General features: G+C 47.7%; 59 protein-coding genes and 1 pseudogene (1 of these 60 running past the window's edge). 10 read left to right on the forward strand and 50 right to left on the reverse strand.

The window, feature by feature from the left end:
• Positions 1-528 precede the first annotated feature (528 nt).
• The 6 genes from radA to ACTQ1O_RS11090 form a co-directional block, all read right to left on the reverse strand.
• Positions 529-1932, reverse strand: coding sequence for a DNA repair protein RadA (gene radA, locus ACTQ1O_RS11065; protein ID WP_441476186.1), 1404 nt, complete (start codon positions 1930-1932; stop codon positions 529-531).
• Between the two features lie 116 nt (positions 1933-2048).
• Positions 2049-2462: an endosialidase gene (locus ACTQ1O_RS11070; protein WP_441487298.1), complete on the reverse strand. Its 414-nt coding sequence runs from the start codon at positions 2460-2462 to the stop codon at positions 2049-2051.
• Positions 2463-2660: 198 nt separating this feature from the next.
• A complete protein-coding gene (locus tag ACTQ1O_RS11075; RefSeq protein ID WP_441487299.1) occupies positions 2661-5240 on the reverse strand; it encodes an ATP-dependent Clp protease ATP-binding subunit in 2580 nt (859 codons plus the stop codon).
• Positions 5241-5335: 95 nt separating this feature from the next.
• On the reverse strand, positions 5336-5842 hold the full coding sequence (locus tag ACTQ1O_RS11080) for an SEC-C metal-binding domain-containing protein (RefSeq protein WP_441487300.1): 507 nt from the start codon (positions 5840-5842) through the stop codon (positions 5336-5338).
• Positions 5843-6018: 176 nt separating this feature from the next.
• Positions 6019-7386, reverse strand: coding sequence for a hemolysin family protein (locus ACTQ1O_RS11085; protein WP_441487301.1), 1368 nt, complete (start codon positions 7384-7386; stop codon positions 6019-6021).
• Between the two features lie 255 nt (positions 7387-7641).
• Positions 7642-11406: a phosphoribosylformylglycinamidine synthase gene (locus ACTQ1O_RS11090; protein WP_441487302.1), complete on the reverse strand. Its 3765-nt coding sequence runs from the start codon at positions 11404-11406 to the stop codon at positions 7642-7644.
• 407 nt (positions 11407-11813) lie between these two features.
• Here ACTQ1O_RS11090 and ACTQ1O_RS11095 point away from each other — a divergent pair, with 407 nt between their 5' ends.
• Both ACTQ1O_RS11095 and ACTQ1O_RS11100 read left to right on the forward strand, forming a co-directional pair.
• A complete protein-coding gene (locus tag ACTQ1O_RS11095; RefSeq protein WP_441487303.1) occupies positions 11814-12659 on the forward strand; it encodes a glycerophosphodiester phosphodiesterase family protein in 846 nt (281 codons plus the stop codon).
• Positions 12660-12729: 70 nt separating this feature from the next.
• A complete protein-coding gene (locus ACTQ1O_RS11100) occupies positions 12730-13422 on the forward strand; it encodes a phosphatase PAP2 family protein (protein WP_441487304.1) in 693 nt (230 codons plus the stop codon).
• Between the two features lie 142 nt (positions 13423-13564).
• On the opposite strand, the gene pcrA is transcribed toward ACTQ1O_RS11100, so the two are convergent.
• The 5 genes from pcrA to udp form a co-directional block, all read right to left on the reverse strand.
• The gene (gene pcrA, locus ACTQ1O_RS11105; protein WP_441487305.1) at positions 13565-15952 is read right to left on the reverse strand and encodes a DNA helicase PcrA; all 2388 of its coding nucleotides are present in this window, start codon (positions 15950-15952) and stop codon (positions 13565-13567) included.
• 45 nt (positions 15953-15997) lie between these two features.
• A complete protein-coding gene (glf, locus tag ACTQ1O_RS11110; RefSeq protein ID WP_441487306.1) occupies positions 15998-17098 on the reverse strand; it encodes a UDP-galactopyranose mutase in 1101 nt (366 codons plus the stop codon).
• A gap of 121 nt (positions 17099-17219) precedes the next feature.
• Positions 17220-18581 carry a sodium-dependent transporter gene (locus ACTQ1O_RS11115; protein ID WP_441487307.1) on the reverse strand — a complete coding sequence of 454 codons (1362 nt, stop codon included), beginning with the start codon at positions 18579-18581 and terminating at the stop codon, positions 17220-17222.
• Positions 18582-18734: 153 nt separating this feature from the next.
• Positions 18735-19550, reverse strand: a complete 816-nt coding sequence (locus ACTQ1O_RS11120) for a purine-nucleoside phosphorylase (RefSeq protein ID WP_441487383.1) — start codon at positions 19548-19550, stop codon at positions 18735-18737.
• Between the two features lie 70 nt (positions 19551-19620).
• Complete coding sequence (gene udp, locus ACTQ1O_RS11125; protein WP_441487308.1) at positions 19621-20403, reverse strand: uridine phosphorylase; 783 nt, start codon at positions 20401-20403, stop codon at positions 19621-19623.
• 275 nt (positions 20404-20678) lie between these two features.
• Between udp and ACTQ1O_RS11130 the strand changes: the two genes are divergently transcribed.
• Positions 20679-21167, forward strand: a complete 489-nt coding sequence (locus ACTQ1O_RS11130) for a flavodoxin (protein ID WP_441101036.1) — start codon at positions 20679-20681, stop codon at positions 21165-21167.
• 280 nt (positions 21168-21447) lie between these two features.
• On the opposite strand, the gene ACTQ1O_RS11135 is transcribed toward ACTQ1O_RS11130, so the two are convergent.
• From ACTQ1O_RS11135 to ACTQ1O_RS11210, 16 genes are all read right to left on the reverse strand, one after another.
• Entirely contained in the window at positions 21448-22092 is a 645-nt protein-coding gene (locus ACTQ1O_RS11135) for an esterase (protein WP_441487309.1), read from the reverse strand.
• A gap of 59 nt (positions 22093-22151) precedes the next feature.
• On the reverse strand, positions 22152-22949 hold the full coding sequence (locus tag ACTQ1O_RS11140) for a carbon-nitrogen hydrolase family protein (RefSeq protein ID WP_441487310.1): 798 nt from the start codon (positions 22947-22949) through the stop codon (positions 22152-22154).
• A gap of 22 nt (positions 22950-22971) precedes the next feature.
• A complete protein-coding gene (locus tag ACTQ1O_RS11145) occupies positions 22972-25971 on the reverse strand; it encodes an EAL domain-containing protein (RefSeq protein ID WP_441487311.1) in 3000 nt (999 codons plus the stop codon).
• Positions 25972-26232: 261 nt separating this feature from the next.
• Positions 26233-27396: a GGDEF domain-containing protein gene (locus ACTQ1O_RS11150; RefSeq protein ID WP_441487312.1), complete on the reverse strand. Its 1164-nt coding sequence runs from the start codon at positions 27394-27396 to the stop codon at positions 26233-26235.
• A gap of 149 nt (positions 27397-27545) precedes the next feature.
• Positions 27546-28154, reverse strand: a complete 609-nt coding sequence (locus tag ACTQ1O_RS11155; protein WP_441487384.1) for a sugar O-acetyltransferase — start codon at positions 28152-28154, stop codon at positions 27546-27548.
• A gap of 162 nt (positions 28155-28316) precedes the next feature.
• Positions 28317-28715: a VOC family protein gene (locus ACTQ1O_RS11160; RefSeq protein WP_441487313.1), complete on the reverse strand. Its 399-nt coding sequence runs from the start codon at positions 28713-28715 to the stop codon at positions 28317-28319.
• Between the two features lie 132 nt (positions 28716-28847).
• Complete coding sequence (locus ACTQ1O_RS11165; RefSeq protein ID WP_441487314.1) at positions 28848-29033, reverse strand: hypothetical protein; 186 nt, start codon at positions 29031-29033, stop codon at positions 28848-28850.
• Positions 29030-29689: a flavodoxin family protein gene (locus ACTQ1O_RS11170; RefSeq protein ID WP_441487315.1), complete on the reverse strand. Its 660-nt coding sequence runs from the start codon at positions 29687-29689 to the stop codon at positions 29030-29032. The genes ACTQ1O_RS11165 and ACTQ1O_RS11170 overlap by 4 nt, the downstream gene beginning before the upstream one ends.
• 245 nt (positions 29690-29934) lie before the next feature.
• Entirely contained in the window at positions 29935-30945 is a 1011-nt protein-coding gene (locus tag ACTQ1O_RS11175; RefSeq protein WP_441487316.1) for an NADP-dependent oxidoreductase, read from the reverse strand.
• Complete coding sequence (locus ACTQ1O_RS11180; protein ID WP_441487317.1) at positions 30942-31397, reverse strand: Rrf2 family transcriptional regulator; 456 nt, start codon at positions 31395-31397, stop codon at positions 30942-30944. Before ACTQ1O_RS11180 ends, ACTQ1O_RS11175 begins: the two co-directional genes overlap by 4 nt.
• A gap of 2 nt (positions 31398-31399) precedes the next feature.
• On the reverse strand, positions 31400-32212 hold the full coding sequence (locus ACTQ1O_RS11185) for a nitroreductase family protein (RefSeq protein ID WP_441487318.1): 813 nt from the start codon (positions 32210-32212) through the stop codon (positions 31400-31402).
• Positions 32213-32481: 269 nt separating this feature from the next.
• Complete coding sequence (locus ACTQ1O_RS11190; RefSeq protein ID WP_441487319.1) at positions 32482-33795, reverse strand: extracellular solute-binding protein; 1314 nt, start codon at positions 33793-33795, stop codon at positions 32482-32484.
• Entirely contained in the window at positions 33792-35267 is a 1476-nt protein-coding gene (locus ACTQ1O_RS11195) for a diguanylate cyclase (protein WP_441487320.1), read from the reverse strand. The genes ACTQ1O_RS11190 and ACTQ1O_RS11195 overlap by 4 nt, the downstream gene beginning before the upstream one ends.
• Before the next feature lie 368 nt (positions 35268-35635).
• Entirely contained in the window at positions 35636-35860 is a 225-nt protein-coding gene (locus ACTQ1O_RS11200; RefSeq protein ID WP_441487321.1) for a winged helix-turn-helix transcriptional regulator, read from the reverse strand.
• Between the two features lie 94 nt (positions 35861-35954).
• A complete protein-coding gene (locus ACTQ1O_RS11205; protein ID WP_441487322.1) occupies positions 35955-36584 on the reverse strand; it encodes a flavodoxin family protein in 630 nt (209 codons plus the stop codon).
• 199 nt (positions 36585-36783) lie between these two features.
• On the reverse strand, positions 36784-36993 hold the full coding sequence (locus ACTQ1O_RS11210) for a hypothetical protein (RefSeq protein ID WP_441487323.1): 210 nt from the start codon (positions 36991-36993) through the stop codon (positions 36784-36786).
• 92 nt (positions 36994-37085) lie between these two features.
• Here ACTQ1O_RS11210 and ACTQ1O_RS11215 point away from each other — a divergent pair, with 92 nt between their 5' ends.
• On the forward strand, positions 37086-37271 hold the full coding sequence (locus ACTQ1O_RS11215) for a ferredoxin (protein WP_441487324.1): 186 nt from the start codon (positions 37086-37088) through the stop codon (positions 37269-37271).
• 319 nt (positions 37272-37590) lie between these two features.
• On the opposite strand, the gene ACTQ1O_RS11220 is transcribed toward ACTQ1O_RS11215, so the two are convergent.
• Both ACTQ1O_RS11220 and ACTQ1O_RS11225 read right to left on the reverse strand, forming a co-directional pair.
• Entirely contained in the window at positions 37591-37758 is a 168-nt protein-coding gene (locus ACTQ1O_RS11220) for a hypothetical protein (RefSeq protein ID WP_441487325.1), read from the reverse strand.
• Positions 37759-37797: 39 nt separating this feature from the next.
• Complete coding sequence (locus ACTQ1O_RS11225; protein ID WP_441487385.1) at positions 37798-38442, reverse strand: nitroreductase; 645 nt, start codon at positions 38440-38442, stop codon at positions 37798-37800.
• Here ACTQ1O_RS11225 and ACTQ1O_RS11230 point away from each other — a divergent pair.
• Positions 38438-38818, forward strand: coding sequence for a TetR/AcrR family transcriptional regulator C-terminal domain-containing protein (locus ACTQ1O_RS11230; RefSeq protein ID WP_441487386.1), 381 nt, complete (start codon positions 38438-38440; stop codon positions 38816-38818). The genes ACTQ1O_RS11225 and ACTQ1O_RS11230 overlap by 5 nt on opposite strands.
• A 130-nt stretch (positions 38819-38948) precedes the next feature.
• On the opposite strand, the gene ACTQ1O_RS11235 is transcribed toward ACTQ1O_RS11230, so the two are convergent.
• The 6 genes from ACTQ1O_RS11235 to ACTQ1O_RS11260 form a co-directional block, all read right to left on the reverse strand.
• Positions 38949-39464, reverse strand: coding sequence for a pyridoxamine 5'-phosphate oxidase family protein (locus ACTQ1O_RS11235; RefSeq protein WP_441487326.1), 516 nt, complete (start codon positions 39462-39464; stop codon positions 38949-38951).
• Positions 39457-39606, reverse strand: coding sequence for a type II toxin-antitoxin system RelB/DinJ family antitoxin (locus ACTQ1O_RS11240; RefSeq protein WP_441487327.1), 150 nt, complete (start codon positions 39604-39606; stop codon positions 39457-39459). The genes ACTQ1O_RS11235 and ACTQ1O_RS11240 overlap by 8 nt, the downstream gene beginning before the upstream one ends.
• A 268-nt stretch (positions 39607-39874) precedes the next feature.
• Positions 39875-40540 carry a B3/B4 domain-containing protein gene (locus ACTQ1O_RS11245; RefSeq protein ID WP_441487328.1) on the reverse strand — a complete coding sequence of 222 codons (666 nt, stop codon included), beginning with the start codon at positions 40538-40540 and terminating at the stop codon, positions 39875-39877.
• A 59-nt stretch (positions 40541-40599) separates the two neighbouring features.
• Positions 40600-41799: an ATP-binding protein gene (locus tag ACTQ1O_RS11250; protein WP_441487329.1), complete on the reverse strand. Its 1200-nt coding sequence runs from the start codon at positions 41797-41799 to the stop codon at positions 40600-40602.
• Positions 41800-41853: 54 nt separating this feature from the next.
• Complete coding sequence (locus tag ACTQ1O_RS11255; protein WP_441487330.1) at positions 41854-41988, reverse strand: helix-turn-helix domain-containing protein; 135 nt, start codon at positions 41986-41988, stop codon at positions 41854-41856.
• Between the two features lies 1 nt (position 41989).
• Complete coding sequence (locus ACTQ1O_RS11260; RefSeq protein ID WP_441487331.1) at positions 41990-42235, reverse strand: hypothetical protein; 246 nt, start codon at positions 42233-42235, stop codon at positions 41990-41992.
• A 313-nt stretch (positions 42236-42548) separates the two neighbouring features.
• Between ACTQ1O_RS11260 and ACTQ1O_RS11265 the strand changes: the two genes are divergently transcribed.
• The 4 genes from ACTQ1O_RS11265 to ACTQ1O_RS11280 all read left to right on the forward strand — a co-directional run bounded on the left by ACTQ1O_RS11265 (position 42549) and on the right by ACTQ1O_RS11280 (position 46138).
• On the forward strand, positions 42549-43088 hold the full coding sequence (locus tag ACTQ1O_RS11265) for a nitroreductase (protein WP_441487332.1): 540 nt from the start codon (positions 42549-42551) through the stop codon (positions 43086-43088).
• Between the two features lie 59 nt (positions 43089-43147).
• Positions 43148-44509 (forward strand): MATE family efflux transporter, encoded by a 1362-nt coding sequence (locus ACTQ1O_RS11270; RefSeq protein WP_441487333.1) that lies wholly within the window; start codon positions 43148-43150, stop codon positions 44507-44509.
• A complete protein-coding gene (locus tag ACTQ1O_RS11275; protein ID WP_441476247.1) occupies positions 44509-45840 on the forward strand; it encodes an MATE family efflux transporter in 1332 nt (443 codons plus the stop codon). Before ACTQ1O_RS11270 ends, ACTQ1O_RS11275 begins: the two co-directional genes overlap by 1 nt.
• A 97-nt stretch (positions 45841-45937) precedes the next feature.
• On the forward strand, positions 45938-46138 hold the full coding sequence (locus tag ACTQ1O_RS11280) for a hypothetical protein (protein WP_441487334.1): 201 nt from the start codon (positions 45938-45940) through the stop codon (positions 46136-46138).
• 11 nt (positions 46139-46149) lie between these two features.
• Here ACTQ1O_RS11280 and ACTQ1O_RS11285 read toward each other — a convergent pair whose 3' ends face one another.
• The 12 genes and pseudogenes from ACTQ1O_RS11285 to ACTQ1O_RS11340 form a co-directional block, all read right to left on the reverse strand.
• On the reverse strand, positions 46150-46425 hold the full coding sequence (locus ACTQ1O_RS11285) for an Rrf2 family transcriptional regulator (protein WP_441487387.1): 276 nt from the start codon (positions 46423-46425) through the stop codon (positions 46150-46152).
• Complete coding sequence (locus tag ACTQ1O_RS11290; protein WP_441487335.1) at positions 46376-46588, reverse strand: Rrf2 family transcriptional regulator; 213 nt, start codon at positions 46586-46588, stop codon at positions 46376-46378. Before ACTQ1O_RS11290 ends, ACTQ1O_RS11285 begins: the two co-directional genes overlap by 50 nt.
• 108 nt (positions 46589-46696) lie before the next feature.
• Positions 46697-47284, reverse strand: coding sequence for a LysE family transporter (locus ACTQ1O_RS11295; RefSeq protein WP_441487336.1), 588 nt, complete (start codon positions 47282-47284; stop codon positions 46697-46699).
• A 103-nt stretch (positions 47285-47387) separates the two neighbouring features.
• The gene (locus ACTQ1O_RS11300; protein ID WP_441487337.1) at positions 47388-48287 is read right to left on the reverse strand and encodes a LysR family transcriptional regulator; all 900 of its coding nucleotides are present in this window, start codon (positions 48285-48287) and stop codon (positions 47388-47390) included.
• A 195-nt stretch (positions 48288-48482) separates the two neighbouring features.
• Positions 48483-49358 (reverse strand): DUF5131 family protein, encoded by an 876-nt coding sequence (locus ACTQ1O_RS11305; protein WP_441487338.1) that lies wholly within the window; start codon positions 49356-49358, stop codon positions 48483-48485.
• Between the two features lie 25 nt (positions 49359-49383).
• Entirely contained in the window at positions 49384-49920 is a 537-nt protein-coding gene (locus ACTQ1O_RS11310; RefSeq protein WP_441487339.1) for a 3'-5' exonuclease, read from the reverse strand.
• A gap of 14 nt (positions 49921-49934) precedes the next feature.
• Positions 49935-50477, reverse strand: a complete 543-nt coding sequence (locus tag ACTQ1O_RS11315) for a hypothetical protein (protein WP_441487340.1) — start codon at positions 50475-50477, stop codon at positions 49935-49937.
• 52 nt (positions 50478-50529) lie between these two features.
• Positions 50530-50958, reverse strand: a complete 429-nt coding sequence (locus ACTQ1O_RS11320; RefSeq protein ID WP_441487341.1) for a helix-turn-helix domain-containing protein — start codon at positions 50956-50958, stop codon at positions 50530-50532.
• Positions 50948-52036 (reverse strand): acyltransferase family protein, encoded by a 1089-nt coding sequence (locus ACTQ1O_RS11325; RefSeq protein WP_441487342.1) that lies wholly within the window; start codon positions 52034-52036, stop codon positions 50948-50950. The genes ACTQ1O_RS11320 and ACTQ1O_RS11325 overlap by 11 nt, the downstream gene beginning before the upstream one ends.
• Before the next feature lie 487 nt (positions 52037-52523).
• The gene (locus ACTQ1O_RS11330; RefSeq protein ID WP_441487343.1) at positions 52524-53402 is read right to left on the reverse strand and encodes an aldo/keto reductase; all 879 of its coding nucleotides are present in this window, start codon (positions 53400-53402) and stop codon (positions 52524-52526) included.
• Positions 53403-53440: 38 nt separating this feature from the next.
• Positions 53441-53632: pseudogene (locus tag ACTQ1O_RS11335) on the reverse strand (DapH/DapD/GlmU-related protein); the annotation flags it as partial.
• Positions 53633-53863: 231 nt separating this feature from the next.
• Positions 53864-54385 carry a flavodoxin gene (locus ACTQ1O_RS11340; RefSeq protein ID WP_441487344.1) on the reverse strand — a complete coding sequence of 174 codons (522 nt, stop codon included), beginning with the start codon at positions 54383-54385 and terminating at the stop codon, positions 53864-53866.
• Positions 54386-54534: 149 nt separating this feature from the next.
• Here ACTQ1O_RS11340 and ACTQ1O_RS11345 point away from each other — a divergent pair, with 149 nt between their 5' ends.
• A complete protein-coding gene (locus ACTQ1O_RS11345; protein WP_441487345.1) occupies positions 54535-55422 on the forward strand; it encodes a LysR family transcriptional regulator in 888 nt (295 codons plus the stop codon).
• Between the two features lie 38 nt (positions 55423-55460).
• Here the strand turns inward: ACTQ1O_RS11345 and ACTQ1O_RS11350 are convergent, their stop codons facing one another.
• The 3 genes from ACTQ1O_RS11350 to ACTQ1O_RS11360 all read right to left on the reverse strand — a co-directional run.
• Entirely contained in the window at positions 55461-56219 is a 759-nt protein-coding gene (locus ACTQ1O_RS11350) for a carboxymuconolactone decarboxylase family protein (RefSeq protein WP_441487346.1), read from the reverse strand.
• A gap of 12 nt (positions 56220-56231) precedes the next feature.
• Entirely contained in the window at positions 56232-57278 is a 1047-nt protein-coding gene (locus ACTQ1O_RS11355) for an aldo/keto reductase (RefSeq protein ID WP_441487347.1), read from the reverse strand.
• A gap of 272 nt (positions 57279-57550) precedes the next feature.
• Positions 57551-57671, reverse strand: partial view of a TetR family transcriptional regulator gene (locus ACTQ1O_RS11360; protein ID WP_441487348.1) — the 3' end only. Its footprint extends 503 nt past the window's final position; 121 of the gene's 624 nt are visible here — the last part of the coding sequence; its start codon lies off the right edge, out of view; it ends in the stop codon at positions 57551-57553.

Raw genomic sequence — 57671 nt, forward strand, 5'->3', positions numbered from 1 at the left:
CAGCGTTCATCCTGAGCCAGGATCAAACTCTCATAAAAAAGATTGATTCGTTCAGAATTAACACTTGGCTAATTCATCCCTTTTTACTGTTTTAAAGGATCGTAATCAATTCGTTATCTCCCTGCGAACAGTTCGATAACCCGTTGAATACTTTCGATCGTTCAAACAAAAATTTTATAAAACTTCATTTGAATTTTCGAGGATGTGTTTTACTGTTCAGTTGTCAATGTTCACTCAACAAAGTCAAATGTGTTGAAATCTTTTCAACTCAATTAATTTTGGTTGAATTTGTTTGTTGCATCGCTGCAACGATAAATACTATATCATCATTGCAGGTGTGTGTCAACAACTTTTTTCACTTTTTTAGCCTCTTCTCAATTGCAAAACTAAATTCCATCTCTGGGTGGAATTTAACCCTTCCGAAACACTCCGCATCTAAGGATGGAATCCTGCTTTTGCGTATTTTTAAAATCATCGTCCTTCGCAAGACAGCCTGGCGACGCAAATCAAGGATCTCATAGAATATTATCATGCTTTTTTCAGCGCATTCAGGTACCCGATTGCTTCCCCGATGTTGGATACCGGTATCAGATTGATCGGTGAGCTTTCCCGGATTCCCGACAGAGCGCGCATACAGGATTTTGGAAGAATGACTGTCCGAAATCCAAGCTTCTGGGCTTCACGGACTCTTTGTTCAGCCATTGCCACAGAACGGATTTCTCCGGAGAGGCCGACTTCGCCGAAGACTACCGTGTCTGCGGGGATGGCAACATCTCTTGCGCTCGACGCGATCGCGAGAAGAATGCCCAGATCTACAGCAGGTTCTGTCATTTTCACTCCGCCGGTGATATTCACATAGGCATCGCTTTGTGACAGATTGATGTGTACTCTTTTTTCCAGGACGGCCATAAGGAGATTTACGCGATTATAATCTGTTCCGTTTGCGGTTCGTCTCGGAAATCCGAAATTACTGCGGCACACCAGAGCCTGAATCTCAATCATGATGGGGCGGGTACCTTCCATTGAACAGGCGACGACAGAGCCGGACGCGTCAGTCGGTCTGCCGTCCAGCATGTACTGCGAAGGGTTCGCCACCTCTTTGAGCCCCTCTGCGCGCATCTCAAATACGCCGATTTCGTTTGTCGAGCCGAAACGGTTCTTTGCCGCGCGGAGGATCCGATAAGACTGACTTCTATCTCCTTCAAAATAGAGCACGGTGTCTACCATGTGCTCCAGAACTCTGGGTCCGGCAACATTTCCTTCCTTCGTCATGTGACCGACGATAAAAATCGGAATCAGCATGGTCTTCGCAATGCGGAGCAGCACCCCAGTCGATTCCCTGACCTGAGAGACATTCCCGGGCGATGACTGAATGTCTTCGTTGAACATCGTCTGAATGGAGTCAATGACTACCATGTCCGGCTTTTCATGCTCGATGACTCCCTCGATATCAGTCAGATTTGTTTCGCATAGCAGCTTCAGATTGTCGCTGAAGCTTCCGATGCGCATAGATCTCAGTTTGATCTGCTGCAGGGACTCTTCTCCTGACACATAGAGCACCCGGACGCCCTTTGCGGTGAGATGCTGACAGACCTGAAGGAGCAGAGTTGATTTTCCAATACCCGGGTCGCCCCCGATCAGTATCAGCGACCCTTTCACGATACCCCCGCCAAGTACGCGGTCCATCTCACCAATGTCTGTCCGGGTCCTCTGCCCGGATGAGACATCAATCTCCGAGAGTGATTTCGGTTTCAAGCGCCCGCTATTTCCTGCAGATGACAGCCCGGTGCTTCTCGTACCGGATTTTTTTGTCGAAACGAGTTCTTCCACAAACGTGTTCCACTGGTGGCAGGAAGGACACTGACCCATCCATTTTGCGGATTCATATCCGCAGTTCTGGCAGAAATAGGCACTCTTTTTGTCTTTGCTCATGTAAAATCTCCTGAAAAAGGCTCCGGAATACTCCGGAGCCTGGTTTTAGTTCATATCAATTCCGCTTTACTTCGAGTCGGTTCGGACTTTCACTCAATCTTTACGCTCAGGCAGGTTCAGACTTTCACAATCTTTACGCTTACAGATTTTCCTTCGCTGAGTTCAACACTGAAGGAGAGCTTTCCGCCCATATTCGTGGTCATGTGTCCCACATTCACATCGTCGAGAAGAACCTGATATTCTGTATTCTCAGCGGCGCCCACCGTGATTTCTGCGTCTTCCGGTCCTTCCACAGAGAAGGAGATCTCCTGATCCGTGATTCTGAGATTCCTTACTGCAGTGCCGGGAACCGATTCGTATACGAAGGTCTCGTTGCATTCCAGTTTTGTGATTTCACGGTAGGTTTTTACTTTGTAAAGATTTCCCTTGAATTCGAAATCTCCCAGCTTTTTCTTTGCGTCCAGCTCATAATTGCCAAAGCTCAGTGTTCCGTCATTTTCTGCGCGAAGCAGTTCCTTAACGACAGCCATTTTTTTATACTCCTTCTGCTTTTGATGAATATTCGTGTATCTGACTGGCAGATACGTTCGGCGGTCCGTCTTCACTTCTCACGCGGATGACGTGCCCGCCATTTAATCTTTGCAAATATTATACGATATTCGTGTTTTTTTCTCAACAGGCAGGATTGTGAAATTGTGATGTACCGACAGTTCGCTGCCCTTCGGCACTCATTTTTTCTGTGTCCGGAAGATAATCTTGTCATCCCGGCAGCTCACCGAGACATGGTCTCCGCTCCGGATTGAGCCTTTTAGAATCTCTTCCGCGAGTGGATCCTCGATCCTGGTCTGGATGGCGCGTCTTAGCGGTCTTGCTCCGTATTTGTTGTTATAGCTTTTCTCGATGAGGCTATCCTTTCCCGACGCGGTGACAGTCAGACGAATGTTCATCTGGTCGCTGCAGCGCCGGATCAGATCTCCCAGGAGAATATCGACGATCCGATGCATCTCCTTCTTGCCGAGGGAGTGGAACACCAGAATCTCGTCGATACGGTTCAGAAACTCCGGGCGGAACATCTGACGGATCTCATCCATGACCTGATCCTTCATATCGCTGTAATTCCGTTCTTCGTTGTCCTCTGATAAAAATCCAAGATGCTTCGGCTGCACAATCCGGTTTGCGCCGGCATTCGAGGTCATAATGATAATGGTCTCCTTGAAGCTCACATTTCTTCCCTGCGCGTCGGTGATGTGTCCGTCGTCCAACACCTGAAGCAGGATGTTAAAGACATCCGGATGTGCTTTTTCGATCTCATCGAAGAGGATGACACTGTACGGGTGACGGCGCACTTTTTCAGAGAGTTGTCCGCCCTCATCGTACCCGACATAACCGGGCGGTGACCCGATCAGCTTGGATACGCTGTGCTTTTCCATGTACTCAGACATATCCACACGGATCATGGCGTCCTCACTTCCGAAGATTGCTTCCGCCAACGCCTTGGACAGTTCCGTCTTGCCGACACCGGTCGGACCCAGGAACAGGAACGAGCCGATCGGGCGATTCGGATCCTTCAGGCCGACCCGGCCTCTGCGGATTGCCCGCGAAACGGCAGACACTGCCTCATCCTGACCGATGACACGTTTATGCAGAATACTCTCGAGTCTCGCCAGTTTTCTGGATTCCGATTCCGCGATTTTTGAAACCGGAATTCTTGTCCACATGGATACCGTTTTTGCGACATCCTCCGCGGTTACCTGTTTTCTTCTTCCGGAGCTCTTCTTCTCACTTTTTTCCAGACAGCTCTCCAGTGTATTCTGCAGTTTCTGAACCCGGGAGGCGCTTGCAAAATCGTTTTTCCGGATAAAATCTTCCTTGATCCGACGCATCTCAAGGATGCGGTCTTCCACAGACGCGCGATCTGCAGTGTTCCGGGTGAGCTTTTGTACGCTCTGCTCGAGTTCGTCCACAGACTCTGACCCGACCCCGGCCCCGGCTTCGTCTGACGCAGTCCCCGGTTCATTCGCGGAGCCTGTTCTGCTGTCGGCAGTTTCTGCCGCCCGTCTGAAGTCCCCCAGCTGGACGCTCGAGGATGCCTCATCGATAAGATCGATGGCCTTGTCCGGCTGAAAACGGTCATTGATATAACGGGTGCTGAGGCGCACGGCCGCTTCCAGTGCCTCGTCCTGTATCTTTACGCCGTGATGTTCTTCATAAAGCGGACGGATTTCCCGAAGGATCTGAAGTGTCTGCTCCGGAGATGGCTCATCCACCGTAACAGGCTGAAATCTTCGTTCCAGCGCGGCATCTTTTTCAATGCGCTTGCGGTATTCCTCCGTTGTAGTCGCGCCAATCAGCTGGATCTCTCCCCTTGCAAGGGACGGTTTCAAAATATTCGATGCGTCCAGAGCTCCTTCTGCCCCTCCCGCGCCAATAATCGTATGGATTTCATCGATAAAGAGAAGAACATTCCGGTCCGCGGTTACTTCTCCGATCACCTTCTTGATCCGTTCCTCAAATTCACCTCTGTACTTGGAACCTGCAACCATGGAAGAAAGGTCCAGTGTGACCAGGCGTTTGTCCGCCATGACATCCGGTACATTTCCCTCTGCGATTCGCTGGGCAAGTCCCTCTACAATTGCGGTTTTTCCCACCCCCGGCTCACCAATCAGGCACGGGTTGTTCTTTTTCCTGCGGCTGAGGATCTCGATGACGCGGGTGATTTCCCGCTCTCTTCCAATCACAGGATCCAGCAGGCGCTCACGCGCCATGACCGTAAGATCTCTGCTGTAGCGATCCAGCGTCGGTGTTTTGCCGCTCTGCTCACCGGATTCGGAACGGATATCGTCGACTTCGCTCTGCATCTGTTCCTCCGTCAGCCCGGCGGTTTTCATCAGAGCCAGATAGAGCTTCTGCATATTCACAATTTCCGTGGAATGAAGCAGCTTGTAGGCGACGGAATCAGAATCCCTAAGGATCGCCATCATGATATGTGTGGTCCCGGCCAGCCTGTGACCCTCTTTGCCGGCAATCCGGACTGCCTCATCGAGTATCTTCTGTGCTTTTACCGTAAATTCCGGTTTGTAGCACACCGGCGAGTCTGCCGCCGGCACGATCATGGAGCTGATGAATTTGTTCAGAATCTCTTCTGTCACTCCAAAACTTTTGAGCACAGCCGCCGCAGTGCAGTTCTTCGTCCTGACAAGCCCGAAAAGGATATGTTCGGTTCCAATGTAGGACTGACTGTTGTCCGCCGCCATTTTCTTCGCGAGGGAAAGAGCTGTGCGCGCATTAGATGTAAACTGATTTTTCATATTGTTATCTCTTTTTCTCTTCTTTACTCATCAGGTTTTCCAAACTTGATTTAAAAAAGCCCGGGGATGCTTGTTCCCGGGCTGATCATTTCGGATTATTTATTTCTGCCGTGACAGTACTTGTATTTCTTGCCGCTTCCGCAAGGGCAGGGATCGTTCCGGCCGATTTTCTTCGGCTTCACAATAGTGCCGGACTTCTTCTGTTCGAGATAGAGAGCTTTCTTCTTTTCCGCGGAAAAAATCAGATCCCACTCCGGCAGGTTGTATAACCAGTCTGCCTTTGCGTCAACCATATTCTTGTAGAGCTTCTCCTTGTCGAAGCCGAGGTTCACCTCGGTATCCTCTGTCATGGTTTCAATCGGATTCGGCACCTTCAGAGAGTCGTTGATTCCGTCCAGAAATCCGGTCATCGTCATAACGTCGATCTTGTATCTATCCGCAAGCTCCTTGACCGTACCCTTTACTACCTCATTCGGGTTCGTCAGAAGCTTCTCATATATTCCCTTCTCAACGAGGAAATAATCCTGCCAGAACTTCTGAAGTTCATTCTTATTTGTCTCTCTATTGTAGGCAATTGCCTGCCAATCCTGTAATAAGGCCATTTCAAAATACCATCCTTCTGTTTTCTAAATGCTGCGCGGCTGTCTTCGGATCCGCCCCAAACGATAGGATGCCGCAAGCATTCTAAAACAGTATAGATGAATCCGCAGAGAATTTCAAGTCTGGGAACTTCTCGTTCTCGTTTCCGCTTTGCCCGGAAGTCCTGTCTGAAGCCTTCTCATTTCTGCTTTGTCTGTGGAATTTTTTCTTCCACTCCGGAAGCATCCCCGGTGTCTTCCATCCGTTCCGGCAGCAGCGTTACGAGGGTGTTCTCGATCCGGTGATCCAGGATACGGTACACGCGGATATGCATGGCGTCCGTATCCAGCTCGAAATGGCTTCCGTCCTCCGGGACGTATCCGAGGCGGCCAAGAATATAGCCTCCGAAGGTGTCATAGTCCTCGTCGGGAAGATTTCTGCCAAGGGCCTGATTCACCTCATCGAGGGATGCGCCTCCCTGAATTCGCCAGGTTGTCGGAGAAATCTTGATGATGTCGTCCGGTTCATCCGTCTCGTCGTCTTCCGTAAGATCCCCTACCAGAACCTCGAGCAGATCTTTCATGGTGATCACGCCGTCCATTCCGCCATATTCGTCCAGAACGATAGCGAAGTAATTGCCTGTGGTCTTCATGTGCTGAAACATAACATCCGCCTTGACAGAACCGGGTACGAAATAGGCAGGATCGACCGCGCGGGCCATAATCTCCTCCTGTGCTGCGCCGCGAAGGCGGAAATAATCCTTCGCATCCAGAACGCCAAGTACATTGTCCGGAGTTTCCCGTACAACCGGGAACTGGTCGTGACGGCTCTCGTGAATGGTTTTCTCCCACTCCTCGAGCGGATCCTCCTCGTACAGGCAGGCGACATCCTTCCTGTGTGTGCAGATCTCATCGACAGAGATGTCATCGAACTCGAAGACATTGCGGATCATCTCCTGCTCGTCCGAATTGATGTTGCCGTGCATGGTTCCCCGGTCTACCATCATCTTGATTTCGTCCTCCGTCACGTTCATTCTCAGGCTCGCCGGATCGATCCCGTTGAGCCTGAGGATTCCGTTTGAGATGCCTGAGATGATTTCCGTTAGCGGGAAAAAAATCACGCCGAAGAAGCGATACCATCCGGCCAGATCACACGCGGTCCTGGCCGTTTTTCTTCCGGCAAATGCCTTGGGAAGAATATTTGTCAGAATCATCAGAATGGCAGTGAACACCAGAACACAGATCACTGTGACGGCTGCCCGGGCAGCTTCATTGCCCCCGTCTATTCCCAGTGCCCCGCAGATCGCATCTAAGCAGACTGCAGTGAGCGCAGACGAACTCCCTACGGTGCAGAGCATATGCAGTGTATGAATCGAGGTAAGAAATCTTCCGGAATTTCCCTTTAGTTTCTGAAGATAGGGAACCGCCGTATTTTCTTCTTCCTTCAATTCATCAATCTGTGTGTCTGTCAGCGCAAGTACGGCTGTCTCACAGGCGGTAAATACTGCCGAAAGCGCAATCATCAGGATCGTCAGGATAACGTACCATATCCAGGGACCACTGTCCATTCGTTATTTCCTCCAAATCAATCGTTTATATGTAGTATAGAAAAGCATTGCCGTATGTCAAACGAGATAAAACACGCTGCGCGAGTTTTATCTCGCTATCGCGACGCTCGCCGCACACGAATACTTCGCATTCGGCTGCGGCTCACTGTTCGCGTAAACAAAGAGGCTTCCGAACCGGAAGCCTCTGATCCGAAATCACCTGATGAAATTTCAAACCTGAAACCATCTGATGAAATTCGAAAATTCCAAAGTGTATTATCTGAAGTAATTTACACCGGATTCAAAAAGCTTCATGTCTTTTTCACCGTAGATGTTGACGGATACCCCGTCTCCGCGGCGTTCCGCATGGCACATCTTGCCGTATACGCGTCCGTCCGGGCTGGTGATTCCCTCAATGTTGAAGTAGGAGCCGTTGATGTTCCAGTATTCATCATCGGTGAAGTTCCCATCGAGATCACAGTATCTGGTGGCAATCTGACCGTTCTCCTGAAGTCTGCGTATCCACTCGGAGTTCGCCGCAAATCTTCCTTCTCCGTGAGAAGCGGGCATCGTGTAAATGCCTCCCAGCTCAGTTCCGGCAAGCCATGGGGATTTATCGGACACAACCTTGACATATGCCATCTTGGAAATATGCCTATGAATGGTGTTGAAGGTCAGAGTCGGCGAGTCCTCCTTCTGACCCGTAATCTCGCCGTTCGGTACAAGACCGAGCTTGATCAGTGCCTGGAAGCCGTTGCAGATGCCCAGAGCAAGTCCGTCTCTCTTCTGCAGGAGGTCATTTACCGCTTCCTTTATGCTTGCGTTCTGGAAAGCAGTCGCGAAGAACTTGGCAGAGCCATCCGGCTCATCTCCGGCAGAGAAACCGCCCGGGAACATGATGATCTGGGACTGTTCAATCGCCTTGCGGAACTCCTCCACAGAATCCACGATATCTGTTGCGCTCAGATTGCGGAATACCTTTGTGATGGTTCTGGCTCCGGCCGCCTCGAAGACTCTCGCGCTGTCGTACTCGCAGTTGGTTCCCGGGAATACAGGGATGAATACGGTCGGCTGCGCGAGCTTGTGGCCGCACACATAGATGCTGTCTGCTTTGAATAATCCCTTGTCCTCAACGCCGGTATCCTTTGCGGGAACGCCGGAAACGGTCTTGAACACGCCGCTCAATGTCCCGTTCCACGCGTTCAGAGCATCGTCCATGGAAATAGAGGTATTGCTGTAACGGAATACTCCGTCGCCATTTACCTCACCGATAACCGTGTAAGAAGAAGCAAGCTTACCGACCTGATCGGAAGGTACCTCAAGAATAAGGTCTCCGAGATACGGGCTGAAGAGGTCTCTCGCATCCACACTGTGATCAATGGTAACGCCGAGCTTATTGCCAAAGGCCATCTTGCTTACCGCGACAGCAATTCCGCTTCTCTCGACAACGTAGGCAGCCTTGACCCGTCCTGCCTCTGTGTCTTCATGTACCCTGCTGTACAGATCCATAACCTGATCATAGACCGGCAGCTCGTACTGATTCTTCGGTATGCGGATCCAGACCAGTTTGTCTCCCGGGGTCTTCAGTTCCGGTGTGATCACATCCTTCAGTTCCGCGACATCTACCGCGAAGGACACAAGCGTCGGCGGAACATCGATGTCATTGAAGGTACCGGACATGCTGTCCTTGCCGCCGATGGAAGCAAGACCGTACTCGATCTGCGCCTCATACGCGCCGAGAAGAGCCGCGAACGGCTGGCTCCACCGCTCCGGATCTTCTGTCATTCTGCGGAAGTATTCCTGGAAGGTGAAATGAATCTTGTGGAAATCGCCGCCTGCCGCGACAATTTTCGCGATGGACTGTGTCACAGCGTAGACCGCTCCGTGATACGGGCTCCAGCTTGACACATAGGGATCGAAGCCATAGGCCATCATGGTGACGGTATTGGTCTTCAGATCCGGAACAGGAACCTTGGCGATCATGCTCTGCGTCTCGGTCAGCTGATATTTTCCTCCGTAAGGCATCAGAACGCTCGCGGCGCCGATCGAGGAATCGAACATCTCAACCAGCCCCTTCTGAGAGCATGCATTCAGATCCTTGAGAGAATCCAGCCATTTTACCTTTACGTCATAAATATCTCCGCTTCTCTTAAGAACGCTGTCTGCTTTATTCGGAATATCGACCTTTACATCGGTCTCCTGATGCGCGCCGTTGGTATCCAGGAAGGCGCGGGACAGATCCGTGATGGTCTTGCCTCTCCAGTTCATCACAAGGCGCGGCTCTTCCGTAACGACAGCGACCTTAACCGCCTCGAGATTCTCTTCGTGTGCGTACTTCAGGAACTGATCCGCATCCTTCGGAGATACTACCACTGCCATCCGCTCCTGGGATTCGGAGATTGCCAGCTCTGTGCCGTCAAGACCCGCATACTTCTTCGGAACCTTATCCAGGTCGATCCGGAGTCCGGGAGCAAGTTCACCGATGGCAACGGAAACACCGCCTGCGCCAAAGTCGTTGCACTTCTTGATGATGTGACTGACCTCCGGGCGGCGGAACATTCTCTGCAGCTTCCGCTCTGTCGGCGCATTACCTTTCTGGACCTCTGCGCCGCAGGTCTCAAGGGACTGTGTGGTATGAATCTTGGAGGATCCCGTCGCTCCGCCGATTCCGTCACGGCCGGTTCTGCCTCCGAGCAGAATGATGATGTCGCCCGGGTCCGAATTCAGTCTCTGCACCGCTCTTCTCGGAGCCGCGCCCATCACCGCGCCGATCTCCATACGCTTCGCCACGTAATTCGGGTGGTAGATTTCCTTGACATATCCCGTTGCAAGACCAATCTGGTTTCCGTAGGAGCTGTAGCCGTGCGCAGCCTGTCTCGTCAGCGTTTTCTGCGGAAGTTTGCCCTTCATGGTTTCAGAAACCGGAACGGTTGGGTCCGCTGCTCCAGTGACGCGCATCGCCTGATACACATAGGTTCTTCCGGAAAGCGGATCGCGGATCGCGCCGCCCAGACAGGTCGCAGCGCCGCCGAAGGGTTCAATCTCTGTCGGATGGTTGTGCGTCTCGTTCTTGAAGTTGATGAGCCACTCCTCATACTTTCCGTCTACATCGACCGGAACGATGATACTGCAGGCATTGATCTCATCTGATTCCTCCTGATCGGTCAGCTTTCCATCCGCCTTCAGCTTCTTTGCCGCCAGACATGCCAGATCCATCAGGCAGATATATTTTCCGTTTCTTCCTTTATAAAGGACGTCAAAATCATGACGATACCGGTTGTAGCTGTCCTCAATCGGAGCCCTGTAATCACCGTCACCGAACGCGATGTTTTTCAGCTCGGTCGAGAATGTGGTGTGACGGCAATGATCGGACCAGTAGGTATCCAGCACGCGAATCTCGGTAACGGTCGGGTTTCTCTTCTCATCGTTTGCGAAATAATCCTGAATGAATTTGAAATCCTTAAAGGTCATAGCCAGGTTGAGGGACTGATAGAGATCCTGCAGCGCGTTCTCGTCCATCTCGATAAATCCGTCAAATACCTTCACGTCTGCCGGCTCTTCAAAGCTCATCACGAGGGTCTCCGGCTTCTCGGCGGCACTTTCACGGGAATCAACCGGATTGATGCAGTGTCCCTTGATCACCTCCATGTCCTTGTCGCTCACATCTCCGTCAATGACATAGGTGGTGGCAGTGCGGATAATCGGCTGTTCATCGCCCTTCAGGAACTGTACACATTGCACGGCGGAATCGGCTCTCTGGTCAAACTGGCCTGGGAGGTATTCCACGGAGAATACATGTGCGTTCTCCGCCTTCGGAAAATCCTCCTTGTACAGAGTATCAACCGGCGGCTCGGCAAATACGACATGGCATGCCTTCTCGAATACCTCGTCGCTGATGTTCTCGACATCATACCGGATAAGGATTCTGACATCGTTCACACCGGAAACGCCCATATAATGACGGATCTCGTGGCTTAATTCCTTTGCCTGACCGGCAAACTCCGGTTTCTTCTCAACATATACACGTCTTACCTGGCTCATTCTTGCTGTCCTTTCCTATTTCTGAAAGTATAGACTGTTACGGCATCTGTATGGAAGGTCTTCATAAAGCCGGATTTTCCCGTACCTGAAGGCCGACCCGCATATTCAGATACAGAATAACACAGTTTTCCCGACAAGTAAAATCAAAAACAGGCGATCTGCAGGCCATTTTTTTTCATAAAAAATTCATCTTCTTCTCATCAACACGTTAAAACTTAATAAAATTTTATGATTTCATCTTTACAGAACGGGTCTTTCGAAGCAAAATATAGCTTGTCAATCAGAGTCCTGATACGTGACATTCAAATACGTGACCTTGAAATCGTTGAATACGTGACATTGAGATACGTGACCTTGAAATCGTTGAAATACATGACGTTGAAAAGTACAGATTTTGGAGTTGGAATATGGTAATACATGCAGTTCTGCTTGCACTCGGCATAGTGGTTGGATTGTTTCTGTTCTATCTTTGGGGTATTCATCCGAGAATCGATGGAAAGAGAAAACAGAAAACGCTGGATCTGGCAAGATGGGATTTTGCCCACCGCGGTCTGTGGGATATGACACAGAACATACCGGAGAATTCGCTCCCCGCATTTGCGCGGGCGGCTGACCAGGGATACGCGATTGAGCTTGACGTGCATCTGACGAAAGACAAGAAACTCGTCGTTTTTCACGACGACAGTCTGATGCGTGTCTGTCATGTCCGGGGAACCTGTGAACGGATGAATGCGGAGGATCTCATGAAGCTTTCTCTTTCCTTCACGGAGCATCATATGCCGCTGTTGGAAGATGTCCTGCGCCTGGTAAATGGAAGGGTCCCGCTTCTGATAGAGCTGAAGCTTCCTTCGGTCAGCACGGAGATCTGCCGCTATGTGTATGATCTTCTCAAGGATTATCAGGGTTCCTGCCTGATTGAATCCTTCAATCCGCTTGGTCTAAGGAAATACAAGCAGCTGGATCCTGACGCGATTGTCGGACAGCTTTCCGGTAAATACACGGCAAAAGACAGGCTGAATCCGCTGATCGCCCTTCTTTCCTCGTCGCTTCTGGTTAATGCGCTCAGCAGGCCTGACTTTGTCGCTTATAACTTCCGCACGTCTGATGCCTTTGGTTTTTATCTGAATCAGAACCTGTTCCGGATTCCTGTTTTTGCCTGGACGGTGAGGACTTCCGAGGAATTCCGGAAATGCAGACATGCCTATGACGGAATCATTTTTGAAAAATTTCTGCCGGCTGAAATTGTATGTTAAAATTGAGCGTAAAATCAATGAATGAAGAACCGGGATTCATTCCCTGAATGATGATTAAGGAGGATTTTTTATGCTGACATCTGTAGCGGCGTTTTTCCGATCTAGAAAGCAGTTCTGGATTCTTCCCGCCTATGCGGTCTTCTATTCTCTTGTATTTCGTTATCTTGAGAAAGCCATCCGGAATCCGGGAAGCTATCATCTGATCTACTGCCCGCTCGACCGGTATATTCCTTTTATTGAATATTTTATTGTGTTCTATTTTTCCTGGTTTGTATTCATGTTCCTTGTGTTCGGATTTTTCACCGCAATCAACCGGGATGTAACGGAATATAACCGCTTCCTCCTTTATCTTTTCTCAGGGATGACCATTTTCCTGATCGTCTCCGCGATCTATCCGAACGGGCTGGATATCCGTCCCGCAGCGCTTCCGAATCACAACATCTTCAGCCGGATGGTCGCCAGGCTATATCAGATGGATACTCCCACCAATGTTTTTCCGAGTATCCACGTATACAATTCCCTCTCCGCTGCCCTGGCAGTCAATAACTGCAAGATGCTGAAGAATTACAAGGGCCTCCGGATCGGAACCTTTACGCTGGCATTTCTGATCATTCTCTCCACGGTATTTCTGAAACAGCACTCCGTATACGATGTCGCCGGAGGAATTTTCATGAGCATTATTCTCTATCGTCTGATTTACCAGCCGGCAGAAGCTGCGGTACCACAGACAGAGGCTGACGGCTTTGCCACCTCCGGGAGGTAACCGGTCTCAGGCAGCCGGCATCAGCCCGGTTCCCTATCAGCCGGGTTTGAATCCTGTCTGGTATTAAATTCTATTCAGAATAAATTTTCTACGTGATCGGGTTCCATGAATTCCATAAATCCAGAAATGACAAAGGCGGATATCAGATATCCGCCTTTACTTTCTTCAATTTGGCGAAGGATGCAAACATCCTCTTGATGCCGAAGTTTTCAAAATCGACCGTCACCTCGTAGTCTCTCGGTCCGTCCTTGATCTCTTTCACTGTTCCGATTCCGAACTTCACATGTCTGACCGTGTCTCCGGTCTTATAATCCAGATGATCCGGCTTTGATACCCGGAATTCTTCCAGGCGGAACCGTCCCTTCGCGTTCTTTTCGCCCGGACGGGATACGGACGGATTCCGGTATCCGGAGCTGCCATAACCGGAGCTGCCGTAGCCGGACACACCGAACCGGTTTTTCTCTGCCCCGGATGAGCCGTATCCACTTCCGGATACTCCGCCCGACGTGCCATATCCGCTTTCCTGTCTGCCCATGCCCATGATATCATCAAAGGACAGCTTCGGAGGATTCAGAAAATTCCGGGTGTCTGTCGTCTCCCGCTCCAGCTCGATATATTCCCGCGGGATTTCCCTCACGAATCGCGATGCCTTCAGGAACTGCGGCTCGCCTCTCACCATCCGCATGCGGACCGCCGTCATCGTAAGATCCTTTCTGGCCCGTGTGATTCCTACATAGCACAGGCGGCGCTCCTCTTCCATTTCCTCCGTGTCATGTTCACTGATCGAAAGGTAGCTCGGGAAGGTATTTTCCTCCATTCCGGCCATGTAGACATTGTCAAATTCCAGCCCCTTCGCGCTGTGCAGCGTCATCAGGAGCACATAATCGCTGTCCTCCTCTACGCTGTCGATGTCTGCCACGAGTGAGACCTGCTGCAGAAAATCCGATAGCGAGGGTGTCTCCGCTGATGTTGTGTAATCCTCCGTTTTGGAAATCAATTCATTGATGTTCTCGATGCGGGCCTTTGCCTCATCGTCTCCCTGCGCCTCCAGCTCCGCGACATAACCCGTCTCCGAGATGATCAGCTCAAGGATTTCGCGGACAGTGTAGCCGTCCGCGTTCAGGCTCCGGTATTTTTCAATCAGATTTGTGAATCCGCGGATCTTTCCCGCGGCACGTGACATGCCTGGGATCCGGTCCACCTCCAGCAGAGCATCGTAGAAGCCGATGTTCTTCTCCTGCGCGTACTGCTCCACCTTACCGATGGAGGTCTGCCCGATTCCCCGCTTCGGGATATTGATGATCCGTTCGACGGCGAGGTCATCGCTGCCGTTGTCTACCGTCTTCAGATAAGAGAGCAGATCCTTGATCTCCCTGCGGGCATAGAAATTGATGGCACCGACAATTTTGTACGGGATATTCCGGGCGATAAATTTTTCCTCGAAGATACGGGACATTGCGTTTGTCCGGTACAGGACCGCAAAATCATGATACGCCATTCTATCCCGGCTGCATTTGCTGCTGATGTCGCGGGCAATATACTCTGCCTCCTGATATCCGTCGTCAAACTCACGAAAATGGATCTTTGATCCCTCTGTGTTCTCGGTCCAGAGCTTTTTCTTCTTTCGGCCGACGTTGTGAGCGATTACTTCGTTCGCCGCATTCAGGATGTTCTGCGTAGACCGGTAGTTCTGCTCCAGTCGGATTACCTTCGCGCCGGGATATTCCTTTTCAAAGTTGAGAATATTGCGTATGTTTGCTCCCCGGAACTTATAGATGGACTGGTCATCGTCACCGACTACACAGAGGTTGCGGTACCGCGAGGCCAGAAGCTTCACAAAAAGGAACTGAACGGTATTGGTATCCTGGTACTCGTCGATCATGATGTACCGGAATTTTTCCTGATAATAGGACAGGACATCCGGCTCCCGGCGGAACAGCTCGACGGTCAGTACCAGAAGATCATCAAAATCCAGCGCGTTATTCTCCTTCAGCCGCTTCTGGTAGGCATAATAGCATCTCGCATACTGCTTTTCGACCCATCCGGACGCATTTTTCTCATATTCTTCCGGTCCGATCATCTCGTTTTTTGCCGAGGAAATCTGACGAAGAATCGCCTTCTCCTTATAGACCTTCGGATCCAGCTCCAGCAGGCGGATTACCTCCTTCATGACCTGTCTGCTGTCATCCGTGTCATAAATAGTGAAGTTATTCTCGTAGCCGATAAGATTGATGTATCTCCTCAAAATCCTGCAGCAGGTAGAATGAAAGGTGGAAATCCAGATGCTCTCGGATCCGGCCGTCACCAGCTGATCGACGCGCTCCCGCATCTCTCCCGCCGCCTTGTTCGTGAAGGTGATCGCCATGATATTCCACGGACTCACCTGTCTCTGGGAAATGAGGTACGCGACCCGACAGGTCAGCGTCCGTGTTTTTCCGGAGCCTGCACCCGCCAGAATCAGAAGCGGCCCTTCCGTCGTTGTGACCGCCTCCCGCTGCGGGGCGTTTAAACTGCTCAATAAGTCATTCATGAATCAATTCCTGTCTTTATTTCTGCAAAATTCCTCATCTGCGTTTTACGCAAATTCCTTTCCGGCTGCCTCGAGAGCCGCGGCAATGACCTTATCCATGTCGTAATATTTGTACTGTCCCAGCCGGCCGCCGAAGATCACGCCGGTCTCCTTGTCCGCCAGTGTCCGGTACTTCTGATACAGACTGTTGTTCTCCTCATTGTTCACCGGGTAGTACGGCTCCATGCCTACCTTCCACTCGGAGGAGTATTCACGGGAGATGACGGTCTTCGGCTGTGTCCCGAATTCAAAATGCTTGTGCTCAATAATTCTGGTATAGGGTACATCCCGGTCCGTATAATTCACCACAGCATTGCCCTGGTAATTCTCCTCGTCCAGAATCTCTGTCTCAAAGCGGACACTCCGGTACTGAAGCGGTCCGTAGCAGTAATCAAAATATTCATCGATCATTCCGGTGAACACGATCTTCGCCGCGATATCCGGATTCTTCTTACGATATTCGAAATAATCAGTTCCGGTCATGACATCACTGCCCTCAAGCATCTTCTCGATGATCTGCGTATAGCCTCCCATGGGGATGCCCTGGAACCGGTCGTTGAAATAGTTGTTGTTGTAGGTGAAGCGGCACGGGAGCCGGCGGATGATGAAGGCGGGAAGCTCGGTGCAGGGACGTCCCCACTGCTTTTCCGTGTAGCCCTTCACCAGCTTCTCATAGACATCTGTTCCAACAAGAGAAAGCGCCTGCTCCTCCAGATTCTTCGGCTCGGTGATGTGCAGACTCGCGATCTGCTCCGCGATTTTATCCTTTGCCTCCTGCGGCGTGCGGATATTCCACATCCGGCTGAAGGTATTCATATTAAACGGAAGGTTGTAGAGCTCATCCTTATAGACGGCAATCGGGGAATTGATATAGTTGTTGAATTCGGCGAACTGACTGATATATTCCCAGATCCGCCTGTCCGAAGTGTGAAAAATATGCGCGCCGTATTTGTGAACGTTGATTCCCTCGATCTCTTCCGTGAAAATATTTCCGCCGATGTGATCTCTTCTGTCAATCGCCAGACAGTGAAATCCCCTCTTCGTCGCCTCATGGGCAAAAACAGCACCGAACAGACCTGTTCCGACAATCAGATAATCATATTTCATTTTTCTATCCCTCCTGCAATTACTAATATATTTTTGTAACGATTCCGCACGTACAGATCTTTCAGATCATCATGGCGCCCGTCTGCGAATTCAGTCATCCGATTCAGCACGTACAGATCATTCAGATCGTCATGGCGCCTATCGATGACAGAATCGAGCTGACCAGAATGGCAAGAATCCCGATCGGACAGAGATACCGGATCAGTACATAAAAGAACTTTTTCAGATGGAAGGTCACATTGTTCTGCTCGACCTCCTCGATCACCGCCTGCGGCTTGATGATGTAACCCACAAAAATGCAGGTCAGTAGCGCGAGTACAGGCATAAGGATGCTGTTGCTCACAAAATCCAGAAAATCCAGAATCGACATACCGAAGATCTTAAAGGAAGAAAAAGCGCCGTATCCGAGAGAGCAGACGGTTCCGATGATCATGCAGTATACAGTCATGACGACGGTTGTCTTCGTTCGTCTCCATCCCGTGCGGTCCATAATATTCGAAACAACCGCCTCCAGAAGGGAGATCGATGAGGTAAGCGCCGCGAAAAGTGTGAGCGCAAAAAACATCAGACCGATAATTCTCCCACCCGGGAAGGCGTCAAACACCTTCGGCAGTGTGATAAACATCAGACCGGGTCCGGCGTTCAGCATGGATTCATCACCGCCCGAAAAAATGTATACCGACGGAACAATGATCATACCCGCGAGGATCGCCACGAAAGAATCGAAGAATTCAATCTGAAATACCGATGTCTCGAGATTGTCTTCCTTCTTCATATACGAGCCGTACGTCACCATGATGCCCATGGCGATGGACAGGGAGTAAAAGAGCTGTCCCAGCGCACCGAGAATCATTTTTCCGCTGAGCCTGGATACGTCCGGCTTCAGGTAATAGAGAAGACCCGCCGCAGCGTCCGGTCTTGTGACCACATAGACCGCGATGATGACGATCAGGGCCAGGAGAACCGGCATCAGAATCACGCTTGCCTTTTCGATTCCCTTGTCAACACCGAGGAATACAACCACAGCAGTTATTCCCAGAAAAACCGCCATCCAGAGGATCGGCTGCGCGGTAGTACCGATGTAGCTGCTGAAAAATCCGTCGTTCGCGGCTTCCATGTTCTGACCGGTCAGAAATACAGCAAAATATTTCGTGACCCAGCCGCCGATCGTGCAGTAGTACGGCGTGATGATCATCGGAATAATCATGCCGAGGATTCCGCAGATGTTGCTTTTTTGTCCCAGCTTCCGGAAAGCTCCGATAGAGCTCTGTCTGGTTTTTCTACCGATCGCGATTTCAGCCAGAAGGAGCGCAAAACCGAACGTCACAGCCAGGATCACATAGGTTAACAGAAAAATACCGCCGCCATATTTCGCGGCCAGATACGGAAATCTCCAGAGATTTCCGAGACCGACTGCAGATGACGCTGCCGCCAGCACGAAGCCGATTTTGCTTGAAAATGCCGAACGCTGTTTTGTGTTCATCTTATATACCGCCTTCATTTAATCTTACCCATCTGCCGCAGACCAGAACAAATCTGCGTCTGTCAAAACAGATGGATAAAAGTATAGCACAAAACTTTATGCGGCGCTATCTGCATCGCAGGGGATTTCATTTTTCTTTCCATGCGATCTGCATCACACCTTCTTCACGATGGCTGTGATCAGCCTGCTGAACTGATCCGCCACCCGATCTGCCGTCTCCTCCACCTCCCTGTGCGAAAGCGGTTTATCGGATATTCCGGCAGCCATGTTGGTGATACAGGAAATTCCGCATATTTCCATTCCCATATGCCTTGCCGCGACCGCCTCACAGGCAGTACTCATCCCCACGGCATCGCCGCCCCAGGCTCTGCACATTCTTACCTCGGCAGGCGTCTCATATGCCGGCCCGGTGAACTGCACATAAACGCCCTCACGAAGCCCGATTCCCAGATTTTCTGCCTCCAGCCGGATGATTTCCTGCATGCGTCGACTGTAAATCTCGCTCATATCGGGGAATCTCGGACCGAGCGTATCCGGATTTTCTCCGATCAGCGGGCTCGGAACCGCCGTCGCGATCTGGTCCGTAATCATCATCAGATCCCCGGGCCGGAAATCAGGGTTGACGCCGCCCGCCGCATTCGTAAGAATCAGCTTCTTCGCCCCCAGCAGGCCCATCATCCTGACAGGAAGTACGATATCCGTCATCGGATAGCCCTCATAGTAATGTACTCTTCCCTGCATGATCACAACGGGAACATCCTGAATCCACCCGAAGACAAATCTGCCCTTGTGTCCGGCGACCGTTGAAACCGGGAAGCCTTCGATTTCCGAATAATTAATGATCTCCGATATCCTCACATGATCCGCGTATTCCCCGAGACCGGAGCCGAGAACCAGAGCTGTATCCGGCATAAAATCTGTCTTGCTCCGGACACAGGCCAGACATTTATCAAGTTTTTCCATAATCATCATACGCCTCCCGATTTTTCTTTTGCCTGCTGATCCAGGTGTTTTGCTGTTTCTGCAAGAATCCGGACCACTATCTTCTCTCCCTGTCTTTCCGGATCAGATTCCGGACGGCCCCGACTGCGGTCCGCACCGCCTGATCCGTTTCCAGTACAACCGGATTCTCAAGTCCGAGCTTCTCCCTCTCCTGATTCGCGATGACCAGAAAGCAGGCGCCCGCCCTGGCCCGCAGCTTTCCGGCACAGATAAACAGTGCCGCCGACTCCATCTCGGACGCGAGACAGCCCATCATCTTCCATGCATTCCATTTCTGAATCAGCTCATAACCGGCCGGCATCTTCTCCGGCTCGTGCTGTCCGTAAAAAGCATCCTTACTCTGCACAACGCCGTAATGGCATCGAAAGCCCTGCTCCTGTGCTGATGTGACCAGTGCATTGGTTACATCAAGATCCGGTACCGCAGGGTATTCGATTGGCGCGTATTCCCTGCTGGTCCCCTCCATCCGTACCGCTCCTGTCGCGATGACGATGTCTCCGCTCTTGACATCCGTCTGTATGCCTCCGCAGGTGCCGGTCCTCACAAAGGTATCCGCGCCGCAGCGGTACAGCTCCTCCATTGCGATCGCTGCCGACGGACCGCCGATTCCGGTCGATGTGACGCTTACCTTCTCACCGTCCAGATATCCGGTGTATGTCGTAAACTCCCGATTCTCTGCAATCTTCTCGGGTTTATCCAGATACCGCGCAATTTTTTCACAGCGCTTCGGATCACCGGGCATGATGACATAGCGTCCCACCTCGCCCCTGCAGGTCTGAATGTGATACTGCCTCTCCGGATCCTTCGAATAATTCTTCAATGAAAAAACCTCCCTTCCGGATGATCATTACCTGATGCTATTTTACAACAAATCCATATCTCTGCGGGCAGAAAATGCAGCGCTGTGCGCCTGTTATTGAACAAAAAAGCGCTTCCTGAAATCTGTTTCACTTTATGTCACGATGCGTTATAATGATAAACAGGTCCTGCAGTATAGATGCTGAATTGCAATGATTTTCCGACTGCGGAGCCCGGCCGTTATGTTAATCGAAACAGAAAGAACATCTTACAAATGGTGAGAAGGAGGATTTTTGTATGAGCAAGACATTAGTCGCATATTTTTCCGTAAGTAATACAACCAAAGCAGTTGCGGAGAAGATCGCGGAAGAGGAAAAAGCAGATATCTTCGCGATTGTTCCCGAGAAGCCTTACACAAAGGAGGATCTGAACTGGAAGGACAAGCAGGCAAGATCTACGGTTGAGATGGCGGATCCGAACTGTCATCCCGCTATGGCTGAGAAGACTCCGGATCTCAGTGCGTACAAGACGGTCATCCTCGGATTCCCGATCTGGTGGGGAAGAGAGCCAAGTATTGTAGACACCTTCCTGACCTCCGCCGATTTCGCGGGGAAGATCATCATTCCCTTCTGCACCTCCGGCGGAAGCGGCATGGGAAGAACATGTGAGCGAATTCAGAACATCGTCGGCAAGGATGCAAAAGTCATGGAGGGACGCCGTGTCGGCGGAGAAGTCTCCATGGAGGATCTGAAGCTCTGGTTTGACGGTTTCCAGGAGTGGAACTGAGTCTTCCCGTCGTTCTGAGAGCCTTTCGTCAAGTGGGCCATAAGCCCTATCCGCTTACAGGGCGTTTGAAGCTGAATGCAGTCACATTGCCTGCGGCTCACTGTTCGCGTAAATGAACAGCTCGCCGTGCGCGTCCAGATGGGCGTGTGCGGCGAGCTGTCGTTATTGTTGTCCTAAAAACCCGGAAAGCTCAATTTTTCTGGTTGCCTGTGTCCGGAAAAAACGGTAAGCACAATTTTTCTGGTAATCTGCCCGGAAAGAGCCGGCATCGTATCCGCCATCAGGGATGCGTCATCACCCAGGAAAATGCCTTCGCCGTTCTTCCATCCGAATCCCGGAAGTGATTTCCCTCATTCCACTCCAGAGTGCAGGAAACCTTCTGCTTCTGAAGGATCTCATATGTCTCACGGATCCTGTCTCCCACAGCTGACATCACCGCATTGCGGGTCCGCTCCTCCCTGTCTCCAAGGCTCAGATACACCGATTTGCTCTGAATTTTATGCTCTTTCATGTAACCGGTGAACCCCGGAAACCACACGGAGGGAGACGCGGCGGCAGCTCCGCAGAACCGGTCCGACTGACAGGCCGCCCACAGAGCAAACAGTCCGGCGAGAGAATATCCTCCGATGTAATAATTTCTTCTGACGGAATCGTTTCTGCTGCCGTCATCACAGTACTTTATCATTTCTTTCAGTGTCCCGCACGCCCCGTCGCCAAAGGCTTCCTTTCCAAATACCGCCGGTGCCTTCCATGGGGACAGATCCCTGTTCCAGTCATCTACCAGAAAGGCGGTCAGCCTGAAATCCTTTCCGGTATCCGCATGAATCAGCCTGATTTCATTTTCAATCAAAGCCAGATCATGATCATCCACCGGCTGAAGAAGGATATTTTCTGCCGTACCATCTCCATATTCAAATATCTTCATAAATTAAATCCTTTCGGCTTTGCAGCCGGGAGCGAACGATGCCCCAGCAATCTTTTGGGCTACGCGTAGTGCTCCGGCCTTCGAAGCGAGAGGTACGGACGCGTCTTTCGTCGCGCAGCACATCCCGCAAGGTCTGTCTCCGCGATCAGCAGTTCTTCCTGATCTCCCGCCAGTGTCGTCAGGTTTCCGTCAAAATCTGACAAAAGGGATTCCCCGGAGAATTCCATCTGTCCTTCCGTGCCGCACCGGTTGCACATTGCTATATTGACAATATTCTGAAACGCCTGCGTCCGGATCTCCCAGCGAAACATCTCAGCTGGCTCAGCCTTCGTATTCGCTGTAGGTATCAGAATCAGCTCCGCGCCGCGGAGCGCCTCTGTTCGTATGCTCTCGGGATAGTGTCGGTCAAAACACACCACGATACCGATTTTTCCAAACCGGGTGTCAAAAACGGAAAAGCCGTCATCCGAAGGCGTATAGTAATCCTGCTCATAGAACTGCTCACATTCGGCGATATGTACCATTTTCTGCGTTCCAAGGATCGTTCCTACGTCATCGATCAGAAAGCTCATATCATACCGATGTCCGTTTTCCTCCACATAAAAATTCGGTGACGCATAGATACCGTTTTTCCGGCAGACATCACAGAATTCCCGGATATATCTGCTGTCCCGTGACAAAAGATACGCGGAAGCGTCCCGAGACGGGTACTGCGGGAAGAAGGGCGACAGCTGAATTTCCGGGTAGCAGATCAGATCCGCGCCTTCTGCTGCAGCCCTCTCCGCAAGCCGCACTAACTTTTGAAAATTATCTTCCATATCTGCTGTTGTCTTCATCTGTGCAAGTGCAATCTTCATTTATTTTCTCCTGATCACAGCCTTATACCGTGCAGCCCTGGTTTTTTCCGTGGTGTTTTGCCAGATACATGGCCTTGTCCGCATTGTTGATCATAGTCTGGCAGTCTTTTCCATCACTCGTGATGCCGATGCATGCAGTCAGTGGTATTTCGACGTTCCCGTACTTTACGCAAACCTTACGAATTTCACTCAGCAGATCGGATGACAGTTTCGAGAGATCTGTCCCGGGATCTCTGACCAGACCCACGAACTCATCTCCCCCATATCGGTAAAAATCAATCTTTCTCGAAACTCCAAAATTCAGGAGAAGGTTTCCGAGCGCACACAGACATCTGTCTCCTGCGGCGTGCCCGTACCTGTCGTTGATGTCTTTAAAATTGTCAAGATCTAGCATGATCGCCGCCGTGATTTCCTGCGCCGGTTTCTTTTCACCATTTTCAAGAAATTCATTCAGGCTCAGACGGCTGTACAGACCGGTCAGATGATCATAGCGCCTGTCACGGTCCGCCTTTGAGTACATCTCCATCGCCTGCCTGACCTGCTTCTGCAGAAGCTCCTTCTCCTGTTTTCCGTGAAGGCGCTCGATCTCCAGCTCCTGAATATGTTTTGCCTCCCTGGAAATATCCACGCCGTATAGGATACTTTCAATATGGCCGTTCGAAGGGTTGTCGATCAGATGGGCGGTGATTCTGGACCAGCGGATTGATCTGTCATCGTAGTAGGATTCGGTCTCGTGCACGATCTGATGCTGATTGTTCTGATAGGCTTTCAGCTGCGCATCCCTGCAGAAAATCCGGAAGAATTCCTCCTGTCCCTCCGGCGTAGGCACAAAGGAACCAATCCTTCGAATCAGGCTGTCGACACTTTCCATGTTCTGCATATTCCTGGCATTCTGGGCGTGTCCGCCGGAGCTGATCCACCTGTCCGCAGTCAGATCCATGTGAAAAACACCCTGTCCGTCCGGAAGCGCCTCGAGAATGGAGCGGATCTGACCGGTATACCTGGTCTGCGCGGCTTTCGTTTCTGTGATGTTTCTTCCGTATTCCATGAAGACCCTTCTGCCGTTCCAGGTTGTGAACCGCGCCTTCAGGCGGAAAATATGCTCACCGTCATCCGTCTCGATTTCCTTCTCTGTCTCATCTCCCATCTGCTTCATCGGGCAATGTCCGCACGGCGCGTTCAGCCCGAGCATGTACTCGTAGCACTTTCTTCCCTGATACGGTTCGTCGGGATGACCGGATATATCCAGTGTCATCTTATTGGCGAAGACCATGGAATAATCCTCCGGGTGACACACTTGAATAAACTGACCGGAATTGTCGGTAAGATCCAGAAGATTGTAGATGTCTACCTGCTGTCCGGCAGTTTCGCTTACCTGGGAATTCGGAGAATCCATCTGGTCAAGCGTCTCCTGAGAGGAGATTAACAGATTACGGAAATTCTCCTCACTCATCGGCCGGTAAAAATAATATCCCTGAATATAATCGCAGCCGGTTTTTTGAAGGAAATCCGCCTGGCTTGCGTTTTCTACTCCTTCCGCAACAATTGACAGCCCTGCCTTGTGACATACGTCGATGATCGCGGTAATGATGCTTCTTGTAACCGGCTGGCTCTCGATCCGGTCGATGAAGGTCTTGTCAATCTTGATGATATCAATTGGAAAATTGCCGATCATGCCAAGCGAAGAATAGCCCGCTCCGAAATCATCCATCAGAACTTTTGACCCGTTCTTCCGAAACTGGGAGAGGTAATAAGCACAGTTTTCCTTCAGAACCGCCACGGAGGTTTCCGTCACCTCATAGTTGATCATACCGTCCGGAAGCCGGCTCTGCATCCGGTAGCTGAAGATATCATTTATCATCTGATCATTGTAAAAATCCTGCCGGGACAGATTGATGGAAACAGGAACATACTTCAGGCCCTTTTCCTGCATGAATTTCTGGAATTGATATACCTTGCCAAGCACAAAATGATCAAGCTGTGAAACGAGACCGTTTTTCTCCAGTTCCGGTATGAAGTCACCAGGTGAAATCACTCCCATCTCCGGATGTTTCCAGCGCACCAGAGCCTCCGCGGAACTGATCCTCCCATCCGAGCACCGAACCACCGGCTGAAAATAAACCTTCAGCTCATCTTTCAGCAGGCTGTCCTGAAAGCTTGACAGAATTCCGGCGCGGTTAACATATCTCTTCCGCATTTCCAGATCAAAAATTGCAAAATTTCCGGTTTCACGCTGGTCTGACGCTTCCTTCGCCAGGATTGTACGGTCCACCATCTTTGTGACGGACTCTTCGCGCGAATCAATCGGATAGATTCCGCAGCGCAGATGCAGATGTACACTCTGCAGATCATTTGTCCACTGCAGATTCAGAAGCTCATCCAGACGATTGAGATCCAGCACATTCTTTTTTACCAGAAAAATAAACCAGTCTGATTCCAGACGCGCGGAAACAGCCGGACTGAGCCAGCTGTTCTTCAATGTCTGGAAAATATACAGAAGGATCTGGTCGCCACGTGAAATCCCGAAGGTCTCGTTCATCGCCTTGAAATTGCGCAGATCAAACATGATCATCGCATACTTGCGCGGATCATCACGAAAGAATATCCGTTCCGTCTCCCGGATGAATCCCTTCCGCGAGAACCCTTCCGTCAGCGAATCAAAATATTCATGTTCCAGAAGCCGGGTCAACTCTGCGCGGGATTGTGGAAGTCTTGCGGATATTGTCTCACTCTCGCCCACAGTACTGAGAACCAGCGCATGACCGGTGCTTCCATCCGGAAGAGTCATATTCACGGCATCAACCGTCTCATATATGCCCCTGATCGGGTCAAGATATGTCTGCGGCCCGTAGATATGGTTTGCCACAGGACATGGGGGACATGGCCCATCCAGATTCATGAGGCATTTGTAGCACTTTTTTCCTGCTTCCAGCCCCGGATACAACTCAAGAATCGTATCGTTGCAGCTGATTACATTGTAATTGTTGTCGATGATATATACACCGGATGACTTATTACTCATATTGTTACTTATTCTAACCCGTTTCTAACCCGTAATTTTTCGCGGGAGCCGCAATTGATGACCCCGTATGAAAGCCTTTGTCCTGTTACCGAATCCCTGATGATCTGATTCACACTGAATGTTCTGCGCCGTAAATCACCGGCGGTCTGATCTGCATTGCGTGAACTGCACCGTAAATCGTCGGCGTTCTGATCTGCATTGCGTGAACTGCACCGTAAATCGTCGGCGTTCTGATCTGCATTGCGTGAACCGCGCCGTAAATCACCGTCCGCGTCTGGCCGAAAATTTGATCTGATACATCTTCCTGTCCGCCACTGCAATAAACGTCTTGGGGCTGTCTGATCCGTTCCAAACAGATGTACCGGCGCTGAAGGTGATCGGACAGGGCATCCTTCTCTCCTCCGCCAGAATTTTCGTTTTTTCCCTAATCGCAATTAAATCCCGTTCTATCTCAGAGCGGTCATCCGAACAGAGGATAATCGCAAATTCATCTCCTCCGTACCGGTAAAGAATTGATCGGTTTCTGGCGCCTTCCATGCATGTCGTGATGGCATCTCCGATGATTGTGAGAGCAGTGTCTCCGGTATTATGTCCGAAGCTGTCATTGATGGATTTGAAATCATTCAGATCAATCATTGTAAAAGAAAGCTCCTGACCTGGCCGAAGATTTCTCATCATCGATGTAACGTTGCGGATAATCATTCTCCGGTTTTTCAGCCCCGTCAGCGGGTCCAGATAAATGAGGTACTCCATGGAATTCACATAGATAATGACCGCGGAGACGCTCAGAACCGGGCAGAGCACCGGGATCGTCGGCATAAAAAACTGAACGAAAGCAGCAGCCAGCGGAATCAGCGGGTATGTACCGTAAAAAATATAGATACCTCTGACGGCGAAATTATCTCTTCGGAACGCGTCCAGATATGACCGTATCATCGAGACGATAATGTAGGCAAAGCAGATCGCGTAGATCAGAAGATACGCACGTCCCCTGTGATAGGTTCCATCAGCATCTATATAAAACATACTCTTCAGGAACAGATTCAGAATGATCAGTACTATGAATAATAATACGGGAAGGAAGGCAAGACCAATTTTCCCGGGATTCCGGATCATCGCAGAATCCCTGCAGGATTCAAAGTACAGGAAAACCTCACACGTTATCACGACAATCGCAATGAAGTAAATGCTCTTAAAAAAAACCACAAGACTATCTGTGTATTCCCTGTTACTATTCATCATCAACAGTGAGAAAGCATCCGACAGAAAAAGAACGATATGCCACGTCAGCAGCTTTCGAAAATACATCTGTCCCTTAATTCTGCTGTTCAGAATCAGTTTCAGGATCAGCACGAACATGATAGTCGAACCGAAAACATTGATTTCCAGATATAGCAGACGAAAAAGGCTCGAGATTTGCAGCATGAAGAAATCCTTCCTTCGAAAACGTTTAGACGTGTGACAATTACAGAAAGAGGCATCCACGCAGACCGCCGGTAACGCAGATCACCCCTTTTATCTAATCGTTGAGTATACTATTGATCATATGATTATACAATAGCCATATGAGAATATCAGAATTCCGGACGCACCTTCATCCGGTCTGCATCTGTAATTTTCCGGATCACCCGGCAGGGCACACCCGCAGCAAGTGAATCCGGAGGAATATCTCTGGTCACGACGCTTCCAGCGCCGATTACGCATCCATCCCCGATCGTAACTCCTCCGCAGACGGTAACGTTACCCGCAAGCCAGCAGTTGCTGCCGATGTTGATCGGCTTTGCGTATTCACTGTCCGTCACTGTTCCGTCCTGCTTCACGTAAGGATTTCTTTCCTGCCAGCGAAATGGATGCACGGGCGTGAGAAGAGAGACACCAGGTCCGAAAAAGACATTGTCTCCGATAGTCACCGGACAGCAGTCCAGGCACGTGAAGTTGAAATTGGCATAGAAATTTTTCCCGACAGAGGTAAAGCAGCCATAATCGAACTGAACCGGCCCCTGCAGAAAGAAGGAATCCCCGGAAATTCCAAGCTCATGCAAAATTTCCGTACGCCTCTTCTCTGTCTCAGGAAGCCCGTTATACTCCAGGCAAAGACGATGCGCCTTTGTCCGAAGAGCGGACAGTTCTTCATCCGACGGATCGTACAATTCTCCCGCCAGCATTTTTTCCTTTTCACTCATCATTGTCTGCTCCTATATTAATTACAGGCAATTGCCTGCTATTTTTTCTACTGGCAATTACCTGTGATTCTGCTTTTCTTCCGGTGATTGTCCGTTAACCCGCTTCTCTTCAGGTTAATGCCTGCCCTATCATTTCTTTTTCGTATAAATCAGACTTATCTTTTATCGCTCCTGGAAAATCTCAATCGACTCTCCGGCCTTTCCTCTGACGAAGGCAACCCGGATATTCATCTTCGGTTTCGTATCCAGAACCAGATCCGCAGGCTCGGAATCAATCGGCAGCCCCTCCTTCCGAAAAAGTTCAACCGCCTCATCTGCGCTCTCAACCGTCAGCGCCAGGTGACCGATCACGCCATCTCCGCGCTTCTGCTCCGCATTGTCCCACAGCTCAATCGTACCTGTTCCGGTATCGATCATCGCCATATTACCCAGGCCATCCACGTAACAGCCCGCTGTTTTCCGGAAGCCAAGAACGTTGCAGTAAAAATCGATAACCTCGTCCATTTCCTTTTTTCCATGACAATTCAATGCAACATGATTCATACCTGTGATTGTACTCAAAGCTCTTCTCCTTGTTCTAGAAACATTAATGATTCGTTGTTAGTGAAACGGAATGATTCGCTGTTACTCAAGCGGAGTGATTCATTGTTCCTTGAACATAATGGTTCATTGTTCCTGGAACAGAATGATTCATTATTCCCGGAACGCAATGAATGTCCGCTTCATATTATAGGTTTTCAGAGCGGTCAGGTCAATCTGATCCTTATAGCGATCAGCCGGTTCACTGCCAGGAACGCAGTCCCACATGTGATAGTGACCGCTGTTATTATTACTGCCCAGCTCCAGGATTCCTGATAAAAAGCCCTGCGTCAGGCTCATTTTTCTTCGTCAATGTCCATCAGGCTTAATTTCATTCCCAGATCAAATGCCTTCTGCAAATCAACAGGAAACAGCTCTTCATTGGCTTTCTTTTTATCCTCCGCATCAAAGCCTCCCATATTGAACTTCGAGTAGTCTGCTACCTGCAGTGTGTTGAAGCACGGGCACAGATACACCTCTCCATTGAGCTGTTTGAATTCATCCGCATAGGCTTCAAATTTTTCTTTATAGAGCTTGTCATAAAACTCTCTTGTGGCATTCATGGTCACAAACATACCGACATTCACTTTTCCCTTGAAATAATTGCTGTAATCATCATAAGAAAGAGCACAGAAATGAAGCCGTTCCAGAAGCGCAAAATACTGACTGGTTGGCCTGCCCAGGTAAATCGGTGTGCCGATAAAAAGCGTATCCGCCGCAAAAATTCTGTCAATGACCGGAGAGAGATCATCCTTCCAATAACAATGACAGCGTTCCACTCCCTTCCTCTTGCAGAGCATACAGCTCCTGCACCCCTTAAAATCCAGGTCATATAAGTTGATATATTTCACTTCGGATCCTGCCTTGGAAGCGCCATCGGCGGCCGCCTTCAACAGCTTCGCTGTGTTCCAGTTTTTTCTGGGACTTGCATTCAATACAATCGTTTTCATACCCATAATTCTTTATCCTTTCTTTATTCTGACTCTTGTGCAAACTGATTATGATCCGGCAACGAGATAAAACACGCTGCGCGAGTTTTATCTCGCTATCGCGACGCTCGCCGCACACGAATACTTCGCATTCGGCTGCGGCTCACTGTTCGCGTAAATAGAAAAGGCTCCGGCAGTCATCACCAGAGCCCAGATACATTACGATTATATCACACAATTCATCGGACAAGTATAATATTTCATGATACCTGTTACTGTTCACCGATCTTCAGGATCGTCTTGCCCTTCGATTTTCCCTGTTTCACCTTGTTGAGTGCCGCATTGACTTCATCCAAAGTAAAAACAGTATCAATGGAAGTCTCCAGCGGATGTTCACGGTCAAACAGTCTGCCGATCCTGTCCAGCTGGCTGCCGTCCTCGTGCACAAACAGAAAATCATAGGTCTGTTTTTTGGCTGCCGCCATGCGGTCATACCTGCTGCCTGCCAGTTGAAAAAGGATCCGCTTGAAGAACGGCAGGCCGCTTCGTCTGGCAAATCGACCGTTTGGCAGTCCGCGCAGAGAAACCAGATTTCCGCCTTCCTTCAGAACCTTGAATTCATTTGGAAGCTCACGATCGCCGAGGGTATCCAGAACATGATCTACATCCGAGAGAACATCTGCATAGTTTTCCTTCCTGTAATCGATAAATCTCTCTGCCCCGAGCTTTCTGACACGTTCCTCATTGTCACTGCTTCCATTTGTATAAACGTGCAGCCCAAGGCTTTTGGCTACCGGTATGGCCATTGCGCCGAGGCTTCCCGTCCCTCCGGAAATAAAAACAGATTCACCGGCACGCACATTCATGATGTCAAACGCCTGCATCGCGGTAAGCGCCGTCAGCGGAACCGTCGCCGCCTCCTCAAAGGAAAGATATTCCGGGATCGAAGCCACTGCCGTTTCTTTCACAGCGACATACTCCGCAAAGGCGCCGATCTTCTTCAACGGCATTCTCCCGTAGACACGATCCCCGGGTTGGAACCGGGAAGCGTTCTTCCCGGTTTTCTCCACGATCCCGGCAAATTCATTGCCCATCACAAGAGGCATCGCATAGGGAACGATCAGCTTGACTTCGCCACGGATGATCATATTATCCAGCGGATTGACTGCCGCTGCGATAATCTTCACCAGAATCTCATCTTCTTCCGGGACCGGCGTCGTAATTTCACGGACATCCAGGTCCGTACCTTTTTTATCGTAATGTGTCAAAACAGCAGCCTTCATTTTATCGATTCCTCCGATTTCTCTGTACTGTGCTCCACAATGTACCTGCTCATATCCGTGATACAGTCTTCAAGTGTCATGCTCTGCAGCCGGCTCTCCACATCCCTCTCCATGCCCCGGAACATACTTCCCAGAACCGGACGAATATTGTGTCCGACGATGCAGGCATCATTTGGATTCTGATGAATATCGAACAGATGGAGAGAATCTGTTTCCATTACTGCCTTGTAAATGTCAAGCAGGGAGATCTGTTCCGGTTTCTGCCGCAGACGGAACCCGCTGATCCCGCGGTGACCCTCAATAATCCCCTCCTTGCTGAGCCTGGTCGTCAGCTTTCTGATGTAGCTTGGATTTGTTCCGACGCTCGCCGCGATCTGATCTGAATTCATCGGTGTCTCCGATTCTGAGATCAGGATCAGCGCATGGATGGCCGATGAAAATTTTGTATCCATACTTATTTCTCCAGTTCATAGGTGGCGATATATTCTGTGTTCTCCGGTGCTGCAATTCCGGGATCGGACTGTATAAATCTGCCGCTCGGTCCGGCTTTCTTTGCAGCGATATCAAAATGACAGAGGGCGATTCCCAGGTCAACCTTCTGAATATCTCCTGTGGATTCTCTGTCATAGCCCTTCGTTTTTGCTTCGTAGAAGTGTACTCTGCCTTCCTCTGTCACAGCTCTCCACGGCTGCTTGTTTGTCGCAGAAGGTGCCAGGCGCACCAGTTCAAGAGAGCCTGCCCACTTACCGGCATTCTCTTCCCTGAGAGGATGCTGAAAATCGCCCTCAAAGAAAAGTTCTTCAAACGGCAGCCGGTGATCGGATTTCATTCCCTTTCGCATCAGATTCTCCCGGATTGAACGCTTCTGTGCGGCGTAGCCCAGCGGTGTCACCGCGGGCATAACTTCATTCTCACCGAGATTTATCGCTTTTTCAAATGCCTTGCGGTCAATGGTTGCTGCCAGCCATACCGTTCCGAGCCCCAGAGACGTCGCATAAAGGACGAACTTCTCAAAGGAATAGCCGAACGCAATCTCCGCGTTTTTCTGTTTCTGATATTTCCCGGCCACATAGGTATCTGCGCCTACAATCACCGGACTGCTGACTCCGTCCTTTTCCGTATTCAGAATGGAGAATGTAATCGGAACGCCGAACGGATTATCATCCTGCTCCAGATATTCCCGGACCTGCTGCATGACCTGCTCAGGAATCCTTTTCTCTTCGTAGGTTCTTACACTTATTCTCTTTCTGATTGTCTCTGTATTCATGATTACCTCTTCTTCCTTCGCGCTGTGTGCTGTATTCCAGTAGATTTGTATTTGTATCTGTTGCAGATACATTATCATGTACAGTCCAATCTGTCAAGGCTTCTTGTCTGAATTATTTTTTCCTCCCTCGGAAGCTGTATGCGAAAAAAAAACGTGGAGAGGGAGATAAAAAGGATATTTAATCGGAATCATCTGTGTGCGGAAAAGATCCGGATCAGGCAGAACAAGTGAAGGATAAACGCAAAGATGCGGCAGGAAAAGCAGCCGCATCATTCTCCGCTGTCAAGTATGGTCTCCCATTTGTCTGTGAGTTCCTTTGAGCAGGTGTTCAGATCCTCGACGCCATACACATATTTTGCAGCTTCGTCATTGAAAGCATCGATGATATCCAGATTTTCATTTGACGGTCCCATCGTCTCGAAGCGGTTCAGATTGCGCAAGACATAATTTCCGGCCTCGGCGTCAAAATCATTCAGCGATCCGTTCTCTCTCAGGATTTTTCGTGCTTTTTCACTGACAGGAATTCCTTTCTCCGTTCCCTGCAGCAGAACCATATCTTTGTCATTGAGCAGAAAGTTCAGAAGTTCAGCAGATTGCCTGGGATGCCTGGTATTTTTGCTGATGGCATACATCGTGGCCGGTTTCACATACCATCCGTAAAGCGGTTCATTCGCAGAAGTAACAGGAGGGTTAGCCAGCACAGGTGATACCCCTTTGCCCTGCAGCTGAGAACAGTAATTGTCTGCGTCACTTGCCCAGATGCCAACCCCCGCACAGGTTCCGTTGCTGAAATCCGTGTCGGTGCTCTTTCCATTCAGGCAGATCACCTGATTGTCAAAGAGGTCTTTGTAAAATTTCAGCAGTTCACCCGCCTCATCGGTTCCTCCGGTATATTTTCCGTCTTTGTCAAAAAGAGTCTGACCGGCAGTCTGCTCATAGTGCGCAATCACAGAAAGAAAAATGTGCTTATTGCTCAGATGAACAGGATAGCAGCCGTTTTTGCTCATGACGGATGCGGCCTTGAACAAATCATCCCATGTCTCGGGAGTCTTTAATCCGAATTTGTTGAGAATGTCCGGATTGTAATAGAAAACCATGGCATTATAGGCGATCGGAATTGCGTTCAGTACGCCATTCGATGTCCCGTAACTCAGATCCTTATTGCTGTAGCTATCGAGGTCAATGTAATCCGAGAGGGCGTTCAGATTATAATAGCCGGAGCCGTCAGCGGAGTATTCGCGGATCCAGTTATAATTGATCTGCATCACATCAGGCGCCTTGCCTGAAAGCATGTATATGCGATTGCGGCGCTCATATCCATTCCACACATTATAGGAGCAGTTGACCTCGATCTGCGGGTATTTTTCCTGAAATACATCAATACCTCTCAGGGTATACAGATGCCTGTCGTCGTTTCCCCACCAGCCGAAGGTAATGGCGGTGTTTTTTTTCATGTTTTTCGTGACGGTATGACTTTCCGGTTTGTATACGACATAATAATAGCTGAAACCGAAGAAAGACAAAAGCAGGAGAATCCCGATGATAAAACGGTATGCGTTGTGCTTTTTCGCGAATCTGATCATATTGTATCACTTTCCTTGTCTTCGAAATAATCCTGGCCTTTTCCGTTTTTCTTTCCTCTGTAGAGAAGCGCATCTGCCCTCCTGAAAACTCTTTCGAAATCGTGATCGTCGCTGAGCACGATAGAGGTACCGCTGCAGAACGAAAGCCCGTCGCCTGCATAATCCCTCCCGAGACTTTCTTTGAAGCGGGACCGCAAAGCGTCGGTATATTCTCTGAGCTCTCTCCGGGCACTTTCCTCATCCACGATATCCATGCATCCGAAAACGCCAAACTCGTCGCCGCCGAGTCTGCCGAGTATAAACTCGGATCCGTAGGTTTCCGAGAGAAGGCCGGAGAAGCGGCGAAGTACATTATCTCCTTCCAGATGACCGTGCTGATCGTTGATCGATTTAAAATTATCCAGATCGAAGATGGTAAAACTCAGCATTTTGTCTGCAGACATTTCCTGAATGAAGCGGTTTGCCATTATGTGAAATTCCTCGTTGTTGTACAGACCGGTCATTCGGTCATGGTGGGCTTCTTCCTGCAGCGAATCTACATAATGATTCGCTGTGACATTGATCCGGCTTGTTTCTATTATACCGAAGATCAGGATCAGTCCAACAACGGCAAGAATGACAAGCATGGTGGTCTCCATGAAACGGTTGTTGTCCTGTACGATCAGTCGCACAGGCACCGTGCAGATCACACGCCATCCATTGCTGCATTCATCGCTGGTGATCAGCGCCTTGTCCGCCATCACGCTGCCGTTTCTGAGGCTGCCAAGGTACGACACGGTGGATGCCGGAAGCTCTGTTCCAATTTTGTCGCTATCATTCGAATAGAGGATCCGGTTATCGTCGTTTACCAGAGACACATTCATACCATTCAGCTGTTCAGGAATCTGAAACACATTCTTCAGTTCACGGGAGTAGAAAGAAATCAGGATGACACTGTACTTATTGAAACGTTCAAAGTAGTAAATGTGTTCAATGTCGTTGTTCAATCCGAAATACCAGGCACTGTTTCCCTCATTTTGCTCCAGGATCTTACTGAAGGCCTCATACATTCCGCCGTCCGCATACATATTCTTTGTGACTTTTGACAGTGACCCGATGACTTCATCATCACTGTAGATGATAGCAAAATCGGCATAATTGTCCAGAAGGCTCAGATCTGTGATATTGTCATTGATTTCATTGGAAATCTGGAGCTGCGTATACGGATCCGCATTTTTATCCGTGGGGTTATAAGTATAATTGGTACTGTTGGAAAAAAGAAGCGCGGAAGCCTTCTCAACCTTGGTCAGATAGGAATCTATGTTCAGTTCCATCTGGCGGTTGCTGGCGCTGATCAGACTGGCAGCATTCTCCCGCATGAAAATATTTGATCTTCCTGTAAGAAGCAGAACAATATACAACGAGATCCCCAGGATCAGCGTTGAAAAAAGAATAATGGTACGAAGTTGTGTTTTCTTAAATTCATTACCCATATCTAAAACTGTTGCGTTTAAAAGTGTGCATGCTGATAGGTATGCTGAATATCAAAAAATACTAAAAATATATTATCACTGAAAATGGCAGGTGTCAATTTATGTAAATTTATGTAAATTCAGCCGGAGCATTACACAACGCGTGTATGCCCCGGCTGCACTCATCCATACGTGCCGTGGTGTCAATTTCTGTTGGATATATTTATATATTAGCACAATACAGGAGTCTACAAACACTTTTTTCCAAAAATCAATCCCGTGATCAACCATCCTATTGGAGCCATGATGATCAATCCGGACATTTTGCTCCATGAGACATCTAATTTAAAGACTAACCAAGGATTCGTACTGATTGTATGACTTGAATTTCAGGCAGGAAAGTTTTCGCCAGTCGTACTTGCCTGTCTTTGATTCATAAAATCAATATATTCATTCCCCAAAACTTCAAGTACGGCAAGCACTTTCTCAAATTTATGACCGATCTTGCTCAGTTCATACTCAACTTTTGGTGGAATTTCAGAATACACCCGGCACACGATCAAACCGTCCTTTTCCAACGCTTTGAGCTGGCGCGATAAAGTGGTATGTGTCATGTCCTCCGGCATTCGGCGCTGAAGCTCGTTAAAGTGCACCGGTCCATCTTTTTAAAAGATACATAATGTACATAGACCATTTCCCTGTCAGCACCTATTTCAAGTCATCTCTGATGAAGTTTGTCCATGCGTGTTCTTCCTTTTCAGGCATGCCATACTCAGCCTTGCCAAGCGCTATACTCTTCATCAAAAATGTCATGTTCCTGGCAAGAACTCGCATATTGTAGAGTCCCTCCTTATCATAGGCAGCCTCACCCTTCTCCCTGCCGTGTATACTGTTCCAGTATTCACTGGAAGCCACCGGCATACCCGATATAGTGAAGTACTTATTCAACTCATCAAACGTAGCAGATAGGCCGCCTCGTCTCGCCACAACGACCGAAGCACCTACCTTCATCGTCTTGTCAAAGTGTGTACTGTAGAAAAGTCTGTCTAAGAATGCTATCAAGGTTGCATTTGCAGACGCATAATACACCGGGCTTGCTACCACAAGCCCATCAGCCGCCTCGAACTTCGGTGCAGCCTGATTGACCACATCATCGAAGACGCACTTGCCCTTAGTTCCGCAGGAGTTGCAGGCTATACAGCCTCTAATGTCCTGATTCCCGATGTTCAGGACTTCCACCTCCACACCTTCCTTCTCAAACACATTAACCATCTCGCCAAGAGCTATCGTTGTGTTGCCCTTAAGTCTGGGTGATGCATTTACAATTAGTACCTTCATCGTTGTTTTCCTCCTTAGCTTCATATTCTTTCCGAGTGATTGCACCAGCATCAAAAAGTCTTTTGTACTTAAAGAATTTCATCCGCAAAGAGTGAAATTGAATACGGGTGCATTAACATCTTTACTGATGGCAGCGCACACGGCATTTTATTTACGCGAACAGTGAGCCGCAGCCGAATGCGAAGTATTCGGCTGCGGCTCACTGTTCGCGTAGATAAAAATTGACGACGATGTTCACGCTGCCGGATTCCACAAGCCCAATCTCGCTGATAGAGGATCCCGCCCGGAAAACTATCTCATCTTTTTTAAATTTGCGCTCTTTCGCGCCCAGGCAGCTAAGCAGTTCCGAAATTTCGTTCTCGCTGATACCATGAAACAGCGGCGTGTTCGTCAGAAAAAAAGTATTCATAATAATCATCCTTACGTTGTTGCAACAACATACGCGTTGTTTCGATTTTAGTATAATCAGAGCAGAAAATCAAGAACAGGGAGGATCACACAATGAAGTATGTTGTAAATGACGGATGCATCGGCTGCGGCCTGTGCGCTAGTACCTGCCCGGAGGTGTTCTCCATAGGCGACGAAGGCGTTGCCGTCGCCATTCAAACCGAAGTCCCGGAAGAAGCGCTTAAGTGCGCGGCGGAAGCCAAGGATGGTTGCCCCGTGGGTGCCATCGAAGAAGTATAAATCTGGTGGAGCATTACAACATTGCCCCCATCACCACGCCGGAAGAGGATCTGAAGACGATACTTGGATAAGATTTTTCACAATCTTTTCTCTTGAAAAGACTATAAAATTTCCGGGAAACACACATTTTTTGCCCTGCAAGCCGCAAACTTGCAGGGCGTTTCTATGTACGCGCCGCAGGGCTTGCTCCTACGGTGCATTTTTCGTTTTAGCGTTCAATGTCATAGCTGCGTTGATTGGGATTTCGGCGAGGGTGGTTGTTTCGCTTCGTCTCCGCCTCAAGCTCCCGATTTCCCCAAGAAGCCATTTCGCTCTTGCATTAATCTGAGAGAGCACTAATCGGGAACTTGAAGTCGATCTCATCTACGATGCGCTCGTTTGTCTTTTTGTCCGGATATATCGTTATACTTTCTATGAAGTTCTGGAAGAATATCTGCACCATAACATCGATAAAGCTCTCAAAGTCAAGCTGCTGTTCTTGAGTCATATTAAGCCCTTCATCATTCCCATCAATACTTAATACACTTTACTGTTTTATAGTTAAAATCTCCTCTAACGGAAGACGCGTTGATGCAAGCCCGTTCAGATTGTCTTCCGACGCATAACCCAAAGCAATTCCCATAATGATCTCTTCATCATCCGATACAGAAAGAAGCGGACGAAGTTCCGCAGGGAACTTGACGATCTCATACGCCGGGATCGAATCCACACCATGATCCTTTGCCGCCAGCATCAAAGTCATACCAAAGGCTCTAAGATCGTAAATCGGCCATCCCGTATGGTCTTTCCCAAGGGTCAGATAAACCAACGCCGGTGCATCAAACAGCTTTTCGTTCATATTCAGAAAATGTACAATGTCCGGATCTCCGGTATAATCTGCAATGTAGCTCATAAAATCTGCCATGTTCTTCTGGCTGCGTTCTGAAAAATTGGTTCGATGGCCTGTCGGCATATCCGGCGATCCCTTAATCTTATCCGCATACTTCGCAATCCAGATCTTCTTAATTTTTCTCAGAGTCTCTCCTGTCGCGATATACACATTCCAGGGTTGGCTGTTTTCCCATGACGGAGTACGCTGCGCAGTACGAACAATATCTTTCAGTACTTCAACCGGGATTTCCGTTTCCTTAAAACATCTTACTGAATGCCTTTTGTTTACGACTTCTTTGATATGCCAGTCCGCCTATGATACGGATATTCTTGACCTTGATTCCGCCGCAAGAGCGCTGGATCAGATGAAGAAAGATATCATCTTTTACAAAAGGGCTTACGAAGATAATTCACAGGAACCGATGTGGCATTATATGCTGGAATACTTTGTAACTCACTATACTCAGCTTGCCATTAGCATCACTCATAATGACATACTCGATCCGAGAATCAAATATAGTATACGGCTTTACTGCTATGGCACACTTGGCATGACCAGAGAATGGGTTTTAGACGACAACATCACTCCTGCCAGAACAGCCGCTGCAATGATGTATGATGCTATGCCTGAATCATTGAAAAATATTTACTTCAAGAAAAAAGAAAAGAGCTACTAATGCTTTTTCGCATCAGTAGCTCTTACTGTTGGTTCCGTATGATATTATGTTGGTTATTTCTTGTCCTGCTCTATCTGGGCATCCTTGATTCTGTAGTAGTCTTCCATCTTCAGATTCAGATGCACATTCATTAATGACCCCTCTTCCATATCTGCCTGCTGCCAAATCCGTCTTTCTTGAAATCTGAATTCAGGCAGGTGATCTCTATCGGCATGATCTTCAAAAGCCACATAGGCTCTTTAAGTTTCTTCAATGCTTGCAGCGGTATCTTTCTGAACTCCGCGACATTCTTATATTCATCGGAGAACGGCTCAACTAACTCCACTGTTCCTTCGATCTGCAGTGACCTAAGTCCGCCAAAGGAAGCACTCGTCTCGAAGACCGCTGCCGCAATATGCTTATTCTCCTTCAAGGCTTTGAACTTGAGCCCGCCTTCGGTGAAGATCCAAAGTGCTCCCGCATACCAACTGTACTCAAGCGGCGTGCAGCGAATAAAATCCTTCGTGGCCGTTGCCAGGGCAAGAATCTTATGGGATGATAAGAACTCGTCTATCCAGCTATACAGAGCATCATCATCCAGCTTCTTTTCGGTTTCATCTTTTCGAGTCCAGAAGGACTCAGCCTGTGCGTACTGTTCGTCAGTCATTTATTCTTCCTCCTTCCCTGATCGTTGTTCTGAGAAACATATTGATCGCCGTGGTCATGTTCAGACCCAGCTCAGAAAAAATCCTGCCGGCCTGGTCTATTATTTCTTTCTCGGTTCTGATATTCAAATCCGCAGTCGGCATAATATTCATCTCCATTCTGTCTATATAATATGCGTTTACTCGTCTACTATCAATACGTTGTCTCCGGCACAATGCTGTCTGCCATGTAAGAAAGCTTCTCCATCTCTTTGCGGATGACACGGATGTAATTTAAGGCAACATCAGGTACCAACAGAGTCTCAGCTATGTTATTTTTGATCTCATAAAGGTCTGCTTCCGCATCCGGTGTGACGATGATTTCTTTTGCTTATCCTTTCTTTTTTTTCATGTCTGATCAACAAATCCGACTTTATACAATCCAATGTTCTGCATTCTCGGCTCCGGCAAACCTTTCAAATGCATCTTCTGCATCACAGAGCAGTGTGTCGAGATCAATGTTGTTTTCAAAACAGTAGATTACAACAAGAATGTCCGTTGCAGAGTCAGTGACCATCGCCCTCGTAGAATCAGACATGGAGGACCCGAAGATTCCTTCATCATCCGCCAGCACAAGCATGTTCTCCATATCCAGAAAATCCTTGCCGATCCCTGTATAACCTTCGCCATGTTCCGCTTTGCGCAGCTTGATCGCACCATGAATCTGGCCGAGATCATATGACCCGACAGACAGGCCGCTTTTCACAGAGATCAGGTTATTCACATCGACGACAGAATTGATGTGGTACAGTTCATCCCCACGGCGAACTCTGCGAATCAAAGCTTCAGATGAAACTCTATAGCGGCCCGGGTTTCTGCCAAAAGCCTTATAAGCCGAACGGCTGCCCTTTATGCCCGGAATATCGCTCCACTCTTTTCCTTCCACGCAACTTCTCACCTGCGGCAGGACTTCCGCATTCATATAATCCCAAAAACAATCATACGGCGCTTTCACATTTGCATGGAATCGTAAGATCCCAAGTCTGATCTCCGGATAGACGCTGAACAATTCCTTATCGATAGTCACATCATATTTCATATGTAATCTCTCCTTGCCAAATCTTCGATTTGCTTAATTCCATCACTCTCTTGCTGCCTTTATTCAATCTTCAGCAGCCAGTCTGATAAATTATGGATTTTAATGCCTTCATAATCATAGGTCTCATGCCCGGTATTGGCCAGAATAAGCTTAGGATACGCATCTTTGATCTTAAGCAGGGGATCATACTCACGTTCAAAGGTCTCCGGCCGCGATATATCGTCACTTACCTGGATATACATCTTTTCATCGCCGCGGACTGCAACAAAATCCACTTCTTTCTGATACAGCTTTCCAACGTACACCTCGAAGCCGCGCCGCATCAGTTCGATGCAGACAATATTTTTATACATACGGCCATAATCAAGATTTCGCCTGCCAAGTCTGGCAAAGCGTATGCCGGTATCGCTCAGATAGTATTTTGCGGAAGTCTTCAGATATTTCTTTCCGCGAATGTCATATCGGCGTACGCCATAGAAAACATACGCATCGCACAGATATCTGATATAGTTTCCGACAGTCTTATGATTGGTTGCGACCGCATTTGCCGTCAGTGTATCACTGATATTGTTGGGGGATGTCAGATTAGATACATTATCCATCATGAACTCTGCCAGATGCTCCAGCATCGTTGTATCCGGCAGATGATATTTCGTGACCAGATCCCGGTTGATGATCGTATCGTAAACGTCTCTGATATAGTTTGTCCGATCTCTCTCCGTACGGTATTCATAGGAGCCCGCCAGACCGCCCTTGATCACATATTCATCGAAGAGCTTTGCTTTGTCCTGTTCCTCTGCATAGTAGCGGCAGAATTCCGCAAAGCTGAACGGGAAAACATGGATCTCAATATAGCGCCCTGTAAACAGCGTCGTCAAATCGGAGCTTAGAAGAAACGCGTTGGAACCGGTGATATAGAGATCATATTTCCGGGAAGAATGCAGGCTGTTGATCGCAAGCTCAAATTTCTCGCACAGCTGCACTTCATCCACGAATACATAGTTCTGTTTTCCGGCAGCATAATGGCCTTCAATGTAATTATACAGAGCATGATATTCCTTTAATCCTTCATATTTCAGGTCAAAAAAATCCACAAAGATAATATTGGCCTCCGGCTGCATCTCTCTGATTCTGCGGATATAAGCTTTCATCAATTCAGACTTGCCGCTGCGGCGCACTCCGGTAATGATCTTGATATCCGGGGTCCCCATAAGATCAAGAAGCCGCTGCATATATTCTTGTCTTTCAATATATTTCATACTGTCACTTCCGAAATTGAATTTTTTTTAAAGTTTCGCACCTGTGTTCGCAGTTTACCCTGTATTGCCCTGCTTGTCAATATGAGAAGGCCTTTCGGCCTGTTTCAGGTCAAGCCGGAACTTAAACAGGCTTTCAATCAGCTTTGTTCTGATGTAGTCCTCCATATCAGAGTTATAATAGCCGTTCATCTTAGAGAAGTAGCGGATATATCCGGCATTCCGCCGCGGCTGCTTTAAGCTTCACAGCATTCCAGTCCAAAGATGACGCCAGCTCTTTCAGAAGATCGTTCTGTTCTTTTCTTCTATGCAGGCCACGCCGCTGAGTATCAATGATTTTCCCAAAAGCCAAACTATCACCTTTATTAACCAGTTCCGGGATATTTGCAACGGATACGCCAAGACTTCGCAGAAGCGAAATCTTTTCAATAAAAGTCAAAATCAAAGAGCAACATAACGTAATTCTATATTTTCTATCTTTCCTTACGCGATGATTGACTTGAGTTTCCGTAAACTGCAATAAAGAATAGATATGAAAGTTGTGTATATTCAACACAACAGATTTAGAGTTTCGTGAATAAGGCAGCGAAAACTCAAGAAGATTGACGCTTGACAGTTTCCTGAAAGTTCGCTACAATAATAAACGCAAAATTTAGTGGACTTTTCCGGATTCGATCATCTTTTTGCCACACAACTGTCTTGTGATAGTTGTGTGGCTTTTTTGTTGCCTGTATCTCGGAAGTATTAGCAGAATGGAGGACTATATCTTTATGGAAAAAAATTTTTTGTCTCTTATCAAGACGCGCCGTAGTGTACGGGCTTATAAATCGGAACCCGTCCCTTCCAAGGCTTTGGACGCTGTACTGGAAGCAGGGACTTACGCTCCTACCGGCGGAGGACATCAATCTCCAACCATCATTGCAATTACAGACCCCAAATATAGGCGGGAGATTGCAAAACTAAACGCAGAAGTGATGGGGAGCAACACAGACCCTTATTATGGCGCACCTGTCGTAATTCTGGTTTTGGCAGATGGCTCCGCAAGCACCTTTGTTGAGGACGGAAGCTGCGTCCTTGAAAATATGATGCTCGCTGCCCATGCCCTTGGCCTGGGAACCGTATGGGTACATCGGGAACGTGAGATTTTTGACAGTGAAAGCGGCAAGGCTCTTCTGCGGGAGTGGAAGCTACCGGAAACCTTGCGTGGCGTCGGGGCGATTGCATTGGGTTATCCGGCCCAGGAAGCCGGTCAGCCCGCAGCACGCAAACAAAACTATATTGTTCGGATTTAATGTTCCGCTGTCTGGCGCAATTTTTTTGCACCGGACAATTTGTGGAGAGGAGGGAAAGTATGCAGACCAATAATAAAATGGCGGTTGCTCCTGTTGGAAGGCTCATTTGGCAAATGTCATTACCGCCGCTAATCTCCATGTTCCTGCAATATTCCTATAATCTGATAGACAGTGCGTTTATAGCGCGGTTGAGTGAGAATGCACTAACGGCTGTTTCTCTGTCATTCCCGATTACAACACTGATGAATGCTGCGTCTATCTGGATCGGTGTCGGCGTGAATGTACTGATTGCAGGGTATCTTGGGGAGAAAAAGCAGGATGAGGCAAATACCACCGTCACACATGGATTGTTACTGGCCTTTGGAATTGGTGCTTTGCTCAATCTTCTGTCATTACTGATTATGAAACCCTACTTTGGGGCATTCACCAATAATGAAGAAATTTATCAGTTGAGTCTTGACTATATGAGCGTATGTTCGTTCATGCAAATTCCAAACATGGTGCATATCGCAATCCAGAAGATGATACAGGCTACTGGGAACATGGTTGCGCCTATGTGGTTCCAGATTGCAGGAGTGGTCGTTAATTTTGTATTTGACCCACTCCTAATTTTTGGTATTGGTGTTTTTCCAGCTATGGGAATCCGTGGCGCTGCGGTGGCTACTGTTGCGGGCTATTTGTTATCCATGATTTTGGCATTTGCCTTGCTGCTGGGCAAAAAGCAGAAAGTGCAGATAAAGATCAAAGGATTTCATTTGCAAAAGTGGCTGATTGACCGTATTTTCACCCTTGGACTGCCGTCTTTTATTATGAATGCCCTTAGTTCTTTTATGGTGACTTTTGTAAACTTTTTCCTGGTCGCCTATTCCGATACGGCAATCGCTTTCTTCGGTGCGTATTTTAAGGTGCAGCAGTTGATTGTCATGACGGTCAACGGGCTGATCCAGGGCTGTCTTCCTATTATGCGGTTTAACTACGGTGCGGGAAACAGAGATAGGCTGCACTCTGCTTTCCGCTACGGAACCGCTTTGGTCTCCGGTATGATGATACTGGGAACATTGACCGTCATTCTCTTTCCGGCGCAGCTTTTGGGATTATTTACGGCGTCGGAAGCCATGCGCTCCTTTGGAATATCCGCTATGCGGATAATGGCGGCAAGCTATCTGTTTTGCGGCCTTTCCACCATGATTTCCACCTATTTTCAGGCCACAGAAAAAGTAGGCTTCAGCATGACAATCCAATTATGCAGGCAGATGCTTTTCCTTGTTCCCGCCTTATGGTGTCTGGACAGATTGTTCCATCTGAACGGGATCTGGCTTGCATTTCCGGTTGCTGAAACCGCCACTTTTCTCGTTGCGCTTGTGATGATGGCATGGCATCGCCGCAAAATATCTCATAAGGTATTCCAAGGAGGAAAATGATGAATGACACTTTCATGAAAGAAAAACCGGTATTACCGCTGATTTTATCCATGACCCTGCCTATGGTTTTATCCATGCTGGTTAATTCTCTATACAACATTATCGACAGCTTTTTCGTCGCACAGATTAGCGAGGAAGCTATGACGGCGTTATCACTGGTTTACCCGGTTCAAAATTTTATCAATGCTGTTGGAATTGGATATGGCGTTGGAATCAACGCCGTAATCGCCTTTTATTTGGGCGCTGGGGATCATGAAAAAGCGGATCAGGCCGCCACGCAGGGACTTGTGCTTGCCGTGATTCATGGCGTTGTTATGACAGTCTGCTGTATTACGATCATGCCGGTTTTCCTGCGGATGTTCACTTCATCTGAAGCGGTCATTGAACTTGGCGTCCGCTATTCTGTCGTTGCGTTCGCCTTTACACTCATTGTTACCGTCAGCATGGTGTTTGAGAAATTGTTCCAGGCAGTAGGAAACATGAAAACGACCATGATAAGCCTGATGTGCGGTTGCATCACAAACATTGTCTTAGATCCCGTTCTGATTTTTGGCTATGGCCTATTCCCGGAAATGGGAATCGAAGGCGCTGCACTGGCAACCGGCATTGGGCAGACTCTGACGCTTGCGATTTACCTTGTAGTCTATCTTGTGCGGCCAATTCGCGTGCATATTCGCAGGCAGTACATTCTGCCCAGCAAAAAGATGGTAATAAAGCTATACTCCATCGGCATTCCCGCAACCCTGAATCTTGCGCTTCCGTCTCTTTTGATTTCGGCGCTCAATGCGATTTTGGCGGCATATTCCGAAGTGTATATTCTGGTTTTAGGAATCTATTACAAATTGCAGACCTTTATCTATCTGCCAGCGAATGGCATTGTGCAGGGGATGCGCCCCCTGATTGGCTATAACTACGGCGCGGGGGAGCACAAACGGGTCAGCCAGATTTATCAGATCGTTTTGTGCATGAGTGGCATCATTATGGTGTTTGGGACAGTAATATGTCTGCTGATCCCCGGACAGTTGATGGGGCTGTTTACCCACACAAAAGCGACGATTCAGGCCGGGGAAACCGCCTTACGCATCATCGGGGCCGGGTTTATCGTCTCTGCGGTTTCTGTTACATCTTCCGGCGCATTGGAGGGACTTGGGAAAGGAACTCCCTCCTTACTGATTTCCCTTTGCCGGTATGTAGTGGTCATCATCCCGGCTGCGTTTTTACTCAGCAGGTTTTTCGGAGCGGTTGGCGTCTGGAATGCGTTTTGGATCACGGAAGCGATTACTGCGATCATTTCCCTTGTCATTTACCGCAAGGCAATCACAGGCCCGTGACGGCGGCCCGAAAGCCATGTACAACGTCCTTACTCCACCGCGACGGATAAATTCCTGCTTCTCTAAGATGAGCAGCTATCGTATAAATGACATCAAGATGCTTATGAACTACGGCTATGATGCCGTCAACTGTTTTACACTGATCCTCTGCGGAGAATCCGATCTCAACGGAACCCTGTGGCGTCCTGTCCATGAAGCACTCCGACAGAGGATCACTGTCCATTACAACTATCAGGGACTCTCTGACGAGGAGGCTGCGTCATACATCATCCATAAGTTTGACACCATGATGGCTTAGAGACATTTTTACTATTCATTCTTTAGTTCATTTTGAATATTCGTCATCACATCGGCAAGGGTAATCTTTCTCATTTCATCTTCCATGCACCGCTGGACTCTTTTCAATTTTGAATCCATCGCCTTATGAATATTTCTGCCTATCGGACATTCCGGATTCGGATTCTCATGAAAGTGAAACAGTCCTTCATCTTTTACGCTGTCTACAGCCTTGTAAACATCATAGAAGGTGATCTCATCAGGAGTTTTTGTTAAAGATATCCCGCTTTTGCCCTGACTGATGCTTATAAGTCCCCCCTTCTTTGAGGTCTCCCATGACGTTTCTGACTATGACAGGATTTACACCTATGCTGCTCGCCAGAATATTGCTGGTCACTTTTTCATCTTTGCCCAGATAATCTATAACCGCAAGAAGATGGACTCCTATTGTGAACTTACTTGAGATTTGCATAGCATCGCCTCCATCTTGTAATATATGAAATTACAGGAGAAAAAGTCAATGCAGGTAACAAGAATCGTTATTCACTTACAACGCTGATTCTTTCTTTTATGTGCTTGCTTACGTTTGCAACATACTCCATATGCATTCAAGCAAAGTCAGTGCCAGAATGATATTGATAATCCGGTAATGCTTTATGTAAAATTTCTGTATCAGAAGTCCGGCATCGATCCAAGTTGAAGTTGCAATCGTCCCGATCGTTGCAATCAAAAGTTCAAAGCCGATCAGAACCCACAGAGCCTTACTATATGGGGTAATGAACCCTGTCAGCGCTGTAATCCCGAACATATAGATCTTAATATTCACAAACTGCAGCAGGAATCCTTTCATGAATGAGGCTGATTCCTGCTCTTCGCTGGATTCCGGCTTGCTTATGGCAATATGGATCGCAAGCCAAAGAATATAAGCAGCTCCGATATACTTCATGATCTGCAAAGCATCAGGAAGAAATGTCCCTATTCCGTACACAAAAACGGCACAGATAATCTGAACCACATAGTAGCCTGTGAATATTCCAAAAAAGAGCGGCTTTCCTTTCTTCCACCCGTAATTGGTCACTGTATTGAGTGCCAGTATGTTACCGGGCCCCGGTGTAAATGCATTTACAATCGCATATACTAAAAAATTAGTCAGCACATATCCCGGCATAATCAAATCTCCTTTCGCAGCATTGATGTTATCATACCGCAAAACGGAGATTTATAGGTAACACTTATTTTATATGCATTAACATAGTTTATATCTATGTATGCTATGGAGCATACTTTTTCAATGCATCCACATAAATCGATCCAAGTTCTGACAGAGTCTGACCCTTACAAAGCACATATCCAATATGCATTTTTTCCTTCTCCGCAAGCGGCACTGAAACAATTTGCCGTCCCTGCAGGTATTTCGGAAAGATTCCGCTCGATATGGTATATCCGTCAAGTCCAATCATCAGATTTACGATGGCAGCCCGGTCGCTGACACGGATTTCCTTCTCCGAAAGCTCCGTACTGAACGGTTCCTCTGAAAAATCAGCAGACTCATAGTTCCCCTGAAGAAAATTCAGTCTCGGATATGCCTTCAGTTCTTTCAGCGTGACAGATTTATTCCCGGCCAGAGGGTGTTTTGCCCGGAGGAAAACTTGCGGATCAGAAGAAAACAATTCATAAAAACTGAGTCCCATCTCATCCATCGTTTTTTGTAGAAACGTCTTATTTCTATCGCACAGATAGATAATGCCCAAATCACAGAAGCGATTCTTCACATCTTCTAATATCTGGTGAGTCTGGGTTTCATTAAGGATAAACTCAAATCGTTCCTGTCCAAACTTCTGAACCATCTCAACAAATGCATTTGCCGTGAAGGTATAATGCTGAGTTGATACACAGAAGCGCTGTTTCTCCGGCTTACTCAATATGAAGCGGTCTTCCAGAAGATTCATCTCCTGTATAACCTGCCTCGCGTATCCAAGGAATTCTACGCCTTCTTTCGTCAAGGCAATACCGCTGCGGCTTCTTGTGAATATCCCGAATCCAACTTCCTTTTCTGCTTCTTTTAATGCCGCTGACAAGCTGGGCTGTGATATATGAAGTTGTTTTGCTGTCTCAGTAATTGAACCGATCTCCGCGACAGCAACTATATATTTTAGAAATTGAATTGTCATAATCTCACCCTTGCAAATCTCAACTCAATCTTGCTGATAATGCGTCCGTTGTCCTTCTTTTCCGGATACAGCTCAATGCTCTCGATGAACGTCCTCATGAACTGCTTTTTCTCTAAGTCCGTCATCTTCTCATATTCGGAAATGTTTTCCCAATGCCCGCAGGCACGATAACGATTCGTGATTCAGTATATAATCTCAATTGCTTCCGCACTTTCCACATCTGCTGCATCCATTGCAGATAAGCCTCATTCCGCAATTCGTGCAACGTTCTCCAAAATACGGTTTGTACAGTCCTTCCTCCTCAAGCGGATATCCCCATTCATCGGTAAGGTGCCATTCCATCCGCCTTCCTTCAAAGCTGAGACCTGATTTGTACGCCTGCTCACTCTGAATGCTTCCTTCCAGCTTATAAAGCTTTCCGTCCTTCACAAATCTACGTCCGGTGCCGCAGAATACAAACGTTACATCATACGCTACGCATTCATCCCTCAGCGACTTTACCCATTCATAATGACACGGGCGGGCACCTCCGTAGTTTTCTCCGTCACAAAGAACCTGTTCGATCTGACACGCAGGGAGATATTTTCTAATGCTCACCGGACCGATATAGGGAGCACACATGATCCCTTTGTGCTTAAACGGCAGCTCCAGCAGTATCGGGATCCGTTCATCAGCTCTCTTCTGATTCTCACAGGTAACATTAAACATTACGTTTTCCCAGCCATCACCCCAGTTCCACGGAAGATGGTCTGCCACGCGTTCCGGCCGTTTTGTCAGCAGAAAGAACTTCACATCAGATCTTTGACGTATAATCTGCCAGGCTTCATCGCGCCAGGGATCTGCTTCTTCCAGAAAGAAATCTGAAGTCATACAAACCCGGATCGTTTCTCCTCTTTTCACCTTAAATGTTCCGTCACGGTATTTGGAAAGCGGATATTTAAACCCTGTTTTTGTCCTGTATATTTCAGATCCGTCCTTATCTCTCAGAGAATCCAGATAATACATGTAGCAGTTCTGGCAGCCCTCACTGCACTTTCTGCAGCCATGCCACGGGTTCCATATATCGTGCAATGGAGGTCACCTCACTTTCTCAAAACTATTTATTGAACGAGCATGTTCTGATAAACTGCCGGATATCCGCTCCACCTTCCAGATATCGAAGCAATATTTCCGCACATGCACGACTGTCGCTGTCTGCCTTATGGTGATCAAGACAAATACCATAATAGTCGCATAAGACATTCAGCTTATGACTCATACCCGGCAAAATCCGCCTGCCCATTTGTACTGTGCAAATATATCGCGCATATGGTTTCCACTTTATATCGTAATCACGCAGGCATTTTTTAAGCACATTCATATCAAATACAGCATTATGTGCCACCAAAAGTCCACACGACATCAATGGCTCTATTTTTGTCCAGAGCTCAGGAAAAGTCGGTGCATTCCTCACCGTCTCACTACCGATTCCTGTAAGCTGTGTATTGAATTGATCAAAGTAAGTTTCCGGATTAACCAGCGAATAAAACTCATCTGTGATCACCCCATCCTCTATCATGGTAATACCGATCGCGCTTATCCGGTTGCTCATACGGTTCGGCGTTTCAACATCAAAAACGGTAAATCCAGCCATATCCAAATCTCCTACTATTTCAGTTCTTCACTCAGCGAATGCGGAACTCCGCGTGGACCGCGAATTGCAAAAATGCCATATTCACCTTTAAGTCTATCGAATGTGAATTTGTCCAGCTTATACCGTTTCAGCAGCCGTATCTTCATGAGCGCCGTAATTGTCAGGCTTCCGTCCCGGTAATCATAGGGAATATCTGTTTTAGTAACCTTGCACTTATACAGTATAGCAGAGACAGGAGCAGCTGCATACACATATACGGTATCGCCTGTCCGGATACCGTTTCCCTGCTTCCAGTCAATTTCCTTTGCATCCTCAAAGGCATGTGCGATATCATAATACTTCGGATTCGCAGAGATGATCCATTCCTTCGGCGGCCGGAGCTTCTGCTTTTTCTGCTTCGATGCTGTCACGACATAGCTTTCATCGATCCATTTGCAAATATCCTCAAAAGGAACAGTGCCATCCAGGAGAATGCATATCCAGTTCCCGCGGCTGATATGATCAGAGGACTTCCCGATTCCTTCGAATGGTATAAAAGTCGCCTCTTTTCCTGCCAAAAAAGGAACCGGTCTCCCGATTCCTCTTAGGTTGATATTTCCCTGTCATTTATTACTCTACATATTTTCCATTTCTAACAGCATCAGCAAAGGCTAAGAAACTTTCTGATTTCATGATAGCAAGACCTTGTCTTTCATCACCAAGTACCACAAGCTGATCTCCGGGTGAAATCTCAAATATCTTTCTTGCCTTGGCAGGGATTACAATCTGACCTTTATCACCTACAGTTACCATTCCGAAAAGATGTTTCCCTTTTGGCGGAAGTGCCATACCCATGCTGTCCTCCGATTCATAATTAGCAAGATCATCAAGCGACACTTCAAATATTTCCGCAAGAATTTTACACTTATCTAAGTCAGGAACAGTTTCTCCGGTTTCCCACTTTGCTACAGATTGACGAGAAACACCGATTTTCTCAGCAATATCTTCCTGTGTCATTTTTTTCATTTTTCTAAGAGTTACCAGATTGTCATGAAACATCGTTTTTTCTCTCTTTCTTTATTCCGAGTACTGCCCATCTGAAGAAAGGAATCCTTGATATCACGGCATTCAAAGCATATGCTGCCACAAATCCGGCAATCAGGCTGATGGTATAAACTATTGTTGCCGGAAGATTCCCGGGTTTTCCCAGAAGCAAAGCAACTGTTGATATCCCAAGATAATGGAATACATATAGCCCGAAATTATTTTTGCTCATCCATGCCGTAAAAGCATTTTGCTTATCAGCATACTTTGATGCACCGCTAAGAATCGCCATGCTCATAAGCCATCCAAATCCTGCAAATAGCACTGATTTGTTAATAGGAGCATCCGCATAGTTTTTACCAAAGTACACGGCACAGAATGAAATTCCCACACCTGCGGCAAGTACAAACAGCAATACGAAATACTTCTTCAGCGTCTCGATTACTTCATCATGTGAGAACACAAAATATCCAAGCATGTATGCAACACCGTAATATCCGAACCTATATACCACAACAACCGGAGTATTAAAAATCTGCGCCGCTCCCCATATTACTACAGTCATCAAAAGTATTGCTATGATGTTAGCCTTTCCTCCCAGTTCCCACAGTCTATCCTTCTCGATTTTTCTAACGAGCAAAAGCACCATCGAAAACAGCCATAACAGCTGTATGTACCAAAGAACTCCGGTTCCGCTTAACGCCATGATAAAATACTTGATTACACCAGGTACTTCCTGCATAGAATTGAAAGCGTCGCTAATTGACATACTGACATATCCCTGGATGAACTGAAATACAAATAATCCTATAGTAGAAGGAATCAACAGTTTTCTTGCCCTGCTTTTTGCAAATTCCTTTGCGGTATGATTATCCAAATAATATCTGGAGCATATTCCTGATATAAGGAACAGCAGAAGCATAAACCACGGATAAACTGCATACAGGAAAATGTCATAATACTGTACATCAAGAGCAGTAATCTTTCCTAAGCCACCAAGAATATCTTCGCCATTATACATGTAAAGCACATGATAAATGACAACCAGAACTACGGTTACCCATCTGATATTGTCTAAGTAGTATTTTCTCATAAATACCTCACCTTTGCAATTATTTTTAACATTATCGTAATTGTAAGGCAAAGAAATGTCCACTAACCAAACCGAACATTTACATAGGTGAAATGTTATATTTGGTTGCTAATCTAAAACTCCTACAACACAAAACTCACCTCCCACAAGCTCCCATAGCTTGTATCGCTGACCAGCGCCCTTTAAGGCAGTCTGTAGTTTGGTGGTATCGCCGCCGATCTCAACGGTGATACCCTGGATTCTGCCAGCCATTCGCTCGCCCCCTTCCTGATTTTGGGTAAAAGAAAAGAGCCGATCATCTCTCGACTCTTTAAAACAATTTATATTTATGTTTTATGCTCTCAACATGCTCCATATGCATTCCAGCAATGTCAGAGCCAGAATGATATTGATAATCCGGTAATGCTTTACATAGAATTTCTGTATCAGTAATGTCGGTCGAGACGAGACAAAACGAGTCAAAACGAGACAATGTCGGTCACATACTTTATTTTTCAAAATCCGGTTTCCAACCAGCAAACTGAATAAGCTGTTCATCTGTTCTATGATAATATCTCTCGTTCTTATCAAGCTTGGCGATTTCTGCCATTTCTTCATCTGTAAGCTTAAAATCGAGAATGTCTAGATTATCCTTGATGTGATCCACATTTTTACTTCCCGGAATAACAACAAATCCCTTCTGAGTGTGCCAGCGAAGTATAATCTGTGCTGATGACTTGCCATATTTCTTACCAAGCCCAGCAAATACAGGCTCGTCAATAAGAGACTTGTCACCATGTCCAAGTGGATACCAGCTCATAAGCTTAATATCATATTTGTCCAAAGTCTTACGAAGCTCTGTCTGCGTAAAATATGGATGTGCTTCTACCTGAATAAACTGAGGTACAATTTCCCATTTAGTCTCAAGCTTTTCGATATACTTTCCTTCGAAATTTGAGATGCCAATAGCCTTAGCCTTACCCTCTTTGTATGCTTTTTCAAGCTGTCTATAACCTGCAAGCCAATTTCCAGCAGGCTGATGGATATAAAGAAGATCCACATAGTCAACACCAAGGCGCTCTAATGTTTCATCTACGGCATTTTCATTTTCATATTCTGAAGGCCAAAGCTTTGTAGACAAAAATACATCTTTTCTATCTGCTCCACTTTTCTTAATTCCTCGACCTACAGCCCGCTCATTTACATAAGCATTTGCTGTATCTACAAGTCGATATCCCATTTTAAGCGCTTCTCTCACGCTATTTTCTGCATCTGCAGGTGATAGCATAAATGTTCCAATTCCCACTACTGGGCATTTTAGTTTATTGTTTAAGATTATATTTTCCATGATATAAAAGTCCCCCTTCTTTAATTTTTTCTTCTTCATCCATAGCTTTATTCCCTCTGCTCGACTGGATCAAGCATCTTAATTACCTTTGCAGGTACTCCACCTACAACTGCATATGCTGGTACGTCTTTTGTAACAACTGCACCAGCACCAACTACTGCATATTCGCCAATTGTTACTCCCGGACAAATAGTTACATTCATCCCTATCCAGGCATTTTTCTTTATAGTAACTTTTCCATATGTATACTTTGTATGACGTTCATTCATGTCATGATTAATTGTTGCAATTCTAAGACCAGGCGCAGCCATTACACCATCCTCAAATTCAATTCCTCCGGATGCCGAAAGAATAGCTGAGTGATTGATAAAAACGCCCTTTCCAAATTGAACTGTATTTCCAAAGTCACAGATAAAAGGCGTTAAGATGTGAACATCCTCCAGCTTCCTTCCGAAGAGTTCCTCGAGAAATCCACTAATCTTTCCTCCATTTCTATTCCTTTACATCAACCCGTTAGCGGAAAACCACTTCGCTACAGCTGTTTTCGCATTTGCAGCCTGACTTCCGGTAATTGCAAGTCCATTTTTTACATCTGCGCCCTTAGCATACATTTTTACATCACGTTCACTAGAACCCATTCCACTTCCTTCATTGGTACAAAGCGGAAGTACGGTCTTTCCTGTAAAATCATATCTTCCAAGAAATGTTGCAACTGCCATTGGAAATGTTCCCCAATAATTTGGATAAGCAAGCACAATGGTGTCGTACTCATCAATACTGTCAAAGTAATTTGTAAGCTCTGGACGAGCATTTTCTCTGAAATCTTTCTTTGCTTCATCAATGCAGGTCATGTACACCGGAGAATAAGGATTTAACATCTCAATCTTGAATGTATCTGCATCTATCAGTTCTTTCATCTGGTTAACAACAATTTCTGTGTTGCCGACCTTTACATATCTCATTGCTCCACCAAAATAGTTTTCATCCGCTCTTGAGAAGAAAGCGATTAATGTTTTTGCCATTTGAATTTCCTCCATCTAAATTTTCTATAGATAACTGCTTGTACCAATTGGTTTTGTCTTTTGTTGTTTACATTATCTCACATAAGTTTTATAATATCCAATAGAAACATTGGATAGTTGATTTAATTTTTAAATATCATAGGAGTGTTATGACAACAAAACAGATAGATTATTGTATAGAACTGTCTCGTACAGAGAGCTTTTCCAGAGGTGCCCAGAATATGTTTGTAAGCCAGCCTACTTTTTCCTATCAGATAAAACTTCTTGAAGAGGAAGTTGGATTTGAGATTTTTGTTAGAAATGGAAAAGGGGCTACTCTTACTCCTGCCGGTCAGCAGTTTGTAACCTACCTTTCAAATATGCGCGAAGAGATGAAAAGAGCCATCGAACAGGGCCAGAACTTCAGTGCAAAATACAAAGAAAACATCACTATAAGTATGTCAGTACGGCAGGCTCTCTATTTTCTTCCAGAAGCAATTAAGGAATTTGAAAAGGAATCCCAAGGAACTCAGATTACACCACGTTTTCAGTACGGTAACAGTATGGATAGCTTTCTAAAAAATGAATCTGATGTTGTATTTGCGCTGGAAGAACAGACAAAACAGCTTGCAGGCACTTCCGTCCACAAGCTGTTTCAAAGCCATATTTATTTAATTTGTGATAAGAATGATCCTCTTGCGACTAAAAATCTTATTACAGATGAAGACATTTATGGTCACACTCTTATGGTAGGTGGTGGCTCACCGGCACTTCTCCGCTCCGTTCAGCAAAAGCTTATTTCATCAGGTAAAATTGAATATTTTAATAGTCCAGATCATGACACCACACTTACTAACGTTGCTTCAGGCAAAGGAATCTGTCTGGCTCCCGGCTTTCTTAATGACCACAGCGGACAGTTTGCTTGGATTCCTTATGACTGCAATGATACCTTTTCATGTGTTCTCTGCACTCATAAATCAGATCAACGTCATAGCCTTGAAGCTTTTATTAAAGTGTTGCAGAAGCTGTACAGCGAAACTGTTGCATTTCCACTGTAAGAAATTTTTTAAATCCTATATCTTGGTTTTCCTCCTGTTTATGATAATTTGTTATATTCTTCATCTAAAACCGCTTCCAGCCATTCGTTGCTTGTTTCCTCGCCTGCGACTTCGATTGCAAGATGTGAGAACCAGGAATCCGGCGCTGCGCCGTGCCAGTGTTTCACTTCCGCCGGAATATTGATAACCGTTCCCGGCGTCATCTCTATCGGCTCCTTGCCCCATTCCTGATAGTATCCCCTGCCGCCGACACAAATCAGCATCTGTCCGCCACCGTTCTTTGCATGATGGATATGCCAGTTGTTGCGGCATCCCGGCTCAAAGGTCACGTTGAATACAGGAACCTGCTCGGTGGAGACCGGTGCCAGATAGCTCTGACCGATAAAATACTGCGCATAGGCATCGTTCGGGGCACCGATCGGGAAGAAGATGGTGTTCTGGTATCTGTCCTTATCCGTCAGTACCGGAGCTTCTTCATTCCAGACTTCCTTTGCAAGACGGAAAACCGCCCAGCCCTTCGGCCATCCCACATACATGGTGGCGTGGGTAATGATGGCGGCGATCTCTTCCTTCGTTACTCCATGCGTCTTCGCATTCTGCAGGTGATATTTCAGCGAGGAATCCGTGATTCCTGAAGCCATCAGGGAAACAACGGTGATGATGCACTTTGTCTTTACATCGATTACTTCCTCGTTCCATACTTCACCGAAGAGCACGTCATCATTAAGATGCGCGAACATCGGAGCAAATTCTCCCAGCTGGTTTCTTCCTGCAGTCTGTACGATCTTTTCAGCCATTTTACGTATTCCTCACTTTCCGATCTTCTGATCACCCGTGGACCAGACATGTTTTTCTTTTGCGGCGGCCGGTTTGTTCTGAGCCATAACGCCGGCCAGCGGATGCGGTACATAAGGCTCTTCCAGATACAGGATCTCTTCTGGTGTCAGTGAAAGATCCAATGCCTTTACCGCGCCTTCGATATGATGAAGCTTTGTCGCTCCGACCACTGGGGCGGTCACCTTTGTGAGCAGCCACGCCAGTGACACTTCCGTCATGGTCACGCCGTGTTTATCTGCCAGTTCAGCGACTCGGGAGATGATCACATTATCCTGCGCAGCCGTTGCGTTATATTTAAATTTTGCGTAAGCATCCTCCGCGGCGCGTTTTGTGCCACCTTCACCCGGTTTTCTGGAGAGCCTGCCGCTTGCCAATGCACTGTAAGGGGTCAGTGCGATATTCTCTTCATTACAGTAGGGAACCATTTCCCGCTCTTCCTCCCGGAAGATCAGGTTGTAATGTCCCTGGATGGAGACGAACTTCGCAAAGCCTTCCTTTTCCGCCAGGGCATTTGCCTTGGCGATCTGCCAGGCAAAACAATTGGAGATGCCGATATATCTGGCTTTCCCCGCCTTCACGATGCGGTTCAGACCGTCCATGATGTCTTCAATCGGTGTCTGCCAGTCCCACATGTGATAGATATAGAGGTCCACATAGTCCATTCCAAGATTCTGCAGGCTTGTGTTGATCATGTTTTCAATGTGCTGCTGACCACTGACGCCGTTTTCGATTTCTTCCTGTGTTCTTGGAAGAAACTTGGTAGCGACAACTACATCTTCACGCTTAGCAAAGTCCTGCAGGGCACGTCCTGTGTACTGCTCACTGGTGCCGCTCTGATAAGCAATAGCTGTGTCATAAAAGTTAACACCCAGCTCCAGCCCGCGTTTTATGATTTCTCTGGTATGCTCCTCGTCGATGGTCCAGCTGTGCTGGCCCCGTCCGGAATCACCGAATCCCATGCAGCCCATGCAGATCCGGGATACGTTTAAGTCACTGTTTCCAAGTCTTGTATATTTCATACATTTGCTTCCCCTTTCAGCGGTTTACGTAATTGGTCAGGTAAAGCCAGGCCTGAAGACTCCGTTTCGTATTCTTACAGAACTTCGTCAAGCCAGCGGCGGATCTCCGCCTCATTTGCCCGATTGATCTGTCTGCCCTTTTCCCACTTCACCTCGCCGCTGACATCCTTATGAAGGGCCGTGCCGCTTCTTCTGCAATTTCTTCTGCCGTCAGGGTGACATTTGCCGCCTTGACCGCATCCAGCACCTGATTTGTTTCTCGTCAGCCGTCTTTAAGCACCGAGCAGTCGGGTCAGGCAGCTGTAGATGAGTTCATAAGCGCTTTGATATACGTAGCTAATCCCCGCCTCCTTCATGGCGGCCCTTTGTTTTTCCGTAACCTCTGTATATGGA

The sequence above is a fragment of the Bilifractor sp. LCP21S3_A7 genome, from assembly GCF_052118825.1.
Lineage (GTDB): Bacteria > Bacillota > Clostridia > Lachnospirales > Lachnospiraceae > Bilifractor.

What these genes read in the sequence shown, in the direction of transcription:
- ACTQ1O_RS11340 (WP_441487344.1), bottom strand. Translation starts at nt 54,385, where the DNA reads ATGGCAAAAACATTAATCGCTTTCTTCTCAAGAGCGGATGAAAACTAT.
- ACTQ1O_RS11205 (WP_441487322.1), bottom strand. Translation starts at nt 36,584, where the DNA reads ATGAAGGTACTAATTGTAAATGCATCACCCAGACTTAAGGGCAACACA.
- ACTQ1O_RS11145 (WP_441487311.1), bottom strand. Translation starts at nt 25,971, where the DNA reads ATGAGTAATAAGTCATCCGGTGTATATATCATCGACAACAATTACAAT.
- ACTQ1O_RS11070 (WP_441487298.1), bottom strand. Translation starts at nt 2,462, where the DNA reads ATGGCTGTCGTTAAGGAACTGCTTCGCGCAGAAAATGACGGAACACTG.
- ACTQ1O_RS11175 (WP_441487316.1), bottom strand. Translation starts at nt 30,945, where the DNA reads ATGAAGGCTGCTGTTTTGACACATTACGATAAAAAAGGTACGGACCTG.
- ACTQ1O_RS11290 (WP_441487335.1), bottom strand. Translation starts at nt 46,588, where the DNA reads ATGCAAATCTCAAGTAAGTTCACAATAGGAGTCCATCTTCTTGCGGTT.
- ACTQ1O_RS11265 (WP_441487332.1), top strand. Translation starts at nt 42,549, where the DNA reads ATGGAGGACTATATCTTTATGGAAAAAAATTTTTTGTCTCTTATCAAG.
- ACTQ1O_RS11170 (WP_441487315.1), bottom strand. Translation starts at nt 29,689, where the DNA reads ATGGGTATGAAAACGATTGTATTGAATGCAAGTCCCAGAAAAAACTGG.
- ACTQ1O_RS11215 (WP_441487324.1), top strand. Translation starts at nt 37,086, where the DNA reads ATGAAGTATGTTGTAAATGACGGATGCATCGGCTGCGGCCTGTGCGCT.
- ACTQ1O_RS11140 (WP_441487310.1), bottom strand. Translation starts at nt 22,949, where the DNA reads ATGAAGATTGCACTTGCACAGATGAAGACAACAGCAGATATGGAAGAT.
- ACTQ1O_RS11200 (WP_441487321.1), bottom strand. Translation starts at nt 35,860, where the DNA reads ATGACACATACCACTTTATCGCGCCAGCTCAAAGCGTTGGAAAAGGAC.
- ACTQ1O_RS11150 (WP_441487312.1), bottom strand. Translation starts at nt 27,396, where the DNA reads ATGCTGCAAATCTCGAGCCTTTTTCGTCTGCTATATCTGGAAATCAAT.
- radA (WP_441476186.1), bottom strand. Translation starts at nt 1,932, where the DNA reads ATGAGCAAAGACAAAAAGAGTGCCTATTTCTGCCAGAACTGCGGATAT.
- ACTQ1O_RS11075 (WP_441487299.1), bottom strand. Translation starts at nt 5,240, where the DNA reads ATGAAAAATCAGTTTACATCTAATGCGCGCACAGCTCTTTCCCTCGCG.
- ACTQ1O_RS11240 (WP_441487327.1), bottom strand. Translation starts at nt 39,606, where the DNA reads ATGCCGACTGCGGATTTGAATATCAGAACCGAGAAAGAAATAATAGAC.
- ACTQ1O_RS11135 (WP_441487309.1), bottom strand. Translation starts at nt 22,092, where the DNA reads ATGAAGATATTTGAATATGGAGATGGTACGGCAGAAAATATCCTTCTT.
- ACTQ1O_RS11085 (WP_441487301.1), bottom strand. Translation starts at nt 7,386, where the DNA reads ATGGACAGTGGTCCCTGGATATGGTACGTTATCCTGACGATCCTGATG.
- ACTQ1O_RS11195 (WP_441487320.1), bottom strand. Translation starts at nt 35,267, where the DNA reads ATGGGTAATGAATTTAAGAAAACACAACTTCGTACCATTATTCTTTTT.
- ACTQ1O_RS11100 (WP_441487304.1), top strand. Translation starts at nt 12,730, where the DNA reads ATGCTGACATCTGTAGCGGCGTTTTTCCGATCTAGAAAGCAGTTCTGG.
- ACTQ1O_RS11325 (WP_441487342.1), bottom strand. Translation starts at nt 52,036, where the DNA reads ATGAGAAAATACTACTTAGACAATATCAGATGGGTAACCGTAGTTCTG.
- ACTQ1O_RS11310 (WP_441487339.1), bottom strand. Translation starts at nt 49,920, where the DNA reads ATGGCTGGATTTACCGTTTTTGATGTTGAAACGCCGAACCGTATGAGC.
- ACTQ1O_RS11080 (WP_441487300.1), bottom strand. Translation starts at nt 5,842, where the DNA reads ATGGCCTTATTACAGGATTGGCAGGCAATTGCCTACAATAGAGAGACA.
- ACTQ1O_RS11275 (WP_441476247.1), top strand. Translation starts at nt 44,509, where the DNA reads ATGAATGACACTTTCATGAAAGAAAAACCGGTATTACCGCTGATTTTA.
- ACTQ1O_RS11180 (WP_441487317.1), bottom strand. Translation starts at nt 31,397, where the DNA reads ATGGATACAAAATTTTCATCGGCCATCCATGCGCTGATCCTGATCTCA.
- ACTQ1O_RS11330 (WP_441487343.1), bottom strand. Translation starts at nt 53,402, where the DNA reads ATGAAGAAGAAAAAATTAAAGAAGGGGGACTTTTATATCATGGAAAAT.
- ACTQ1O_RS11220 (WP_441487325.1), bottom strand. Translation starts at nt 37,758, where the DNA reads ATGACTCAAGAACAGCAGCTTGACTTTGAGAGCTTTATCGATGTTATG.
- ACTQ1O_RS11115 (WP_441487307.1), bottom strand. Translation starts at nt 18,581, where the DNA reads ATGAACACAAAACAGCGTTCGGCATTTTCAAGCAAAATCGGCTTCGTG.
- glf (WP_441487306.1), bottom strand. Translation starts at nt 17,098, where the DNA reads ATGAAATATGATTATCTGATTGTCGGAACAGGTCTGTTCGGTGCTGTT.
- ACTQ1O_RS11250 (WP_441487329.1), bottom strand. Translation starts at nt 41,799, where the DNA reads ATGAAATATATTGAAAGACAAGAATATATGCAGCGGCTTCTTGATCTT.
- ACTQ1O_RS11130 (WP_441101036.1), top strand. Translation starts at nt 20,679, where the DNA reads ATGAGCAAGACATTAGTCGCATATTTTTCCGTAAGTAATACAACCAAA.
- ACTQ1O_RS11350 (WP_441487346.1), bottom strand. Translation starts at nt 56,219, where the DNA reads ATGGCTGAAAAGATCGTACAGACTGCAGGAAGAAACCAGCTGGGAGAA.
- ACTQ1O_RS11345 (WP_441487345.1), top strand. Translation starts at nt 54,535, where the DNA reads ATGACAACAAAACAGATAGATTATTGTATAGAACTGTCTCGTACAGAG.
- ACTQ1O_RS11155 (WP_441487384.1), bottom strand. Translation starts at nt 28,154, where the DNA reads ATGAGTGAAAAGGAAAAAATGCTGGCGGGAGAATTGTACGATCCGTCG.
- ACTQ1O_RS11270 (WP_441487333.1), top strand. Translation starts at nt 43,148, where the DNA reads ATGCAGACCAATAATAAAATGGCGGTTGCTCCTGTTGGAAGGCTCATT.
- ACTQ1O_RS11165 (WP_441487314.1), bottom strand. Translation starts at nt 29,033, where the DNA reads ATGAGCCTGACGCAGGGCTTTTTATCAGGAATCCTGGAGCTGGGCAGT.
- ACTQ1O_RS11190 (WP_441487319.1), bottom strand. Translation starts at nt 33,795, where the DNA reads ATGATCAGATTCGCGAAAAAGCACAACGCATACCGTTTTATCATCGGG.
- ACTQ1O_RS11120 (WP_441487383.1), bottom strand. Translation starts at nt 19,550, where the DNA reads ATGATTATGGAAAAACTTGATAAATGTCTGGCCTGTGTCCGGAGCAAG.
- ACTQ1O_RS11095 (WP_441487303.1), top strand. Translation starts at nt 11,814, where the DNA reads ATGGTAATACATGCAGTTCTGCTTGCACTCGGCATAGTGGTTGGATTG.
- pcrA (WP_441487305.1), bottom strand. Translation starts at nt 15,952, where the DNA reads ATGAATGACTTATTGAGCAGTTTAAACGCCCCGCAGCGGGAGGCGGTC.
- ACTQ1O_RS11355 (WP_441487347.1), bottom strand. Translation starts at nt 57,278, where the DNA reads ATGAAATATACAAGACTTGGAAACAGTGACTTAAACGTATCCCGGATC.
- ACTQ1O_RS11185 (WP_441487318.1), bottom strand. Translation starts at nt 32,212, where the DNA reads ATGAATACAGAGACAATCAGAAAGAGAATAAGTGTAAGAACCTACGAA.
- ACTQ1O_RS11245 (WP_441487328.1), bottom strand. Translation starts at nt 40,540, where the DNA reads ATGAAATATGATGTGACTATCGATAAGGAATTGTTCAGCGTCTATCCG.
- ACTQ1O_RS11255 (WP_441487330.1), bottom strand. Translation starts at nt 41,988, where the DNA reads ATGAACGGCTATTATAACTCTGATATGGAGGACTACATCAGAACAAAG.
- ACTQ1O_RS11295 (WP_441487336.1), bottom strand. Translation starts at nt 47,284, where the DNA reads ATGCCGGGATATGTGCTGACTAATTTTTTAGTATATGCGATTGTAAAT.
- ACTQ1O_RS11300 (WP_441487337.1), bottom strand. Translation starts at nt 48,287, where the DNA reads ATGACAATTCAATTTCTAAAATATATAGTTGCTGTCGCGGAGATCGGT.
- ACTQ1O_RS11235 (WP_441487326.1), bottom strand. Translation starts at nt 39,464, where the DNA reads ATGACTGACGAACAGTACGCACAGGCTGAGTCCTTCTGGACTCGAAAA.
- ACTQ1O_RS11280 (WP_441487334.1), top strand. Translation starts at nt 45,938, where the DNA reads ATGCTTATGAACTACGGCTATGATGCCGTCAACTGTTTTACACTGATC.
- ACTQ1O_RS11320 (WP_441487341.1), bottom strand. Translation starts at nt 50,958, where the DNA reads ATGTTTCATGACAATCTGGTAACTCTTAGAAAAATGAAAAAAATGACA.
- ACTQ1O_RS11210 (WP_441487323.1), bottom strand. Translation starts at nt 36,993, where the DNA reads ATGAATACTTTTTTTCTGACGAACACGCCGCTGTTTCATGGTATCAGC.
- ACTQ1O_RS11090 (WP_441487302.1), bottom strand. Translation starts at nt 11,406, where the DNA reads ATGAGCCAGGTAAGACGTGTATATGTTGAGAAGAAACCGGAGTTTGCC.